This is a genomic window from Ruegeria sp. AO1, assembly GCF_056535985.1.
The window spans coordinates 3,038,598-3,094,729 of record NZ_JBQFJC010000001.1 but is presented as its reverse complement, the minus strand read 5'-3'; the positions used below and the strand labels follow the sequence as shown (position 1 = coordinate 3,094,729).

The window sequence follows — 56,132 nt, the reverse complement described above, 5'->3', positions numbered from 1 at the left end:
GTTCGTTCATTGTTGCCAGTTCGATGCGTGGTGTGCCATCGGTCGAGATCGTTGCATTCCAGGACGGCCCCGAATACGGGCAGGGTGTTTACAGCGTGACCTACGATGACGCCGAGACTTCCATCGAAAGCATCATCGGCGCGGTGACGGCCAATGGCTATCCGGCGCAGGTGCTGCCCGACACAGCCTCCTGAGCCGTCTGCAATGCGTGACAATCTGATGGGTGGCCTGCTGGCCTTCGGAATAGCAGCTCCGGTCGTGGTCGTCTGCTGCGGCGGCGGAACTGCCGTGCTTGCAGCGTTGTTCGGCGGCGTTGGGGCTTGGCTCTCTGGAATGAGTGGCATTGCCGTGCTGGTTTTGGCGGGTCTGACCTACCTGATCGTCCGCGCACTGCGTCGTTCGCAAATGAAACGCGCCTCCGGCCCCGACCCATCACAGAGAAAGACGGATCCTTGACTGACACACCTGAAAATTCCGACCGTCTGCTGAAATGGGGGCTTGGCGGTGCGCTCTTCGCCGCGCTCTGCTGCTTTACACCGCTTCTGGTCGTCATCGTCGCTGGCGTCGGATTGTCGGCCCTCACGGGCTGGCTCGATTACGCCCTGTTCCCGCTGCTGTTTTTCAGCCTCGCCGTGGTGGCACAGGCCCTTTGGCTGCGCGCTGGCAAATCGGGACCGGCCCCGAAATTCTGGGCCACCGGCCTCGCGGCAGCCCTGTCGATCCTGATCATTCTCCTCGAGTTCAGGTTCGCAATACGGATCACAATCGGCGTTTTCGCCGCCACAGCCCTCTACGCGGTTCTCCTGAACCGTGCGCAAAAGAAAGGATCGCTTTCATGATGATGGGATGTTGCACCGCCACCGGCATGGTCTTCGGCCTTCTCGGCATGCTCACACCGCTGATCGCCATCGGCGCGATCATTTATCTGTTCGCTGCCAAATCGAACAACCCCGACTATGGCGAGGCGCGATGAGATGAAAGACCTGAACAAAAACGACGATGGACAGGGCGGCTATGACCTGATCGTCCTCGGGGCCGGATCGGCGGGGTTCTCCGCCGCAATTACCGGCGCGGATGCCGGAAAGCGTGTCGCCCTCGTAGGACATGGCACGATCGGCGGAACTTGCGTCAACGTGGGATGCGTGCCCTCCAAGGCGATGATCCGTGCGGCAGAGGCCGTGCACGGTGCGGGGGCTGCCAAGCGGTTCCCCGGCCTGTCGGGACGGGCACAAGTGGATGATTGGCAGATGCTCGTTCAGTCCAAAGACGATCTGGTCGCGACCCTGCGCCAGAAGAAATACGCGGACCTTCTGCCGGAATATGAGGGTGTCGATTACATCGACGCCGGTCCCGCGCGGCTGATCGAAGGTGGCGTGACAGTCGGTGAGCGAACCCTGAAAGCACCGAGGACCATCATCGCCACGGGCGGGCGTCCCGTCCTGCCGACCATCGACGGCATCGAGGACATCGGCGCGCTCGACAGCACCAGTCTTCTGGAACTCGAAGCACTGCCGAAAAGCCTGATCTTCATCGGCGCGGGCTACATCGGCGCGGAGCTGGCCCAGATGATGAGCCGCATGGGCGTGAAGGTCACGCTTGTCGCCCGTTCGCATCTGTTGCCCGGCGCGGAACCAGAGGTCTCGGAGGCATTGGCGGCGGCGTTCGAGGCCGAAGGCATCACCCTTCTGACCGGGTTAAGCTACGACACTGTGCGCCGCGACGACGCCGGCGTGACACTACGCGTGATCCAGAACGGAAAGCCTGTCGAAGTGACAGCGGATCACCTCGTTTCGACCGCTGGCAGGCGGGCCAATACCGAAGATATGGGCCTGGACGCAATCGGCGTTGAAACAGACGCGCGTGGGTCCATCGTCGTCGGCGAGGACATGCAGACATCGGTGCGAGGCATCTATGCCGCAGGCGATGTGACCGACCGTGACCAGTTTGTCTATATGGCGGCCTATGGTGCAAAGCTCGCGGCCAAAAACGCGGTTCTCGGCGAGGATCATCGTTACGACAACGCCGCGATGCCCTGGGTGGTGTTTTCCGACCCGCAGGTCGCGGGCGTCGGTCTCGGTGAAGCCCAGGCGCGGGACGCGGGCTTCGATGTAAAGACGTCCATCGTGCCGCTCGATCAGGTGCCGCGCGCGCTGGCCGCACGCGACACGCGCGGATTGATCAAACTGATGGCGGACAGAAAGACGGACCGATTGCTTGGTGGCCAAATCATCGCGCCCGAGGGGTCCGATACAATCCAGACTCTCGTTATGGCGCTGAAGTTCGGCATGACCACAAAGGCACTTGGGGAGACGATCTTCCCGTATCTGACGACCGTGGAAGCGCTGAAGCTGGCGGCCCAGACATTCGACATGGATGTGGCGAAGCTGAGCTGCTGCGCCGGATAGACCCAAGACTAGGACCAGAAAATGAGCGAAGACTACGACCTGATCGTCATCGGGGCAGGCATGGCGGGCGTGGCTGCGGCCAACAAGTGTGGCGCGGCAGGATGGCGTGTGGCCATTGTCGATGCGCTGCCCTTCGGCGGCACCTGCGCATTGCGCGGCTGCGATCCAAAGAAAATCCTGCGGCGCGGTGCGGAAATCATGGACGCGGCACGGCTCATGCAGGGCAAGGGGATCGATCCCGGCGATTTGTCGATCAACTGGGCCGATCTGATGGCCCACAAGCGCGGCTTCACCGATCCGGTGCCGGACAAGATGGAAAAAGGCCTGACGGGCAATGGCGTCGAAACCCTGCATGGAGCCGCCCGCTTCACGGGAAGCAACACGCTGGAGGTTGATGGGAAGACATATCTGTCGAAGCGGTTCCTTGTCGCCGCCGGTGCCATGCCCAGGCCGCTCGGCTTCACAGGGGCCGATCTCGTGATCGACAGCACGAATTTCCTCAACCTTGAGGCCCTTCCCGAACGGATTCTCTTCATCGGTGGCGGCTTCGTATCCTTTGAGTTCGCGCATATCTCGGCGCGGGCCGGAGCCAAACCCATCATTGTGGATCGCGGGGCCCACCCATTGGGCAGCTTCGATCCCGATTTGGTCGACATGCTGGTCCAGCGCGGCGCCGGTATCGGCGTGGACCTCATGCGCGAGACCGAAATCGTCTCGGTCGCGGAAACCAGTGGAGCATTCACTGTCGAGGTTGCGTCGGGCGATCAGACCCGGACAATCGAAACCGATTTGGTCGTGCATGGCGCGGGCCGGGTTGCAGCCCTGGCCGACCTGAATCTTGAGGCGGCTGGTGTCGACCACAGTGACAAGGGCATCGTTGTAGCCCCCCATCTGCAAAGCACGACAAACAGCGCGGTCTATGCCGCAGGAGATTCCGCCGACACCGATGGCATGCCGCTGACGCCGGTCGCAGTGATCGAAGGGAAGGTCGCGGCCTCCAACATGCTCAAAGACGCGCAAACCGCACCGGATTATGCCGGTATTCCGACGGCCGTCTTCACCGTTCCGGAAGTGGCGCGTGTCGGCATGTTGGAAGGCGAGGCAAGGGACGCCGGGCATGACATAGATGTCCGGTTCACCGACACTGGCGGTTGGTATTCGAACTATCGGATCGGCGAAACCTCCGCCGCCGCGAAGATCCTCGTCGATAGGTCGAATGGCAAGATTCTCGGCGCGCACCTGTTCGGCCCGGAATACGGCGAGCTGATCAATTTCTTCGGGTTGGCGATCAAGCTGGGCCTGACGGCCAAGCAGCTTCAGTCGATGACGGCGGCCTATCCAAGTGTCGGATCGGACTTGGGGTCACTTCTTTAACGCAAGCGCCCCCTACTCGTCCTTCAGATCATTCCGCGCGTCGCGGATGATCATCCACGACGAATGCAGGAAAAGCCCCGCGATCGCGAACGCGACGATCAGGTCGGGCCATGCACTGCCAAGCCACGCGACCAGCCCGGCGGCGATGACCACGGCGAGGTTGCCGATGGCGTCGTTGCGCGAAAACAGCCAGACGGCCCGCATGTTGGCATCGCCCTTGCGGTGCTTCAGCAGCGGCAGGACCGCGAGGACGTTCACGATCAGCGCACCCACCGCGAAGGCTCCCATCAACCCGGCTTCGGGTGTCGTTTGGTTGAGGACACGCCAGAGCGTGCTGCCGACGACGCCGAGGCCCAGAAGCCCCAGAAACACGCCCTGGATCATCGCTGACCGCGCACGCCATGTCAGGCTCCAACCGATGGCGAGCAGGCCCAGAAACGTGATCGCGCCGTCGCCGAGGAAATCGAGCGCGTCCGCCTTCAAAGCCTGCGACCCGGACAGGAACCCGCCGAACATCTCGACCACGCCGTAGCCGAGATTGAGCAGGACCACGATCCAGAGGGCGCGGCGATAACTCGGGTCCTTGTAGGCCGGATCGGAGGATGTATCGCCGTCCTCGATCTTCTCAAAGCCGTAGCCGGTCGCATCGAGCGCGGGCCGCACCTTCGACAAGTCACCCTCCGCGATCCGTAATGTCATGACGTGGGTTGCGGCAGACACCTTCACATCGCCTTCGGCCACGCCCGCAGACCGGGCCGCGCGCTCGATCTCGGCCGCGTCCTTGGCGCAGTCCATGCCCTGCACCCGCATTCGGATCGGCGTGGAGGCCGTCGGCAACGTGCTGTTCTCGGCCTGGTTCATGTGCGATCCTCTTCAAAGTGGCGAGCAAAAGTGCCGCCGCTAACGTATCAGTGGATAATGATATGACGACGCAAGACGTTCAAGACGATCTTTTGGCACCCGACGCCCTAGAACTGCGGGCAAAGCTCTTTCGGGGCCTCGGCGATCCCAGCCGTCTGGCGATCCTCGATGCGCTGGTGGCGGGCGAACGCAGCGTTCAGGAGATTGTCGCTCATACTGGGTTGGGGCAACCCAATGTCTCGAACCATCTGCGCTGCCTTCTGCATTGCGGGCTGGTCAGCCGCCGCAGCGAAGGTCGATTTGTCCGGTATCGCCTGGCGGACAGGCGGGTTGCCGAGCTGATCCGTGCCGCGGATCGGCTCCTTGCCTCAACCGCGACCGGGCTCGGCGACTGCGAACGCTACACAGAGTAGTCAGCGTTCTGTCGGCTTGGAAACCCGAAAAACCGCGGCGTCCGTTTCCGATACGTGCGGTAGGGCGCGCCATAGACCTCTTCCAGCCATGGCTCTTCGGCAAAAGGGGCGAGAGCAAAGGCGACCACACCGCCCGTCGCGATGATCAACGCAGCGGGAGTGGCGGACAGGATTGCCCATCCGACCAGGATGCCCATGTCTGCCACGTATTGCGGGTTGCGCGACCAACGATAGAAACCATCGGTTTTCAGCTCGGCTTCCGCGCCGCTGGTCGCGTCGAGGCCGATGCCCAAGGCAGCAGGCCAGACCACGGCATTGCCCGCCATGATCAGCGGCAGGCCTACGCTCCAACGAAGCCAGAGCGGCCAATCCAGAGCATTCCATCCGGCGGAGCCCACAAGGATCGCGCTACTGAAGACCGCGAGGGTCGGGAGCCAGACCATGAGTTGGCTGAGCCAGTTCACCCGTTGCGGGGGCCAGAGACGGCGGGATGGGACAAGGATCGACCAAAGCAGCATCGCAATAAGAACTGTTTCACAGACAAGCGCGACGGTCAGCGCCACGGAAGCAAAGTCGGTCATCCGTGCCGCTCCTCGCCATGCCCGCGCCCGCCGAACTCGGACGGGTCGTCGCAGGCGTGGCGCGCGCATTCCAGCTCCAGCGTTGTGTGCTCGATGTCGAAGCGGTCTGCCAGCGCTGTTTTGATCCGCTCCTTCACCGCGTCTGCGTCGGACCAACGGCCCTCGGTTATTACGATATGTGCGTCGAGGGCCGCTCGGTGTTCGTCCATCTGCCAGAAATGCGCGTGGTGGATGCCGGTCACCCCGTCGATTCCGCGCACGGTCTCCAGCACCGCTTGCGTCTCGATTTCCGGTGGTGAGCCGAGCATCAGGATACGGATCACCGGGCCAATTTCCCGGAACGACTGCCAAAGTATGTAGCCTGCGATCAGCACCGTCACGAGCGGGTCGATCAGCCGCCAGTCGTAAAGCAGGATCAGCGTGCCAGCGACAATCACCGCGACGGAGCCGAGCGCGTCGGCGACGTTGTGCAGGAACGCCGCGCGGATGTTCACACTGGATTTGGACATGGCGTAGGTCAGCGCAGCCGTCACGGCGTCCACGATAAGCGCAATTCCGGCGATGATGACGATCAGCCAGCCCTCGACCGGCTGCGGATCGGCAAAGCGCATCGCGGCTTCGTAGAGCAGGTAGAGGCCGATCACGATCAGCGTGGTGTAGTTGATGAGCGCGGCCACGACCTCGACCCGACCGTAGCCGAACGTCATGTCGGCATCGCGAGGTCGCCGCGCGATTTTCCGGGCGGCGAAAGCGATGATGAGCGAGATTGCATCGGAAAAGTTGTGCAGCGCATCGGCGATCAGCGCCAGCGAACCGGAAACGATGCCGCCGACGATCTGAGCAACCGTCAGGCCCATATTGACTGCGATGGCGGCGAAGACCCGGCGGTCGCCCGCTTCCGGATCGACGTGATGATGATGGCCGTGCCCCATAGTAGCTCCTTTCGATTCGTATCACTTCAGTGTAGATACGATCTACAGCGACTGGAGGTTCAAGAGGCGACATGAAAGAATATTCCATCGGGCAGATGTCGCGCCGGACGGGTGTGAAGGTGACGACGATCCGCTACTACGAAAGCCGGGGCCTGATACCGGCACCGGCGCGGACGACAGGCGGGCAGAGGCGCTATGATGCAGCGGCGCTCGAACGCCTCGCTTTCCTCCGTCACGCGCGGGAACTGGGCTTCGGGCTCGATGACATCGCCGATCTGATGGCCTTGGCAGAAGCCCCGTCAGAGGATTGCGCACCTGCCCATGAGATCGCACGCAAGCAGCTCGCGGCGGTGGACCGGCGCATGACCATTCTCGCGCAGCTTCGGGAAGAACTGGTGCGGATGGCCAGTGCGGACGATCCAGGCCACGCCGGAGAGTGTCGCGTCATCGAGGTTCTGGGGGATCACCGGCTCTGTATCGGTGCGCATGATCTGCCGGACGGTAGCGCAGACTTATCCGGAAGCTAGGCGAAATTCAGTTGCTTGTGACAACATCGACGGTTTCGTCGAAGGACCGAAAGCCGCCGTTGGCGCAGCCGCAGCGAATGCACGCTTTGTCCGCAAAGTAGACGTTCAAGCAAGTTACAGCGGACGTCCGAATTGCGGACAAACCTGCCGTTGGCCGCAGTGCGGCGCGATTGTTCCTCATGAAAGTCCGCCCTGGGGTCGGAGCAGTCGTTCATCAATTTATGCCGGGTGACTGCTAGGCGGACATAGCTGCCGTCCACTTAGCACAAGGCAATGACCGCTCGCAGTCCAAAGAGGTCACCAAAATGTACTGCGCTAAGTAGGCTCGCGCACAAAACGCAAAGCTGGACTCAGGCAATTTCTTTGAAATCACAATTGACTTTGCAGCGAATGGCTCGGCAAAAACGCAAAAGATCCAGTGTCAAATTTTGATTCAGCTGCTTTTCTCAATAGTGTTGGAAAGCAGAAAATTATTGATCGCAAGTCGCCAATCATAAGGGTTAAGGTTGCAGAATGAAACTCTCGTATCTCCTTCACGGTCACGTAACCCATCAACTTTACTGGCTATCACATTGCGCTTCGCGGCAAGCGCTTCGTCCAGCACAAGTCCGTAAGCCTCCCAACGCGAGGGAATCGCAATGATATCGACGGCTTGATAAGCCTCTGCTGGATCTTTGGCATGACCCCTAAATTCGATGCGCGGGTCACCTTCTGCTAACGCCTCAAGGTATGAACGCTGACTGCCTTCACCAAAGATCAACAAGCGCGCGCCCGGCGTTCGGGTTGACCGAAAGCCCTGGATCAGGATGTCGAACCCTTTCTGCTGTTCAAGCCGCCCGATGGCACCAATTGTGGTCTTTGACTTGGGCGGCATCGTGTTGCTAGACAACTGCTCAAGATCAACGGTCGGAGGAATGACGGTTAGTTTTTCCGAAGCAGCCAGGCGTCGTTCCTTCATCCAATCCGACTGCGCATGGCTGACCGCGACCACCTGATCGAAGAAGGAATAGATCACCCGCAGCATCGCAAAGAACCGGCGCTTGTGCGGGACATTCAGGGCGGTGAATGCCCGGGTGTAGCTGTGTTCGACATGGACCAGTCGCGTGTCCAGATGCATTGCGCGAAGGGCCGAGAACGCGGGCAGGCTTCTCCAACTTGGTACGACGTGGGACACGATGACATCCGCATTCAGTTTGCCCCAAGAAAATGCTGTCCGTTTGACTTTCAACACCTTTTGCTCGACCGCGCCGGACAGATCTGATTGCGCCAAAAGATGGTCGAGCATCCGCATCACGCCACCCGCTGTGGTGTCGTCTACCAGGTGTAGGATCTTTTTCTGTTCCATGATGACCCCTCTCTCAGATCGATTGAAGTTTGGATTTCATTTGTCCCAGCCGGGTGATCGGGCCGGGTCCAAGCGTTTTCAACACAAGGGCCGCGGCGAAGGTGCTGAACGATTTCATAGGTTCCTCAAGCACCGGGCGGAGGCTTTCCTGGACGCTGCGCGCAAACAACTCCCAAGCTGTGTCCTGATCGAGGTTGGTGATGGCCCGCCGCGCCAGATAGCGCAGCTGATAAGCACGGGCCGAGGGTTCGTGCCGGGCAAAGAATTCAGGGTTCAGCGGGCGCAGCTTCGCGACCATCCGCTCCCACGCCTCCAACTGGCGATCCAAAGCCGCCGAAAGCCCGCCTGCGTTGATCCGGTAGTGGGTTAGAAGCCCCGGAACACCTTCGATCTGCCAATCGGTCTTCAACATCAACCGCATCCAGCATTCGATATCTTCGGACTGGCGGAATGTCTCATCGAAGACCCAATCCCGCTGGGTTTCAAAGCTCGGGCGGTAGGCCAGAGCCTCCAGCACCGTCTTTCGAATAACGGCCGCCGATCCATTGCCGATTGGGTTGCGGTTCAGAACATGTGCTGCGGTCACATCCTTCAGGCGGGGTGCTTGTTTGATCCCCATCGCGCACCCCGCCTCGTTGATCAAGGCACTGCCGGAGTAACTAACCCCCACATCCGGTTCGGCCTTGAGATGGTGAATATGAGCCGCCAGCTTTTCGGGCATCCACAGATCGTCGGCGTCGCAAAAGCCGACGAATGCACCACGCGCGGCAGCGATGCCGGTATTTCTGGCCCCCGCCAGCCCGCGATTGGCTTGCTGGACCAGTCGTACGCTTGGGTCGCTTTGGTGTGCGCGGGCAATCTCGGCAGTCGCATCCTGCGATCCATCGTCGACAATGATGATTTCGAAATCTTCATAGGTTTGCGCCTGCAGTGAGGCGAGCGTTTCGGCCAAGGTTGCTTCGGCGTTGTAGGCGGGTACGACGATGGATGCTGTGGGCATGGTGATCTCCTTCAGAATTCTCATGAAAACAACGCGCGTTTGATCGCTTGCGGCAGGATCGGGGCCAGCGCGGCCGCTGCTGCGGTGGGCAGTCCTCGGTGCAGGGGCAGAAGGAAACTGCGCGCATGCAGGCTCAAGCCGTTGCGTGTGTAAGACAGAGCCTGACTCTGATGCCCCAACCGCAGCGCTCGGCGGGCGAGATAGCGCAGATAGATGGCCTCAGACGACCGCGACGGAAACACGCCATATGATGCGGCTGTTTTGACCGCGTAGGCCCGCCCAGCGCGCATTGCGTTCAAGTCCGACGACAAGCCCCGGGCGCTGGTGCGATACCAAACTTGGAACTGATTGACCCCCTTGATGGTGAACCCTTCGCCTGCGAGGCGGATCAACAGCTCCAAGTCTTCGTTATGCACCGTTCTCGTGTCCAACCCGCCGACCGCGTTGAAGACCTCACGGCGGATCGAAAGATTGGACATGGTGCAGACTGGATTCTCAGCCAACAGGTCCTGAGTGGTCAGTGGTGCGTTAGGAACCGTCGAGCATGTCTGAGAATCTCCGGGCCGATCCGTGAAGAACCGGATCTGCCCAAAAACCGCATCCGTTGAGGCGAGTTGGAAGGTTTCGTCTAGCTGCGCCAGCTTGTCTTTGTGCCAAAGATCGTCTGCGTCGCAAAACGCCAGCACGTCCCCCTTGGCCAGTTCGGCCCCATAGTTGCGGGCGGCACTTGGGCCATCAAAGGGGCTGCTTGCGACCCGGATACGGGGGTCTTGCGCGATGTGATCCAGCACGATGGACAGGCACGCGTTTGAGGGACAGTCGCCGATACAGATCGCCTCCCAATTCGTGAAGCTTTGCGTGCGAATGCTGGTCAGCGTGTCGGCAATTGTATCCGCATCTTTGTGAAACGGCACGATGATGGTAAATCGGGTCATTGGAAGCCGAGCCTTTCTGTTGCTTTGTGATCCCGAGGCAGCAGCACCCAAGATGCCGTCAGCATCAGGGCAGCACTGGTCAGCAGGTACCCAATCGCCACTAGCATCAGCCCGAACGGCGACATGATCGCGGTGTTGAGGATCAATGCGAAAGCAAGAGCCGCGCTGACCCGCAGCTCAGTAATCGCGCGATTTTCGGACCGCAGCCAACCGGCCACGGCCGACCAGATGACGCTTGGCAATGCGGCAAGGCACAAGACTGAGACTACCGGTGAAATCTGTTGCCACTCGGCCCCCAGCAGCAGCGGCACATAGACCGGCGCAAGGGCGGCTTGCAGCAAAACCAGCGGGCTCAGCACCAGGAGGGACGTGCCGAGCCCATAACGCAGCGCCTTGGTTTTATCCGGGGCTGCGCAAAGATGTGGGAAAAGAACGACTGAAAAGGCCTGCGTGAACGATGTCGCCAAGCCGAGCCCAGCGTTGAAAGCCATGAAGTAGATGCCAAGGCTCTCGGCCCCCAGCATCGCGCCGACGACAAGCTTGTCGGCCTGCAGACGCAGAACTTTGACGATCTCGACCCCCAGAACGGCCCAGCCGAACCCAACAAAGGGGCGAAGGGCGGCAAATCCTTGTTTGGTGTCCGACGCCCAAGGGCGGAGGCGGCGCATTAGGACCAGCCAGATCGGAGCAGCCAGCAAGCGGGGCAGCACCAAAGCCAGCGGCGAGGCCCAGAGCAGCGCCAGCAGCGCCGCCATGACATTCGCACCAACCACCTGCCCTCCGGCAATGGCGGCGGTCTGCTGCAGCTTGCCCTCACGCATCGCAAGCGCGGCCTGTACTAGACCGGCGGGCATGAACAGGTACTCTCCCGCCAGTATGGCGAGCAGCAGCGCCAGCGCCTCGTGCCCTATCGCGTAGAGGAACGCAGCGATAGCCAGTTGCAGCAAGAACAGCGCCCCGCACCAGACCCAGAAAATACGATGCGCGGTTTTGCAGCGTTGTTCCAGCTCGGCCTGCGGGGCTTGGATGATCCTCTGCCCCACGCCGTTTTCAGTCAACGCCTTCAGGATATCCCCCGCCGCAAGGGCAGCAGCAGCCAGACCGATCGCCTCTGGGCTGAGGCTGCGGGCCACGACGACAACGACCACAAGACGCGAGGCTTTTGCCGCCACTTCGGACACCGCGTAGGCCAGCAAGTGCCGCAAGAAACCGGAATGTGCCAATCGCTGAGTCATGTCGCCAAATGTCCAAAAAACAGTGTTGGGATCAGTTCTAATTGGCCGCGACATCCCTGTCCCAGACGCGGGCGAACAGCAGGAAGAACCATCCGGCGAGCGACCTATCCGAATGGGATAAATGGCAATCCCGATGCCGGTCTGACGCACATCAAGACACTGCTGTAGCTGTGGACGCAGTTCAGGAGAGTTCAAAATGACACGACATTTCAAAGTATTGGTATTGGGAGCCGTCAGTGCGATTGCTCTGTCGGGTTGCAGCAGCATGAAAACCCCGCGCAACATCGAACCCGTCGCAAAAGGCGACAGTTATCAATCGCAGTACCGTGCCCCCTCGCGGCGCCGGGCAAATGGGCCCTTGCTGCAAGCGGAACATATGAATGGGCGCGCCTGTATGCCTCAGACCAGGGATCAGGGCGCAAGCGCCTTTGCCAAATGGTCTCAGCCCGTGCTTAGCGCTCTGCAGGGCGAAAAGCTTTCGCGCAATGACATGGTGCAGATCACCATCGACGGTGATGAGCTTCTCAGCGACACCTATGTTGTGTCCCGCGATGGCGATCTGAAGCTGCCCTACCTGCCGCCGGTGCGCGCGCAGGGCAGAACGACCGAGCAGGTGGAGAGGGATGTCGCCCGCGTTCTGGTGGCGGCGCAGTTCTACGACAACACCCCGCGTGTCACGGCGCGCATCAGCGATTTCGCCTCGGTCACTGTCGGCGTGAAAGGCGCAGTGTTCGAACCCCACTCGGTCGAGATCGGAGGCACTCCCGGCGACGCGCTGGATCGAGGGCGTCAGGGTGTGCTGGGGGCCTCGACCGAGGCGCGCAACTTGTCCGTCGCCATTCGCGCCGCCGGAGGGGTGCGCCCGGATGCGGATCTGTCAGCGGTCGAGCTGCACCGGCAAGGCACGATCTACCGGATGGACCTACGCGGCGTGTTCGAAGGCTCGGACCCGACCGACATTATGCTGCTGACCGGGGATCAGATCGTCGTGAATAGCCGAGGGTGTTTCCAGGATGATTTGATGCGACCCAGCCCGATCAGCCCGCCCGGCGTGACGCTTTATATGTCCAACCTTACGCAACCTGCCACAGGTAACGCAGAGTCGGCCATCGGACGCGACGTACGTGAAGTTCCTTATGGCACGCGCTACCTGCAGGCCGTAGTCGATACCAATTGCGTCGGCGGGGCCAAGACGACCAACGCCAATCGCAGTGCGGTCCTGTTCACCCGCAACCCGATGACGGGGAACTCGATCGTCATTGAACGCAATATCGAAAAGCTGCTGCGACGTGGGGATCGGGATGACTATGACCCCTATGTTCTGCCGGGTGATGCGATTGCCTGCTACGACAGCAAAGTGACCGGCTTGACCGAGGTCGCCCGCGCGGTTGGTATCGTCGGCGCAGCGGCACTGCTAGCCCCCTAAATCAATCCCGAGCGGGCGATGCTTTCGCCCGCTCCCAAGCGGTAGAAACTGCGGCGAGTTTGTCAGTGATGTCTTTGTGTTCTTTGACCGCAGTCTCTACCGCAATTAGAGCCACTCGAAACTCTTCCGCGCCGAAGGTCGCTGCACTGCCAGCCAGTTTGTGACAAACCTGAGCGACTTGGGTCAAATCTGACTGGTCAAAAGCCCCGGTTTCGAGCTGTTCAGCGAACTCATCCCCTTCGGCAATAAACTTGGCATGCAGGCGGGCAAAGACGTCGGGCCCGAGGCTGTCTTGTAACCCTGCCAACTGAGCCAGCTGCGCGTGCTCCAAAATCCGCCCCTCGGTGCGCGTGACCACCGAAAGCGCCTTGCGCAGGGCATCAAGCGAGATCGGTTTGCCGATGAACGCTGTCATACCGACGGCGCGAAAGGTTTCTACCGCGTCTGGCAAGACATTGGCCGACACCGCGATAATCGGCACATCTGCCGACTGCCCCTGACCATTGCGAATATGGCGCGCAGCGGTTGGCCCATCCATCACTGGCATGCTGATATCCATCAGGATCACGTCGAACCTCTGACTGCCGGCCCTGTCGACGCCAATCTGCCCGTTTTCCGCCGTCGTTACACGGTGACCGTCAAGCGCCAGCATGTTGCAGATGACCTCGAGGTTTATCTCGTTGTCTTCGACCACCAACAAGTTCAGAGGGCGAACGGTCTCAGTGTTGATCTTTGCAGCTTCCAACAGTTGGTCGCGTGCTGACGGCTGCAACGGCACCCTCAGCCAGAAAACGCTGCCTTCGCCAAATGTGCTTTCCGCCCCAACCTCACCTCCCATGGCCTGCGCGAACCGACGGGCAATCCCCAAACCAAGCCCGGTTCCTCCGACCGTGCGGCCGATAGAGGGGTCGCTGGTGTAGAAGTCATCAAAAATGGCGTCGATCTCATCCGCGGCGATGCCAACCCCAGTGTCGATCACACGCACTTCGTAGACATGTGCCTTACTCTGATCCGAAGGTTCACATCTTTCGACCTCGATCGACACACGGCCATTTTCGGTAAACTTGATCGCATTACCCACAAGGTTCAGCAGAATTTGCCGCAACCTTTGCGCATCAGTCGCGACATGCGGATAGGCCCCACCCACCCATTGCCAAGAGATTGAGTTGCCGCGCGAGGCCGCATTGCCGCTTTGACCATCCACCAGGTCCTGCAGCATCGCGTTCAGGTCGGTTGGCTCGTGCGCGACTGAAAGCTTTCCGGCCTCGAACCGAGCAATATCCAGCACCGCATCCACATGATTTTGCAGAATCTGGCCCGAGATCTCCATATTGCGGACAAACTGAGACTGCTGTTTGGTCGCGCGTGTATTCTTGAGAAGGGTGAGGTTGCCCAGCAGCCCGTTCAATGGGGTTCTGATCTCATGGCTCATAACAGTCAGAAAATCCGATTTGGCCTTTTCCCCGGCAAGAGCGCGGTCGCGGGCCGAGACAAGCTCTTTCTGATCCGCAACGCTTTGTGAGATATCGCGGACGAAACCGATTACGATTTCCTCGTCCCCGGCCTGGGCGGATTGCAACGCAAGTTCGACGGGAAAGACCTCACCATTCTTGCGCATCGCCTCAAGCTGGACGCGACCTTTGCCGACGACGTGGCGGTCTCCTCCGCTCTGCATCCGCTCCATGCCTTGGTTGTGGGCCTCGCGTAGATGCGAAGGCACAATCAATTCACCGATCGAATGCCCTTTGGCCTCTGCCTCGGAATACCCGAAAATTGCTTGTGCAGCCGCGTTGAACTCCAGCACTGTGCCGGCGGCGTTCACCACGATCACGGCATCCAATGAGGTCGAAAGGATCGTATTCATGCGTCGGTTTGCCTGCTGAATCGCCTGCCCCCGCCGATCAGCTTTGCGGTTGACCACCAAGAGGTATGCGCTGACCGCAGTCAGCGTCAGAAACAACCCACCGGACAAAACGGCCAGTTGAAACAGGCTGAGCGCGGTTTCCTCACGGCGATGATCCGACTGGCTTGCAAAGTACGAGATCGCCGACACCGAAAGCTCTCGCACCTTTGGAGCGATCCCCTGCGCGCCGTCATAGAGATCCGGCAGCCCCGCAATGAGCCCACGATCCCCAGCGTCGATTGTAGGCACCGAGGCCTCCAGATAGGCGGAGACGTCGCTCAGAGGTTCAGCGAACTTCGGGTCACTTCGCAGCGTTTCAAACAGACGCGAGGTGTCCAGAATATCGATACGGCTGTAAAAAAGATCGAAACGACGGCGGATAAGGTCCAGGTTTTCGGTGCTTGCCTCTGCATCCGATACACCAGCCTCTAGCGCGTTGAGGTAGAACAGGAACTCGACCTCGACCTGCGTCAGCGTCCATTGCACGTTGTCTGTCCGGGCTGACTGCCGGTCGCGCAGATCGGATATCACCTTGGCAGACAGCAACACGACCAAAGCTAGGGCACCCAGAACGGCGATGCCGATGAGCCCGAAAGCCCACCGGCGCCGCGAGTGGTTTTGGAAATTTCTTGTCAATGTCTGGCCCGCATCGCCCGCTTCATACTGTTTTGTAACCCCACGCTATTTAACGATTTCCAACCTGTCGAGTTGCCAAATGCTGCGAGAGTAAATCACCTCGGTCTGGTACTTGGTGTCACTGTCGTATGGATATACGATCCATAGCGGACCTTTCTGCCGCCGTGACATCGCCGCACCGTCCATCTCATAGGCGACAATCGGGTCCTGTTCCGAGATCGACTCCACAGGGATCTCAACCGCGTAGTCGTTGATCGCCGTTGCCCGGATCGTCTCGCCTTCTGCTCCGATCCGTTCCAGCAAGACAGAAAGGGGAACGCCGACAAAGCTGGTCTCGCCTTCAGTCCAGATCGTCGAGGTTTCAAAGCTGCGTTGCGGCAGCGCCTGCAACATTTCCATATCGAACTGCGCCGCCCCGTCGGGCCTAGTCTGCACGATGTTGCCTGAAATGGTCAGAATTACCTCTCCTGACGGAGCCGCCAAGTCTTCGGCGTGCGCAGACGTCAGGCAAAAGGTGAACGCCGCTGTGAGGATCGCAAAAAACAGACGCATTTTTAGTCTCCATTTCTTTGACCGTAAGAAACCAGAAAGAGGTCCACAGCGACAGATGGGCATGGGGATACGCACCTATCCGAACGGATAGGTGCCTCGGTCTCATGCAGCAGCAGACAGGAGGTTCATGCGCTGACGCAACATGGATGTGAACCCGTCACGCAACTCAGTCCGTTCCAATGCAAAGACGGTGGTTGCCTCAAGATACCCGGCGACCGATCCGCAATCGAAGCGCTCTCCCTGAAAGGCGAAACCGTGGCATCCGGTGCATTCGATATCCGCGGCGATCGCATCGGTCAGTTGGATTTCATTGCCCGCGCCGGGTGCCAATCCGTTCAGCTGATCGAAAATCGAAGGGTGAAGAAGATACCGCCCGACGATGCCAAACTCGGATGGGGCCTGATCGGCGGAAGGTTTTTCGACCAACCCTTTCAGATGCTGTAACTGCCCTGTCCTATGCTCGATATCGACCACGCCGTAGGCACTGATCCGGTCGGGTGGAACCTCTTCGGTCGCGATCATGTGTCTGCCTTCAAAGTTCTGGACCATTTGCGCCAGGACCGGGCGCTGCGCGTGGATCACATCATCCGGCAGGATCACCGCGAAGGGTTCGTCACCGACAATGTCACGTGCCAGAGAGACTGCATGGCCCAGTCCGCGCGGGCTGTCTTGTTGCATAAAACTGTATGTCTCGTCCTCAAGGTTCGTGCAGCGTAATCGGTTCAGCAGGGTGGTTTTGCCGCCATTCTTCAGTTTGCGCTCCAGCCCCGGGTTCCGCCCAAAATACGTCTCCAGCGCGGATTGGCCGGTTGAGGTGATAAAGATGAATTCATCAATCCCGGCGGCGCGGGCCTCGTCCACCGCATATTGGATCAAGGGACGGTCGATCAGCGGCAACATCTCCTTGGTCACCGATTTGGTGGCGGGCAAAAACCTTGTGCCCAGACCCGCGACCGGGAATACAGCTTTGCGAATACGTGTCATTTCAATGCTCCTAGGTTTGATCAGTAAGCGCCTCTGCCCGAGACGACGGCACGTGCGGTCAATGCGATGAGAAATAGGTTCAGAAGGGGCGAGCGGGCGCGGACATAGGCCGTATCCAGTTCGATCATGCGGTCAAAGCCGATGCCCGCGCGGCCCGAAACCTGCCAGAGGCCAGTGATACCGGGACGCACCTGAAGGCGCTCCAGCGCTTGTTCAGGATATGCGGCAACCTCTTCGGGCAAGGCCGGGCGCGGGCCGACCAGCGACATATCCCCTTTCAGCACGTTGAAGAATTGCGGCAGTTCATCCAGCGAGCACCGGCGCAGAACTTTCCCGACACGGGTGATGCGTGGATCATTTTTGGCTTTGAAGCACACGCCCTCACGATCCGAATGGGTGAGCAGATCCGCACGCCGCGCTTCGGCGTCCTGCGTCATCGAGCGGAACTTGTACATTGTGAAAGGCACCCCGTTTCGGCCGATACGTGCCTGTCGAAAAAAGGCGGGGCCGCGACTGTCCAATCGCACCAATGCGGCGATTGCGGCCATGGGCAGGGCCAGAAGAGACAGCGCGACCACCGCCAAAGTGAGGTCCAGCAGGCGACATGCTGAGACCTTGGGAACAGAATTGTGCGCGGCACGCCCCAGGAATTCGAAATTACCCATTAGATATCTGCGGGCCATGCGACGGGGCTCCATCGCCAACCGCCATGCCCACTCCATCCGGGCGCGTCGAACGATGCGCGGTGCCCGGCGCACGTTGCCAGCCAGGAAATCGAACAAAGCACCCACGCCCAGCGCGATGCGAGGGTTTAGCCGGTGGCGGTTCTGCGTAATCCACAACTCCTGCAGCGGAACACCCATCGCGACCAACAGGATGTCGGCGCCGGACTGGTTGATATCGTCGATCGCCTCATCAACCCGCGCGGCACCTTCATAACCATCGCGCGTACCAGCCACGGCCAAATCGGGGATCATATGCTGCAACCGGGCCGCCGCTGCCTGAGCTGTTCCGGGACGTCCCCCCAACAGGTAGACCGACTGCCCAAGACGCGCCGCCCGTTTCAGCAGTTTGGGCACAAAGTCCGTACCGTTCAGGTTCTCGGCCAGCAGGACACCTTGCAACTTTGCCGCGACCTCTACCCCAATCCCGTCAGGTAGGATCATATCTGCCCGGGCCAATGCTGCTCGATAGGTATGGTTACGGGCCCGTATGTTTGCGCAATGTGCGTTCAGGAAAAATACCGTCCGGCGCGTCCCATCCAGCAGTTTTGAGATCACCTGTCCGGATTGGGCATTCACAATTGGCAAACCTAAAATCGCGGTCTTTTTCAGAGGTAGTATGGGTGTTGGCTGCGCGCCTTTGTACATATCTTGGACTGACAGGAACTGCATGGAACTCTCCGATCAACGATGACAATCTGTGGCTTCAGACTGCCAATGTGATCCTGCAACCGATAGGCGAGCATCCGGAGAGGGATCGGAGAATAGGTCTATTCAAGCGACCCCGCAGCACATAGCGTGGTGGAAACGGCCCGCTGACCTATCCGATTGGATATTCACCTGTCCGTCAGGAAGGCTTCATGCCATGGGTTCAATGATTTATTAACGCATTTGGGTGTGGTTGGGGGCAGACGGAGATTTGAAATGAAAGTTCTTATTGCTGACGACCACGAGCTTATTTTGGACACGCTCGTTGCCTTTATAGATGCCGCAGGCGGTATCGAGGTAGAGACCGCGCCGGATTTCCCAGCCGCGAAAACTCTGATTGAGAACGACGGAGCCTTTGATCTGGTCCTTCTGGACCTGAACATGCCCGGCATGAACGGGTTGGCCGGACTTGAAACCTGCATCGCTTTGGACGGTGCCCAGCATGTGGCCTTGTTTACCGGCGACACCTCGCGCGATCTGGCGCAACGCGCGCTGGAACTTGGCGCGGCCGGTTTCGTCCCAAAGACTCTACCTGCCAAATCCCTGGTTAACGCGATCCGCTTTATGGCGATGGGCGAGCAATACCTTCCTGCGGGTTTCATGAACGCGGAGCAGCCAGAAGACTCCCACCCTATGGCTCAAAAACTCACAGAGCGAGAGCGGCAAGTTCTCAAAGGGCTGACTGAGGGCAAATCCAACAAGGAAATCGCCCGCGATCTGGATCTGTCAGAGCCGACGATCAAACTGCATATGAAGACTTTGTACCGCAAAGTTGGTGTCAGCAATCGAACCCAGGCCGCCTTGGCCGCGCGCGAGGCGGGGTTGTTCTAAGCGTCACTATCCAAAGGGATAGGGGGCGCTCCCAATCCCCTCGGCCCCTAGCCTGCTGAGCGAATGATCGGCGATCAGATGCGGTGTATCACCCTTGCAAGAAAGGGTTTTTCCATGCCGCAACAGATTTCGAACTCCTCTGATTCCACGCGCGACATGCAATTTCTGCATTGGGTGCGCATTTCCCGATCCAATTTCAGATCGCTGGGGTGGCGTCGCATCTTAAAGGGTGGGCGCCTTAGCGATCTAGGCCGCCTGCCCCGTTACGTGGCACTGTTCCTTCTGGGGGCGAGTTGCATCTGGGCCCCGATCAGCGGATATCTGGCAACCGCGCCTGTAAAATACACCTCTCACGCATCGCTGATCCTGCCGGGGTCTGGCGCTTCGGCATCGGTCAATCTGGCCAATATCGGTCAGGCGTCCTCATACGCGAATTCTGCCTTTGCCAACGGCTCGATCAGCCCGACCGAGACATATAAGCGTTTGCTGTCGGCCGATCGCATCCTCGATGCGGCAGCCAAGGCGGTAGAGGCTGACCGAGATGCGTTTGGCAAGCCGCGGGTTCAACTGGTCGATCAAACCAGCCTGATCCATATCGAGCTTCAAGCGGCCTCCCCGGCTGACGCTCAGCAATATGGTGACGCCCTGGTGGCGGCTTTTTTCGCCGAAATTGACGCCCTGCGCGCCGATGAAATTGCCACCCGCGAGGCCAGCAATACGGGCGCGATCGAAGACTACACGCGCGCAATTCAGGCCACGCGGGCCGAAATCAAACAGCTGCAGTCGCAAAGCGGTCTAGTATCAGTCGCGCAATACCAAGAGCAGGTCGCTGCAAATGACCGTGCAAAGCAGGAACTGCAAACGCAGGAGAGCGAGCTGGCACGCCAATCGGAACGTGTCGCCGCGCTTCAAGTCGCGTTGGATCTGCCCTCTGATGCAGCGGCGGCAACGCTGAAACTCTATGCTGATGCGCAGTACCTATCGTTGCTTAAGGACGTGTCGGTGGGGGCTGCAAAGCTGGCGCAAGCTGACGCGACCTATGGACCGCGCCATCCGATCTACGTGAATGCCCAAAACGACTATGAAGGGGCGCGTTCGGTTGCGTTACAACGCGCGTCGCAGGTGACGGGCTTGACGGCCGAGCAGCTCGGTGGACTGGATCGCGCGCCGGAAGGGCAACGGGCGCAGTTGCTCAGCGAGTTGGTGCGCGAGGATGCCTTGCGTGCGGGATTGGAAGAACACGTCGCGACGCTGCGCACACAAGTTCGTCTGGAAACTCTGCGCCTGTCAGACCTCGCCCCCATCGCCGCTGAGCTGGAGGACCGGCAGAGAGATTTCGCAGTAGCAGAAGCCGTATTCGCCTCTGCCATCGCTCGATCCGAGTCGAAAAAAACCGATGTCTACGCCTCCTACCCGTTGATCCAAATGTTGGAAAACCCGTCGCTTCCGACCCGCCCGACTTCACCGAACAAGAAGATCTCGATTGCCGCCGGGATCGCCGCAAGCTCTATGCTGCTGATGGGTTTGGTGCTGGCATGGGTCCGGAACCCGCTGATCTCAAAGCTGCTGAAAGACCAGAGAGAGGCCGCAGTTTGACGCGTGTAGCCCCTCAAACCCCGGCCGAAAAGATCGTCTGGTACACGCTGATCTGGACCTGGCCGTTCTACGGGCTTGGCGCGCTCTATGTTGTCGGTCCGGTGTTAGGTTGGGTGTTGGCTGCGATAGCCGGGTTGTCACTTTACCTCGGCCCGGCGATCCGCTCGGACATGCGCGCAACCGGCCCAGCACCTGCTTTGGTCTGGATCTGGAGCGTTGGCATGCTAGTGATGCTGGTCTCACTTTGGGCAGGCCACGCGGATTGGAATCTCGGCCCCACCAAAACGATCAAATCGAGCATCGGATGGGCCAAGGGTTGGGCGCTGATCCCGTTGTTCATCCTTGCCGGGTCGGTCTTGCCCATCCGACGCGAGGTGCTAGTCAGAGGACAATGCGTACTGGGCCTTTGGACCTTGTGCCTTCTGCCGTTGCTAGTGGTCGCCCCCTATGCCGGTCTGCCACATCTGCTGTTTACGTCTCCGTTGAAAGCAGTGGGCGGCCCGGGGCCTGAGTATTTCTCGGTCTACCTGTATACAATCGACCCCGCCAGCGGCACGCCGCGTTGGCAGTTCTTTGCGCCTTGGTCGCCATTCGCGGCCTTGCTGGGCGTCTGCATGGTCTTGTTTGCTCTCGAAGAAAAGCACCGCAGCTGGAAGGTGATCGGTTTGGCTACCGGAGTTCTGATGATCCTGATGTCCAAGTCCCGTATGGGCTTGGTTGGATTAGTAGTCTGCTCGCTGTCACCCCGCCTTTTGCCGCTTGTCGCCCGCAGCTTGGGATGGCTGTTATTGTCTACAGCCACCACAGCCATAGCCGTTTGGGGCGCAGTCTTTGTCGAGTTCGGCAACCGAGCCCTCTACAGCTTCAGATCCGCGCGCGCCGACAGTACACGCGTACGCGAAACGCTGCAGCGTATTGCGTATGAGCGGTGGCAATCGGATGCTATGATATTCGGGCACGGCACAGTCAGACCCGGAGCGCATCTTGTCGAATACATGCCGATCGGCAGCCATCACACCTGGTACGGGTTGCTATTCGTCAAAGGGTTGACCGGATTTGCCGCGTTTCTCATCCCTTTCCTCGTTCATTTCTGGGTCGTCACCTTGGACGCCATAAAGTCGGAACGCGGGAGGCTGCCGCTCGGGCTGTTGCTCACTGTTCTCCTGCTGACTTTTGGAGAGAACGTCGAAATCCAAACCTATCTCCTCTGGCCGACCTTACTGATGCTCGGATTGCATTTGCGAGAGGTCAAATCAGTGTGTCTGGGAAGCTGATACGCCGCTAGGATTGTTGCGATACCAGCGTAGTGTCAGACGTCATTCTTTTGGGTTGGTTCAATTACCACTCTCGAGAACGAATGGTAGAGATTTTCAGGTGAAGACTTTCATGTTTTCACGGTGAACTTGCTGTCGATCTGAAATCTGCATCTCAAAGTTTATCAACGACAGTTTGGTTCTTCAGCCAACTACTGAGATCAGATATCTGGTAGTCCGGTTTGGGTTCAAAGCAGTCGTTTGCTGCAATCTGTGTGAGTGTCTGCTAAACTATGTTTTCCAACATTCTGTAATATGATACCTTGCGCTGTGCCTCGCTTGAAATCGATCGTTGTGTGGTATCTATCGTGGTATATGTTCAAAATAGATAAATTTATTATATATTTAACATATACCTGCAGAATTTATTATACTGACTTCGTCTCCGCCACTTCACAATCTGAGATATTTGTACCTCCTAACGCATAAAAGGGTATGGATTAGTGACCACTTCGTCCGCACAGTGGAAGCTAGAGAAAGTTGTCGCGAACAACCGCAATGCGGATGAAGCAGTTTTTTATTCCCCTGCGGCGATTTTTACAGACTTAGCTATGAACGAAGTGCACGCTCGCGAAGTGACGGCGCCAGTCAGCCACTTCGGCGGCGATATCGTCGCCCTTCAATCCGCGCGCAATTAGAGAAGCCAGTCTGTCGGCGTGATCAGACGTCATGCCCCATCTCACCAACTCGGGCGTACCCATGCGCAGACCATTCATGTCACCTTCGATTTCCACCACAGGTAGACCAATACCGCACGCCAAGAACCCAGCTTTGCGCAGGGTCTTGGATGCAGCCTGTCCACCGCCAAAGCTTTCTGCCAGAACAGCGAACTGGTGAGAGGCGGTAAAGCCCTCGCGCCCGGCAAAAACTGGAACACCTTGCGCATCAAGGCATTGGGCCATTGCGCGGGACATTGCGATCATCTCGGCAGCGTAGTCCTGTCCATAGTCGCGCCAATCAAGCATCGTCACAGCGAGAGCAGCTGACTTCGCAGCGTCAAAGTTTGCCGTCATGCCTGGGAATGCAATAGCATCCAGAGCCTTTGCGATCTCCGCATCGTTTGTGACAATCAGCCCCCCAGCGGGACCGCCGAGGCTTTTGTACGTACTCATTGTCATGAAGTGTGCGCCCTCAGCCAAGGGGTTACGCCAGGCACTTCCCGCGATAATCCCGCATTGGTGCGCGGCGTCGAACATCACCTTGGCACCGACTTCATCTGCAATGGCCCGTACTTCTTTGACCGGGTGCTCAAAAAGGTTGAGGCTTCCGCCGATCGTGATCAATTTGGGACGCTCCCTTCGCGCAAGCGCGCGCAGTTGGTCGAGATCGACAGAGTAGCCATCGGCATCGGTTGGTGCATCTATTGTTTGCAAACCAAACAAACCGGCGCATCCTGCGATGTGATGTGTTACGTGCCCACCGATCGATGCCGGCGGTGCAATGATCGTATCGCCTGCTTGGCAGGTGGCCATGAAGCCATAGAGGTTCGCAATCGCGCCAGAAGGCACGCGGATTTCTGCGAACTTTGCGTCGAAAACTTCCGCGCAAAGCTCGGCTGAGATGACCTCGATCTCTTCGATGGCTTCAAGTCCCATCTCATATTTTTCGCCCGGATATCCAAGCGACGGGCGCGAGCCGATTCCTGAAGACAGCAGTGCCTCAGCTCTCGGGTTCATTACATTGGTTGCAGGATTCAGGTTGAAGCATTCGTGCTCATGGATTTCCCGGTTTCGGGTGGCTAAATGCTCAATCCGATCCAGCAGAGCCTTGGATGAGGTGCGAGACGTTTCGGTTGCGATCTTCTGGACTAGTGCTTCGCTGTCGGCCGGCACCCAGTTTCTCATGTCTATGGTCATCGCAATTTCCTCCTTGGCTGCACACAGATTGGACAGATCGGAATGACAACGCAAACCAGTTTTGCTATTTCTGGGCTTAGAAAAACTAAGGCTGAGATCTATGGCTGTCGCTCCACGTCGCCCTAAAGGGCCGCCCCTCAATGCTCTGCGTGCCTTCGAAGCTGCGGCGAGGCTAGAAAGTTTCGTTTCCGCGGCCGAGGAGTTGGGCGTCACGGCCGGCGCGGTCTCACAACATATAAAAGCTTTGGAAGGCTGGGCCGGAACTACCTTGTTTGAAAGAGGTGCTCACGGTGTTTCGCTATCCTCCTCTGGTCGCAAGCTAGCAGGAGAGTTCACGCATGCCTTTGATCTTCTCGCGGCGGCGACGCAGAGTTTACGAAAACTAGCACCCAACCCCGAGATTCATATTGCCGCTTTGCCCTCAATTGCGCAGCTGTGGTTGCCAGCGCGATTGGGCAAGCTGCGCGAGAAGCGTCCCGACCTGAATGTCTCGGTGACAGCGATGGAGAGGCCTCCCAGCCTGTCGAGAGAACTATTTGATCTGTCGGTTTTCTTTTCCGTCCCGGCTGAAACACCGGATCAGATCGTGCTTGCGGAAGACGAAATCCTCCCAGTTTGTTCACCAAAGATAGCAGATGGTCTTGATCTAGAGACCGCGCAGTTGCTGCATGACCAGACGTGGCATGAAGACTGGTCCATTTGGTCAGAGGCGACGGGTGTTTCAGTTGGTGATCCCCAAAGGGGGCCGAGATATTCGCTATACGCCCTTGCCGTAGAAGAAGCGAAGTCCGGTGCGGGTGTGCTTATGGGACATAGCTGCCTGGTTGAGCAGGCGCTTCAGTCTGGGCAACTCAAGAAAGTTTCATCGGAAAGTATCGGAACGGGTCGGGTGTTGGCCCTCGAGCTTCCACATAGATCGAGACGCCATCCTGCGATTGATAAGGTCGTTAGTCTACTTCGAGAGGAAGGACCGCACTTCAACGGATAAGAACTGCTGAGATGGCGAGTCTTTCTGCTTTAGGCGCGGCGCAGTCAATCGCTCTACTTGGCGTGAACGGCCGCAACGCAGACAGTGAAGTTTTGAATGCGGCAGGGCGAAAGGCCTTTGCTGTGGGCTTTCAGTTTGCTCGGGTTTACGTTTCTGAGGTTTCGCTAGCTTCGCATGGATTGGCGTTAGTCTCTGTTTACCGACTTTACCGATCACCTATTGGGGTAACCCTGCCTTTAACCACCCTTCACGCCAGTTGTTTGCGGAGGCTGGAACAGTGAAGATTGGTATCTGGGTTTCCTTTGAAGCGGCAGTCAAGCCCGGGCGCAAAATCTGCAGGTCTTTAACCGCGTTGCGAGCGGCTTCTTCATCAGTCAGGTGCCCCAGAGAAGCGATCAGCATGAGATGACTCATGACGAAGCTGGATCGGACCGACAAAGCATCCCGACAAGCACCGGCCGCTTCCTCATATCGCTCAAGCTGAAAGAGTGCGCTTGCCTGAGCAAGGTAGGCGGCGTGGCTGCTCAGGGCTCAGTATTGCGGTTCCCATCAGAAAGCATGGCTGGCTGGTAGCAGCCCAAAGCGGACGTAAACTAGTGTCTATTTATCAGCAGTTTTAAGATAAAGAGGGCATCTGAATTCTGCTTTAGTTTGTTGGCAAGTACCGATCCAACAGAGCGTCGACCAACCCCTCTTGCAGTTTGTTGCCGGTAGCTTCATCTACACGCAAGATGTCTTCGAGATTAACAAGTTGTTCTATCCCCGTCGTCATGGACAATCGCTTGGCCAGATCGTCAATTTCCTTAGGCTCCATCAATGTGTGAACTGGTGCAAGAGCTTCGGCAAAAGCCGCCACTCTTCTGGCACCACGCATTTTTACGGTTCCATCCTCAAGGGATGCCTTGAGTGATTCAGCCAGAAACTGCCGGAAATGCGCCTCATGAATCCGAGAAAAATCCAGATAGTATCGCGCGACGACATGTATACGGCTCCTAACGTCATCAAGTCCCTTCAAGAGTTCTGACGTCGGAATGACGTCAAGATCGAGCGTCGCATCCAAAGCCAAGACACTCGGGTCTGAGAAGTAACGATACACCGTCGCACGGCTGGTTTTGGCGCGTTCAGCGACTTTAGCCAGCGTGACTTCCTTGCCTTCCGACATCAGGTCACGTGCAGCCGAAAGAAGTGCTGTTCGCGTTCGGTTGATTTGATTTGTACGAGGCGCCAATTACAAACCTTTTGTGATACACTTGTCTCATAAATAGATATATGTATCATAAGCGCAGTTTGTTTCAAGTAAAGGGAGTCGCAGCTATGACTGAACCTCGCCCGCGTATTTATCATCTTCTTGGGAACCTTTTGACCTTTCACGCCTTTCCCAGTGAGACCGGAGATCGTTGCACAATCGTCGAAATAAAGACGGCGCCGGGTGCCGGTGCGCCGCCCAACCATCATGCTGGCGAAGATGAGAGCTTTTACGTGCTCGATGGTGAATTCGAGTTTTTTGTGAACGGTGAGACAGTCGACGCAAAAGGTGGTGATTTCGTCAAAGTTCCAGACGGCGCAGTGCACGCCTTTACATGTACCGGGGAACGGCCAGGTCGGTTACTGTGCATTAACGCCCCCGGCGCCATGCATGACTCGTTCTTTACTGAAGCCGGTGACGCAATGCCCGACGGAACGACAGACGTTCCGGCGCCTGATGGACCGCTAGACATTCCGGCGATCATGGCAGTGGCAGATCGAGTGGGAATGACGATCCTGGCGCCAGCGGACGTTCCCAGCTAACAACGTGCGTGCACAAATCCGGGCCGCGGAACGACTGTTTTGCGTTCAAGATTCTGCTGCAAACCCTACCTAGTGGGACTAGCTCAATCCGAAGCCATCACTCACGAAGAGGTCTTGCAATTCTGGATCGAGGAGAGTCGTTGAGCTTTTTTCAAGTGTCTTTTGCTTGAACCGAAGCAGTCGAATAAGCGTAGGCGATTAACTGCTTTAGTTTTCCCGCCATCAAAGTTCAGTCGCGTTTGACTTGGCTTGAGATCGCTTAACTCAACATTCTTTCCGAAACCTCCTCAAGGAGGGTATGAAGATCGAACTCTTCGCCTTTCTCGGCAAGCCCTTTGTCATGCAGAATGAAGGACAGCCCGTGCACGAAACTCCACAACAAAAACCCACGGCGGCGAACTTCGTTTGTGATTCCCGGTTCACCGAGACATTTTGCTACCTCAGTCAAAAGAATCCCGAAGCTTTGCTGGCCGCCTTCCTCCAGCCGCGGATCCGCGATGCGGTCTGTGAAGCCGCCAAATTTCAATCTGAAGATACCGGGCTCATTTAACGCGAAGGCAATATACTCCATCCCTATGGCAGTGATGCGCTCGGGAGATCCTTCAGGAACGCCTTCCAGCGCAGCAAGCATATTGTCTCTGTGCCGCTCCATTCCCTCAAGGACAGTGGCGACCAGCATTTCTGTCTTGTCTTTGAAGTGCTTGTAAGGTGCCGCGGTTGACACGCCCGCGCGTCTGCAGGCCTCGGATACGGAAAAACTGTCCGGACCTTTTTCTTCGACCAACTGTCTGGTTGCTTCGATCAGTGCAGCACGGAGATCGCCGTGATGATAGGCCTTCTTGCTGACGGAAAGACCCGCCGTTTGTCTGTTTGTCGGATGATTTTTTTCGATGCTGCTCATGATCCAACATGTGCCAGATCACGTATCTCTTGTCAAAGTGAGAACTTCTAACATATGTTAGAGATACTAACTTGATGAGGTCCCCAAATGCCGAATCCTGCAAATTCATCTACTGAAGCGAACAAACCGAGCCTATTTGTACGTGTGTTACGCGGCACTGTGCGTTTGGGAGTGACCGTCAGTTTTATCGCCGTCGCAGCGGCTGCTGTTCACTTCGGAGCATCCGAGCTCACCCGTAGAGCGGAGGCGGTGCCCGCACCGGATGCCGCCGCTGTGACCCCGGTATCCGTGACGCCGATCACCTCCGAGAGCGCCTACACAGTCGATCGCGTGTTCATCGGGCAGGTCGAACCTCAGCGTTCGGCAGATATCTCTTTCGAACTCAACGGGACGCTCGATCAAATTCTGGTGGATGAAGGTGACGAGGTTGCAAAGGGTCAACTTCTTGCGACACTGGACATCGCACTGCTGGAGGTCGAACGCGACCGTCTGACAGCATCGCGTGACGCCATTGCAGCCCAGCTTGAATTTGCAAGAAAAACGGTCGAGCGAAACGCGAAACTCATCGAACAAGGCTTTACCAGTCAAGCCCGTTTGGACGAAGCCGTTTCTCAGCAAGATGAATTGTTATCCAGAATTGGTGAGCTGGATGCGGCCTTGCGCGATGTGACCGTTCGGATTGAGAAATCCAGCATCGAGGCCCCATTTGCCGGTCAAATAACCGCGCGACACGTGGACGGCGGCGAAACTCTGCGCTCGGGCGAGCTGGTTCTGGGAATGGTCGAGGTCGTGTCGCCGCAGGTTCGGATCGGTATCCCTCTCGATGTTGATCCGGCGCTGCTAACCGATCTTGAGATCGAGATTGCAGCTCAAAGCTATCGGGCTGAGCTTGCAACCTTGCGGCCCGATATTGACCCGGTGACCCGAACCCGTACCGCGCTGTTCGATCTGAAGTACGCGTCGGACGTTGCTTTCGGACAAACCGCACGTGTGCATGTACTCGATCCCGTCCAAAGTGCGGGAACCTGGGTGCCGACAACATCGCTGAAGGAAGGAACGCGCGGGCAATGGACACTGCTGGTTGCCGACGCGCAAAAGACTGTGCGCCTGGCGACGGTCGAAGTGCTGCATGCCGAAGACGATCGCGTCTTTGTGCGCGGCGCGTTTCCGGAAGGCACCGTCCTGATCGATCAGGGGCCGCAGCGGGTCAGCGTTGGTCAGCGCGTCGCCTTCAACACTGGCGAGTAACGGAGCGATCTGATGGAAACCCTTACCTTTCGCCATCCCCGGCTGGTTGCCCTGATCATTTTGGTGCTTGTATCAGCAGGCCTGTCTTCGTTCCTATCGCTTGGGCGACAGGAAGACCCCACGATCACCAATCTCTTCGCAACTGTAACCACGCAGTTTCCGGGCGCAGACCCCGAACGGGTCGAAGCATTGGTGACCGCAGAAATCGAAGAAGAGCTGCGAAAGATCGCCGAGGTGGATGAGATCAGTTCAGTCTCCCGCTCGGGCGTGTCGGTCGTTTCTGTTGAATTGCTGGAAACACTAGACGAAGCCACCATTGAGCAGGTTTGGGCCGAGGCTCGGGACGCCGTTGAGGATGCGCGCCAGAACTTCCCGGCAGGAGTTTTGCCGCCAGAGTTTGATGCCGAGGGTATTGCTGCCTATTCCGCTGTCATTGCAGTCGCGGCCGAGGACCCTGACTTCCCGCTCACTTTGCTGTCTCGTCATGCCGAAGCCTTAGGTGACAGATTGCGCGCGATACCTGCGACTCGAGCCGTCGACTATTTCGGTCAGCCCGAAGAAGAGGTGCTCGTAAGTGTCGATATGGACAAGGCCGCTGCGCTTGGGCTTGGCGCTGCCGAGATTTCTCAGCGGATCGCCGAAGCAGATGGAAAGGTTCAGTCCGGGCGGCTGCAATCTGATGTCGACCTGACCATAGGCGTCAGTGGAGAAATTGAGAGTTTGGATCGCATTCGGAGCATCGTCCTGCGTGAAAACGCAGACGGTGCCGTGGTGCAGCTCGGAGATATTGCCAGCGTAGACCGGGGCGCACGCGAACCGCAGTCCTCAATCGCATTTGCCAACGGAAAGCCCTCCGTTTTGGTGGGGATTCTGGCGCAGGACGGCGTGCAGATCGACCGCTGGACAGGCTTTCTACGGGATGAGCTTGAGGCCGGTGCCGCATCGGTACCTTTAGGCATGCAGGAAATACTGCTTTTTGATCAAAGCCAGTACACGACGGATCGTTTGTCAGAGGTTGGGATCAACATGGCCATTGGCGTGGCTCTGGTCGTGGCAGTCTTGTTTGTTACGTTGGGCGTTCGTGCAGCTGCGATCGTGGCCTTGGTATTGCCGGTTGTCTCATTGGCAACTCTTGCGACGATGAACATGATTGGATTGCCAATTCACCAGATGTCTGTGACTGGCCTGATTGTTGCCCTCGGTCTGCTCGTTGACGCAGCCATCGTGATGACGGATGAAATTCGTCGTCGTTTGCAGGATGGGATGGAGAGACTTTCAGCCGTGCGAGATGCTGTTCGCCGGTTGGCTGCGCCTCTGCTGGCGTCGACTGTAACAACGGCGCTCGCCTTCACGCCGATGATCTTGCTGCCTGGCCCCGCCGGCGACTTTGTTGGTGCTATCGCTATCGCCGTGGTGCTTATGCTTGTCTGGTCACTAGTTGTCGCTTTGACGGTGACCCCCGCGATTGCGGGCTGGGTACTGTCCGACCGCCCCGACGCAGGAATGCTGAGCCGCGGTATCAGCATCCCGCCGCTTGCCCGAATGTTCGAGGCCTCAATTCGATTGTCAGTCACTAATCCGGTGCGCTCCATCGCGTTGGCATTGATCTTGCCCGTGCTTGGCTTTGCGGCCTTTCCAACGCTGACCGCGCAATTCTTCCCGGGCGTCGACCGCAACCAATTCTATATCGAAGTCGACATGCCAGGTGGAACATCAATTGCCACCACCGAAGCAACCGCCCGCCAGATCGATGAGATGCTGCTGGCAGATGATGGCGTCGAAAGTGTCTATTGGACGGTGGGAGAATCCGGCCCGGCATTTTACTACAACATCGTTGGCAACCGTTCACGCGAGCCCGGTTTTGCGCAGGCCATGATCACGACCGGCACGGCCGACGACGCAGCCCGCCTTGTCGGAGCCCTGCAGGGTCGTTTGGATACCGACTTTCCGGACGCGCAGATCATCGTTCGTAGTCTCGTGCAGGGCCCTCCGGTCGACGCACCAGTTGAAGTCAAAATTCAGGGGCAGGACATCACGGTTTTGCGCGATCTGGGCGACGAGGTGCGTTCAGTTATGGCCAATCTCGACCTGGTGACGCAGGCGCGCGCCAGCGTGAACGGCGGCAATCCTCAAATCCGGTTCGAGATTGATGAGGTCAAAGCCCGTCTGCTGGGACTGGACGTGGCCGATATAGCTGGTCAGTTGGACACGGCACTTGTTGGCGTCACCGGTGGATCACTGATCGAAGGGACTGAACAGTTGCCGGTGCGAGTTCGTCTTGGTGACGAGGTGCGATCAGACCTAAGCGCCATTGTCAGTATGCCCATCCTGCTGCCCAATGCTGCCACCATATCCGCCGCTAGTGTTTTCCCTGCTGTGCCGTTATCGGAACTCGCCAATCCGGTGATCGAACCTGCGGAGAGCGTTATAACCCGAACGGATGGCGTGCGCGAAAACACTATTCAAGCGTTTATCGTCCCCGGTGTTTTACCCGAAGAGGCGTTGCAGGACGTACTAGAGGCGCTTGATGCGTCCGGATTTGTGTTACCACAAGGCTATTCGATGTCCTTGGGCGGTGACAGTGATGCCCGATCCAACACCGTGGGCAATCTACTTGCCTCTGTCGGTTTGATTGTCACACTCTCCATCGCGACCATCGTTCTGACCTTTAACTCTTTCCGACTGACGCTCGTGACCTTGGTCGTGTGCGTATTGTCTGCAGGCCTTTCCATGCTGTCGCTGGCCGTTATGCAATTCCCGTTCGGAATAACGGCGATAATCGGGGTCATCGGCTCAATCGGGGTTTCGATCAACGCGGCGATCATAATTCTGACTGGGTTGCAACAAGACGTTGACGCAAGCCAAGGCGACCGAGCAGCTATGGCGCGTGTTGTGACCGGTTCAAGTCGGCATATCATCTCGACAACGGTCACGACCTTTGGTGGGTTCCTACCCCTGATCATAGGCGGAGGAGCGTTTTGGCCACCATTCGCCGTAGCCATCGCCGGAGGGGTACTGTTGTCGACTGTCGTATCCTTCTATTTTACACCGCCCGTTTTCGCGTTGGTGTATCGTGTCAAGCTCGACAAACCGCTTGAGGCAAAGAACCAACCTTCCCAGCCTCGAGAAGGAATTGTCGCGCTTGTGGCAGAATGACGATTGAGACTACTTATCGTTGAGAGCCGGTGTGTTTCATGGCCATCGTTTTTCGAAGCAAGGTTCAAGTTCTGTCATGGGTCGCGCGCCGGACTTTGCATAGTCCGGTTTCTGCGTATCGCTACAATTGGGGCATCGCGCAGCATCGGTCAGAGTGGGCTCGGGGCGGTCATTCAGTGAAATCTGCTCAACGTCTACTTTGAGGAGATTTCTGCTATTCGCGACGAAGCCTCCCGGATGTGAGGCTAGAACGATTGCGTAGAGGTCAGTGAGTAGCTTCAGCGACAAGTCTGACTTGTTTTCAAGAAGCTACTCGCGCAACATCTATGAACGTCCGGAACCAATTGGGAGGTTGGCATGGCGGAGCTACGCGAAATTGGTAAGACAGGGATACGGGTTCCTCGCGTCGGGTTTGGATCGACAGGGTTGGGAAGTATTCCGGAAATCTATGGGTATGAAGTTGAGGAAGACCGCGCGATTGATACAATTCGGGTAATTCTTTCGCAGCCAAATGCGTTCCTGGACACATCCCGTTGCTATGCCATGGGGCGAAGTGAAGAGCGCATAGGTAAAGTCATTCGTGAGCTTGGCGGTTGGCCGGAAGGGCGGGTGCTTTCCACCAAAGTCGACCGGGATATGGAAACCGGTGCCTTTGATGCTTCTCAGGCACGTAGGTCATTCGAGGAAAGCCTTACGGCCCTAAGCGTCGACAGCGTCGATATACTCCACGTCCATGATGTCGAATATGCAAATGACCTATCTGAGGTCAAAGGACGGGGAGGTGCGATTTAAGAGTTGTTTCGTATCAAGGAGGAAGGTCTGGCAAAAGCGGTCGGAATCGCAGCGGGACGTATCGACTTGATGATGCCAATTTTGGAGGGTTGGGATTTTGACGTGGTCCTGACACACAACCGGCATACGCTGGTAAACGACAACGCGGCACCTCTGATAGAACTCGCGAAATCACGAGGCGTTTCGATATTGAACGCAGCACCTTTTTCCGGAGGTGCACTTGCCCGAGGAAGCGCGATCCATCGCTTTTATGTCTATCGTCCTGCAGATGATGAAGTACTTGCGCCAATACGTGCTGTTGAAGAGGTATGCGGTCACTACGATGTCCCAGTCGGGGCGGTCGCGTTGCAACACTCTTTGAAAAATGACGACATCACTTCGACCGTTTGCGGAGTGACATGGCCTCAGCATGTTCAACAGGTGATGGAATGGGCAGAGTGGTCCATCCCTGATGGTGTTTGGGAGGACCTCGCTGAGATAGGGAAATCTTCGGAGGATCCAGAGGCTTAAAGTGAAATCCCAGAGGGGCAGTATAGCAAACAATGCGGAAGATCATTCGAGACTTGATAAGGTGCTTGGAACCGATTTTCGAAAAGGAAAGGGTGTCCTCAGTACCTGCTAGTCTCGGCAAGGCCAAAAAATCAAAGGGATCAATATGATTGCATTATTATTTTCGTTGTTCACATGCGCCCTCGGGCTCGCTTACTGTAAATTCGTCCGCCTTTCATACGCCCTCTTCGTAGTCACGCTTTTGGCGAGCGTTTATTGGCTAAAATTTCATGCAACAACGCCGCTTTCAATCCAACTGTGAGATCGTTCCATGTCACCTGAATTTGCCCGAAATATGAACGCGCTTGGTGCCTTGGCTGTCTGCCTAGTGTTGGTTCTTGCATTCTATTTTCAACTTGTTCTCTACGAATTACCCTGTCCGTTATGTCTATTGCAGCGTGTCGGTTTCGTGGCCGTGGGGTTTGGGCTAGGGCTAAATCTGTTATGGGGCACGCGTGCAAGGAACTACGGCATCGTCCTTGTGGCAGCAATATTCGGTATCAGCGTTTCGATCCGCCAAATCCTACTGCACATAGTGCCCGGCACCGGGCACTATGGGTCTCCGGTTCTTGGTCTGCATTTTTACACTTGGGCCGGCATAGCCTTCGGATTGATAATACTCGGGACCGCGGTGATGCTTGTCTTTGAAAAGCAATATGATCTAGCCGCGGACGTTAGGGCATCGGAACGGTTCGGTGGAAGCAAGTTGGCCAAAACCGCGTTCATGTTGATCTTAGCTTTGGGAGCCGCCAACGCAGGCTCAGCTCTATTGGAGTGTGGGCCAGGTATTTGCGACGATCCGCCAACAGACTACAAGTTTTTGGATAAGCTTGAGTAAGCAAGGGAAACTTAGGTCGAGGTGCGAGCTTGTGCGTAGTTTTTCTGGTATTTCGCCGCCCAAAATCAAAGAAGATATTCAGAGGCGATCTCTCGCTTTATTTTGATCGCAAGCAGTTACCAACAAGGAAATTCAAAACTAGTAGTCAACTAAATGGTCACGGTTAAGGCAGGTGACCGCTTTGGACTCAGAGTAGTACTTTGCAGCAATCCACGTGCGTTTCTGCTATAGTGTTTAACCAAAGTTCAATAACATCACACCTTGTGCTACGCCTCGCTTGATATCGAATTTAGTGTGGCATGTATGATGAGGCCTTTTCTCTATAACTAGAAATTTATCATATACTTAACAGGACTTTGCAGGCTTAGTGATACTGCCTTCATCTCCGCCATAACCTCGAATTCTAGCGCCTTTCGAGTAGATTGCTACGCCAGCTCGGCCAGAGCCGTGTCGATCCGGGACAGCATCGGGGATTGGCCCGCGGTTTCAACGATGACGCGGGCTTTGCTCAAGTGTTGCACGGCCAATTGCTTCTTCTTGCGCGCTTTGTAGAGCAACCCAAGGATCATGTCGCAGCGGGCGATATAGTGTCCTTTTTCATCGAATTGAGGGTTGCTACGGACTTCGTCCAGCATCGCAACCAGTTTCTTTTCGCCAAAGAACAGCACCCAAAGGATTGAGCGGAAGTTCCGAAGAAAGACACCAGCCGACGCTCCGCCCTCACCCGTCAGGATGGCAAGATACATTTCGCACAGGAATAAACGCGCCCAATCGGCCGACACTTTGGTGCCTTCGTCCGTGCGCTTTTGAACGGCTCGCTCGATCTGCCGTAGCCCGTCGGCGATGCGTCCCTTCAGAGCGTAGGCTACCCCGAGCATCGTTGCCGGGCCCATGGTGAACAGGGTCCAGCCGTGTTCATTGCAATTGTCGATATGGGCCTCAATGATCTCGATCGCGCCGGGTGTTTCCGTGGGCACCATGGCTGATACGCGGGCGGCCTCGGCGATGGCGCGCTCGAACTCGACTTTTGAAGCCTTGTGCGCCTCTTCCGCGATGGCCAGCGCTTTTTCGTGGTCATCGGCAACCATGGCGATCAGGGCTTTCATCGCTGTGCCATAGCCCAAAGCCCGTGGGTCGTTGGTCTTTTTGCCCAGCGCAATCATCTTGTCTGCTGTGGCGTGCGCGCGGGCCACCCGTCCTCGGGTCAGCTCATTCCAACCGATGGTGGCAAGGTAAAAGTTCTGGATATAGGCGTCGTCGATCTTTTCCAGTTCGGCCTCGATCAGGCGCGCTTTGGCTTCGAACTCGGCGTTTGAAATCGGCGAGAAATAGATCGACACCGAAAGCTCATTCACCATTGCATAGGCCCGTGAGGCCGGATCGCCCAGACGTTCGGCCATGGCGGTCAGATCCTGTTGGACCCAGTGGGCCTCACGGTATTTGCCATTGCAGACAAGGCAGGACACGTAGTGGTGCAGGAACAGAGCGTGATGAGAGCTGTCGCCCACCTGCTCCAGGATGGGGCGTACAGACCCGGCAAGGTCAATGATCGTTTTGACCCTGAGTGAAATGTTCGCACATAGCGCAAAGCTGGCCAGAAACGCGGCGAACTCGGGCTTTGAGGCGCAGTCTGGATCGCTTTCATAGAGGGCATAGGCTGCCGTGTAGTAATTGTTGGCCTCATCCAGCGAATAGACACCCAGAGACTTGTCCCCGGCCATCGCCGTATACCGAAACGCTTTGTCGGTCTGGTCCGTCTGGCCGTAGTGATAGGCCAACATTTCGGCCACTTCTTGCAGGCGGTTTGCGTTGCGCTGGACCAGACACTCGGCGACTTCCAGATGCAGGCCCGCGCGACGCGTGGCCACAAGGCTTTGATACACGGCATCGCGTAGAAGAACGTGCTTGAAAACGTAGTCCGAGGAGTTTTCGTCGCGATACAACACGTCCTGAGCCTGAAGACGCTGCAGGGCGTCACCGGTTTCAGCAGGGTCTTTGGCCAGTTGTGAGAGCAGACCTGGATCAAACCGTCGCCCGATTACGGCGGCGGCTTGCAGCAGGTCCCGATCCTCGGTCGACAGGCGATCAACGCGGGCAGTCAGCAGGTTCAGCATGCTGGCCGGCAGGTCGGCCTGCGCCATGTCGATATCCAGATGCGCTTCGGCCGCGTCGACCCGCAGGCTGCCTTGTTCCAGCAGATAAGTCAGGATTTCTTCGCCAAACAACGGGTTGCCACCGGCACGTTCGGCCAGTTGACGATCCAGCCCCGCGGGCAAAGTGGTCACGCCCAGTCGGTTGCGCGCCAGATTGGCGAAGTCCTTTGTCATCAGCGGTTTCAGCGCGATGGTGCGAACTTTGTCGTCGTCGCGCCACACTGGTGTGTATTCCGGGCGGTGGGTCTGGATCAGTAGCAGGTTGGTCAGGTCCGACCGGTTGACGATGCCCTGCAGCAACTCTTCCGAGGCGCTGTCGATCCAGTGGCTGTCTTCGATGAACAGGATAACGGGCCGCTTGGCGCATCGCGCCTTTAGGAGTTCAGGCAGTAGTTCACGGGTGCGCAGGCCAATGAGAACGCCGTCAAGCCCGTCCAATGCCTCCGGCGGTGGCGTCAGGCCAAGCAGGTTCATCAACAGGCCCAGATTCTGCTGTGAAAAGCAATTCCAGGCCTTCAGACCGGTCTCGATCTTGTAGGCGATGCGGGTCGGATTGTCTCGATCCTTGATGCGAAACGCGGTTCGGACAATCTCGATGATCGGCAGGAAGGGAACCTGCTGCCGATCCGCAAAACAATAGCCAGTCAGGACGTCAATCTGATCGCGGGGCAGGCGGTTGAGGAATTCGAACGCAAGCCGGGTTTTGCCCAAGCCCGGTTCCGCGACCAGATCCACCACCGAAACGCCGTTGCGCGCCTGAGCCAGTGCATCGGCCATTTGAGTCAGTTCGGTGTCGCGTCCCACATAGGTACTGAGACCGCGCGCGACCGAGGCATCAAACCGCGAGGCATCGGCCCGCACGGATTGCAATTGCCACAGTTTCTGAGGCGTGGCGAGGCCTTTGAGCTGATGTTCCCCATCAAAGCGCAGCTCAGTCACCCATTCGACAAGGCTGCGGGTCTTGTCGCAGATCAGCGTACCACCCGAGGGTGCCAGGTTTTCGATGCGCGAGGCCATGTTGACCGTGCTTCCCACCGCTGTTGCAGGCCCGTCTGCGCCCTGTACGGCGGCCATCAGAACGGTGCCGGAACTAATGCCGACCCGCATCTGAGGGCGCACGCCGAAGCGGGCCTCGATCTTTTGTGCGGATGCGAGGAAAGCGTGATGGATGGCGTCGGCGGCGCGGCAGGCCCGTTCGGCCGGGTCCTCTAGCGCGTCAGGGATGCCGAACAGCGCCATGATGCTGTCCCCGGCAAAGTCGCGGACCGTGCCGCCATGCTGAGATACCGCACCCGCGAGGGTGTCGTAGACCAGACGCACAAACTCCAACGCTTGTTCTTCGTCCAGTTTCGAGACGATCGACGTATAGCCAACCATATCCGCAAACAGGACCGAGACCTGGCGCCGCTGCCCCAGATCGCCCTGTTGTTGTGTAGATATGACCCCGCCGTCCTGCATTACCACCGGAGTGATACAGCAGCAAAGCGCGCGCCGCCAGCCGTTGCGGACATGTTGATGTGATTGGCCTGTGGAATGTACGCGAAAATGTCACGCCCAAACGCGCGGATGCCCGCAGCCCTGTGACCGGGCCGCGGGTCGTGGATTTACTTGAACACGTCCACCAGATCCGAGACGCTGACGCCTTCCTTGATCTCTTTCAGGCGGGCAAAGATCAGAGCGATCGTGATGCTGAGCCAACCGTAGGCAATCGCGTTGAGCGCGGCCTCAAAAAAAACCCAGGGACCCAAAGATGCTGTTGGATCAGCAATTCCGGAGAACCCGAACGCAGCTGCGAAAACAAATGTGACTACCATGACGACCAGCACAATACATAGACCCATCAGGATCAGCGCGCCGATGATGGGCCAACGGTAGTTCTTGGTCAGAGTCGCGCTGCGTCCCATCGCGCCGAACCCGGCCCTGTCGATCACAATGGCCGGTACGATGACGGAAAACACGGCGTAGATCCAGATACCCGGCACGACCAGAAAAACAAGGCCGATAAAATACAAGATCGTCGTTGCGATCGACAGAACTGCAATGGCGGGCAGGTTGACGACAGCCGCCGAGAAATAGCTGCCAATACGCGCCGCACGCCCCAATTTTGCGTCATAGGCGAACTGTATGATCACGGCCGTGGTGACGGCATATGCGAGCAATGTGATCAGAGCCGACACGATCACGCCAGAATAGAAGGCGGTATTGTCGAAACTCGCGGTGCCAATATCGTCGAAAGACTGCGCCACCGTGTAATTGTTCACAATGACTTCGATCAGCGCCGGAATGAATCCCAGCAGAAGCACAAGGTGAATCTTTTTGAAAAAGATCGAAAACGTCTCACCGACAATTGCTCCGACGCCCAGGGGCATGTGAGCCTCAGGGTCTTCGGGATTGGCTGTATCTGTCATTTTTTGTTCCAAACTACTTTTGTGTTCTGTGTCTGATAGAGCCTTGAGAACGGGTTCATCCTCAAGACGAGTTTCGTTTTTCTGCTTCTCGCTTGGGTAAATCTGCAACAGGCGTGGCTAGCCTTGCTTGTCTGCCTCGGCGTGGAATTTATCGGCGCGTTTGTCGCCGAACAACTGGCGCTGTTCTAGAAAAGCGCGTTGTGCTTTGTAGAAGGCCTCGAGAAAGGCAAGCTGGTCTTCGGGGCGGACCGCATCGGCATAGTCGATCTTGCGCCGGACCTGCTCGACAATTGCGGCCATGGTTTCCTTTTTCCGTTTGTGTGCCTCGGGCCCGGTCGAGCGTGCTGCGCCGCGCAGAAACCCTTCGAGGGTCTGCAATTCGAACGCGCCGTAATGTTCAAGCTGATGGGTCAGAAACTGAAACCGGGGCTGGGTGGCGGTTGCGGGTTTGATTGCTTTGGACATATCGGGCAGCAGGATCGGCTTGGGAAGGTGGATCACATAGGTACCTGCGACAATATCCCCCAGCCGTTGGCTGCGCTTGTTGAACACGGGCACTGCAATCACGCCCAGTATCCAGGCCAGTGAAATCAGAGACGGGATCAAAGCCTCGGCAGTCAGGGTCAGAACCAGTGTGCCAGGTAGAAAAATCTCGGCTTCTTTCATCAGGTTGCGAACGACGAGGGATTGCGTTGTCAGCGCCTGACCATCGGCCGAGACCACCTTGATCTTCATCATGCGCTTACCGATGGTCTGGCCGTTCCACACCAGCTCGGACGCAGCGTAGTAGGGGATGCGGATGACGAAGAACAGCATCGCGGCAACGGCCACAAGCGCCTCGGGCGGGACAATGTCGATGGCCAGCAAAAGCAGGAAGAGGGCGATGGCACCCACCCCGGTGATCAAGATATCGGCGAATTGGGCGGCCATACGCACGCCCACACCCGCGACCCGGAAGTAGAGCGGCACACCCTCGGGGGGCAGCAGACGGTCGAGCTTGGGTTGGGTCATGACCGCTTCCTTCCGCCCATGCAGAACCACAGCAGCCACAGCGCGCCGATCCCCCAGCCGATGGCGATACGCGTGGTGCGGTCCTGTACCAACTGCCGGCCAAAACCTTCCAGCAGCGCGGCAGCGACCAGCATCATCGCGGCGATCAGCGCCAGTTTCACCGCATCATGCCCGGCGGCCCGCAATGCCGCGCGGCGTGTGAGCTGGCCGGGGAACAGTACAGCGAGGCCCAGTTTCAACCCGCCCGCGCCCGCGATGCAGATCGCCGACAGCTCGGTCACGCCGTGGATCGACAGCCAGCCGAACAGGTCCCAGCCCAAGCCTCGATCTATGTGAAGTGCGTAAAAAACGCCCAGAATCAGGCCGTTATAAAACAATAGTAAAACTGTTGGCGCGCACAGGAACGCCCCCAGCCCAAAAACAAAGATCGCGATGCGTGTGTTGTGCGAGAACAGGTAGGTGGCAAACGCTCCCAACCCGGACCCGTCTTCCTCACCATAGATGACCGAGCGCAGATAGTCCGTGCTGGCATCCGGCCCGCGCCCTCCGGCCAGTTCGGTGGGCATGAAGACAAAGAACCATTCGGGATTGTCGAAGTAGAAGAAATACCCGGCGATAGCTCCTGCGGCCATGCACAGAAACCCCAGAAGGGTGACGCGCCAGGAGGACCGCATCGCTTGCGGCCCACCACTGGTCAGGAACTTGCGGATGATCCCGCCCAGCCGTTGTTGTGGGGCGTAGACACTCAGATAGGCGCGGCTTGTCAGCGCCTCAAGGTATTCCAGCAAGCCGCGGTCCAATGAGATTTCGCGCGCGATGGACAGCGACGTCGTGGCCTGCCGATAGAGGTCGGCCAGATCGCGCGCCTCTTGAAAGCTCATGCGGTGCAGGCCCTGACCTTCGGCCTTGTCGACCAGATCGGATAAGCGTCGCCAGTCGCCTTCGCGTTCCTGCCGGAACCGGGCCGAGCGGATCAGATCAGCGTCAGACATCAGATCATCTCTCGCGCTTTGATTTCCAGATAGGTCGAGATCAGCCGCGCCGAGATCTCGCCCGGTTCGGCGTCAATCACGGTCACGCCGATCTGTTGCAGCCGTTCCAGCACAAGGCGGCGTTCGCGCAGAAGCTGCCCGGTCGAGACGGTCTCGGCCACGTCGTTCATGTCCTGCGGGGCCGTGTTGACCTGCGCCTCGAGGATCGGATCGCGCAGGGTGACGAAAACGATCAGGTGCCGCTTGGCCAATGCGTTGATGTTTTCCACCATCAGTTCCGCCGAGGTGGTATCGACGAAATCCGAAAACACGATGATCAGGCTGCGCTTCGGGGTGCGCCCGTTCAGCTCGGTCATGGCAAGGGTGTGGTTCGTCTCGACGCTTTCATATTGCAGTTCGGCCGTGCGGCTGCGCAATCGGGTGAACGCTGCGCGGCCCGGTTCGGGGGGCAGGAAAATGCGCGGCTTGGCGTCATAGGCGTAGAGCCCGGCCAGATCCCCCCCGATGGCGGCGGCCCAGGCGGTGGCAAGTGCGGCGGTGATGGCATGGTCGATCTTGGGAAGGCCCGCGATCTCCTCGCGCATCTGATAGCCGTTGTCCAAGGCGATGATGACATGGTGGTTGCGCTCGGCTCGAACCTCTTTGGCCACCAGAGACCGATGCCGCGCCGACCGCTTCCAGTCGATTGATTTCGCATCCATGCCGGGTACGAAATCCCGCAACTGGTGAAACTCGGTGCCCTCACCGATGGCGCGGTTTTCCTTTACGCCGAACAGGCGGGATTGAACCGTTGTCGAAATCTCACCCGATTGCACCCGGCGGATGTTGGGTACGACTGCTATCTCAAGACCAAAGGCGATTTTCGGGACGAATTCGAACAGTTTGAACCGGGAAGACCAGCTGAGCCATAGATGGGAGAGGCGCCATTTTCCCCGGCGAATGGCGCGAAACGGAATGCGCACCTGTCCGCTGGACAGATCGAACCGGGTCGGTCCTTCGACCCCTTCGGGCCAGTGTACCTGCCCGGTCATGCCTGAGGTCGCTGGGGTGACGATCAAGGCGATCTCGTCCTGTTCGCCCACGAAGATATCGCCCAGCGGCTCGACCGAGACAGAACGGCGGCGCGGCCAGGACAGCAGCAGATCACCTATGGCCAGCGCGCACAGAACCACCCATGGCACCCCGGCAACGGTGCGGGTTGCATCGCCCATCACAACGGCCACCAGTGACAGGCCAAGGGCCACGCAGGCCGCCACCAGCAATATGCGCGAGGGACGGATCAGCGGGGGGCCTCGATCTGGTTGAGGATGTTCTCCAGCACCTGCTGCGGCCCGCGCCCTTCGATTTCGGCGGCAGGGGACAGAACGATGCGGTGTTGCAGCGCGTGGATGATCAGGGTTTTGACGTCGTCAGGAATGGCAAAATCGCGCCCGTTCAAGGCTGCTGTCGCGCGGGTCGCCCCGGCGATGGCATCCGCGGCGCGGGTCGAGGCCCCAAAGGCGATATCCGCGCTTTCACGTGTGGCGCGCACCAGACGCAGAATATAGGCCAGAATATCGTCATCCAGCACGATCTCATCAATCAACTGCCGGGCCGCTGCCATCGTTGGGGCATCCAGCAGAGGGCGCACAGTTTGCGTTGCGCCTAGGGGATCCAGCGGTGCATTGGCGTGCTGGCGCAGGATCGATAGTTCGACGTCTTCGGGCGGGAAGCTGAGGTTTACCTTGAACAGGAAACGGTCCAACTGCGCCTCTGGCAGCGGGTAAGTGCCTTGTTGTTCAATCGGGTTCTGGGTGGCAACAACGATGAACTCGGACCCCAGCGAATGGTCGGTGCCATCGATGGTTACCATGCGTTCGTTCATCGCCTGCAGCAAGGCGGCCTGGGTCTTGGGCGGCGCGCGGTTGATCTCATCCGCCAGCAGAATCTGACTGAAGACGGGGCCTTTGGTCAGAACAAACTCACTGGTCTGGAAATTGTAGATCGAGGTGCCCAGCACGTCGCCGGGCATAAGGTCAGGCGTGAACTGAATGCGCCCGAACTCAAGGCTCAGTGCCCCTGCAAAGCTGCGCGCCAGAAGCGTCTTGGCGGTGCCCGGAGGCCCCTCAAGCAGCACGTGACCGCGCGCAAACAGCGCTGTCAGCAGCAGGTCAACCGCCTCTTCCTGACCTTGCACAACTTTGCCGATCTCGGCCCTGAGGCTTTCGGCATGGGAAAACAATTCATCAAGCGTCATCGGCAAGTTGCTCCAGTATCAACTCAAATTGGTCCACATAGGGAATGGCATGTTCCGGCCCCAGATGCGGGGGGAGGGCGCGGATGGATGCGATCAGATCTTCCAGTTTTGCAGTCAGGTCCGGTTTTCGGGCGCGAATATAGGTTAGGTACGCGTCCTCGGGCGTGCCGCGCAGGGCGTGCGAGGTGCCGAAGACCGATGCCGCGCGGGCGCGCAGGCGGGTGTCGATGAAATCCGACAGCAGTGCCCCGTCCTGATCGGTCATCCGCATCAGCCGCGCACGGACCCGATTGGCGGTGCGTTTGCCTGACCCGAGACCCAGCGACAGATCCGCAACCGGCCCGCTGCGTACCCCACCGCGCCAGACCGCAAGGGCCAACAGAAACCCCGCACCGATCCATAGGGTCAGGAAAGGCGGTTCGAACAGGCGTTTCAGGTCGTCCCACGTGCGTTCGCGCGCGACATGCTGTTGCGGGTCGGTCAGCCAGTTGCGGTCGCTGTAGTCGATGATGATCCGCTTCTCGCCCGCGATCTCGGGCAGCAATTGCGCCGCGATCAGGGCATTGTCCCCTAAAGCCAGCCCATGGTTGTTCATCAAATCCGGGTCGGACAGAACATGGACCTTCTGCTGTTCACCGTCGCCGGGCAGCGGGCAAAGGCCCAGAACCATAGCGCCCCGACGCCCAACCAGCGGCTCGCAGCCTTGCCCGTCAAAGACCTGCGCCGCGTAGAGGCGGGCGGTCAGCGCATCGTCAGAGGCCACGTCAAAATCGGTGAACGGAACTCGGGCCGAGCGGATTTTGCCGACATCCGAGCCAACGATCCTATGCAGAACGCCCTCGATCCCTTGTTCGGGGGACAACAGGATAGGGTGCCCCAACCCGGTGAGCCTCAGGCCCGATCGCCATTTGGGCAAGATCACAAGGCTTGGGGTCGAGAGCGCCTTTTCGCGGATCACGTCCAGAGTCTGATCGAACTCATCCGGTTGCAGGAGCAGTTCGTCTTTGGTCTGCGCGCGCGCGCGATCTTTGCCCGGCTGGGTGTCATAGATGGGTTGGATCAACAGGCCGATGGTGCTGCGGTCCAGCGGCCAGCCTCCGGTAAAGGTTTGCGCGGTGTGGCCTTGATCGCGCAGCCACAGTTCTAGCCCGTCGAATCCGGTCGAGGAGTCGCGCAGCGCATATTGTCGACCGGCCATCACATAAAGGAATATGCCGATGCACAGCGCGCCGATGATGCCAAAGATAATCCAGTCGACCCGGACCCGCTCGGGTGCTGCAATATTGACCGCATCGCTCATGAGCGGACCTCGCGCAGGATGGGGCGGATGCGTGCCAGCAGGGCGTTGAAGTCGGGGTCGCTGATGGAGCGATGGCCGAAATGCACCCGTTCACTTTCCAGCACCAGTGCGCGCAAGTCGGGAATGTACCAGAGGCTCTGCGGCAGGCTGCGCAGCGCCTCGCGGTGAGTCCAGCTGCGCTTGAACAAAACCTCATTGGCGCTGAGGCAACGGGTCAGGACCAGTTGCGCCAGCCCGACGACCGCCTGGTTGCGATCTTCCTGCCTCAGAATGGCATCCAGATCGGGCAATTCCTCATCCGTCTCGGGCGTGTCCACTGACTGCTTTCCAGCGCGCTTTGCATTGCCTGCCCCCGACCGGAAAGAAACCGACGTGCGGCCGACGCTGAGGTACAGGATCCATGCCAACACGGCCAGAACCAGTGCCGCGATGATTCCCATCGTCCAGTTGGTATCAAGCGAGACGGTTTGAGACTCTTCGTCAGGTGTGGGTGAGAATTTGGTGTCCAGCGGAGGTGCCGGTTGGGTGGGGTCAAAATACACTACATCCGTGTCAATCCCGCGATAGCGAACGGCCTTTAGATAGTCCTGCCCCGAGGGGCTAAGCTCGGTTGGGGAAAGCGCTTTCTCTTGCGCTGTCACCAGTGTGGGAGCGCAGAAAAGAAACGATAGAAATAAGGCCGTCAAAAAACGCATTGAGCTATCGTTAGTTCACTCTCGTCAGGCACGCAATCGGTAGAATGCGCCTCGCGCATGGATTGACCAAGGCGGGTGTGCGACCCGTGTTTGTCGCGCCCATGTGGCGATTTCATGACAGGGTTTCAGAGCGAGGTCGGGTGTGACTATTCGGGCTCTTCCGCATAGAGGCCAAGCTCATGCCTGCGCTGGTGGAACCGCGCGACGCGATCGACAATCTCATCGCTGGAAACAGCGATCACGAAGGACAAAAGCGTCTCAAGCAATGCAATGGTCGATACTGACGAAGGGAAGAATTGCGGCGTGTCTGCAGACAGAACGAACCCGTGCTGCGCGTTCAGGATCACTGGGCTGGCCGGGCTGTCCGAGATGCCAACGACCGTCATACCCTGTAGGCGTGCCAGCTTGATCGCCTCGATCACTTCGGTCCGATAGGGGTGGCAGGTGATCGCAATCAGCACGTCCTGTTCATCCGCCCAAGCCAGATCGTCCACCGGGGTCGAGCCGGAACGGGGAATGGCGTGAAACTGCTTCATGCCGGTCGAGGCCAGATAGGTGAAGTTGCGGGCGTTCGAGTTGTTTACCCCGACGCCCAGCGTAAAGATCTGTCGGCAGTTCCAGATATCTTCGGCGGCTGCCTGCAGTTGTTTGGCATCGATCCTGGCAAAGGTCTCTTCGATATTGCGGATCGCCGCGCCGATCATGTCGGCGTAGAGCCCGCCCAGTTCGCCGGACTTCCCGATGTCCTGAAGCCACCGGGCTCGGTCAGGAAATGAGACCGACCCTTGCCGGATCGCCTGCCGGAACGGGGCGCGAAAATCCTCATAGCCTTCAAAGCCGACTTGTCGGGCCATGCGGACAAAGGTGTTGGGTTTGACATTGGCGGCTTCGGCAATTTCACGAACGGTCGAAACGCCGACATCGGTGGGGTTCTCCAACACATAGCGCGCGGCCTTTTGGGCCTCGGGTGTCAGGGCCTCCCATTCCTCGGCCAGACGGTCGAGAACGATTGATGATACATTTGTGTCATTCATTATTGACCGTGGTACACATGTGAAATTAGCCTGTCGAGCAGATTCGCACACTGGGCGCACCAAGATGATCGAAAACGCCGGTATGTGACCCCCGAAACACCTCTGCCGACCTGCGGCGCATTTGAGGAGACTACTGGATGAGTTTGCCTGAAACAATGAAGGCGATGGTGACCATGGGTCACGGCGGGTTGGAGCAGATGGTGCTGCATGAAAACTGGCCCCGCCCGGAGCCCGCTGCTGGTGAGGTGTTGATCAAGGTTGCCGCTTGCGGGCTGAACAACACTGATGTGAACACACGCTCGGGCTGGTACTCCAAGACCGTCACAGATGCGACCACGGGCGGTGCGTTTGAAGAGGTGGGCGAGGATGACCCGACCTGGGGCGGCGCGCCGATTACCTTTCCTCGCATTCAGGGTGCCGATATCTGCGGTGAAATCGTTGCCGTCGGTGCGGGTGTGGATGCTGCGCGGATTGGCCAAAGGGTGATCACCGATGGCTGGCTGCGCGATCCGGATGATCCCAGCAACATGGACAAAACGGGCTACTATGGGTCCGAACGGGATGGCGGTTTTGCTGAATACGCAACGACGCTGGCCGTCAACGCGGTACCGATCACATCGAACCTGTCGGATGCCGAACTGGCGACCTTCTCGTGTTCCTATTCCACCGCCGAGGGCATGTTGACCCGAGCAAATGTCACGGACAAGGACACGGTTCTGGTGCCGGGGGCCTCGGGTGGCGTTGGTGGCGCGCTTGTGCAACTGGCCAAGCGGCGTGGCGCGCGGGTGATCGCGTTGGCGTCCGAGGCGAAACACGCCGATGTTGCCGCTCTGGGTCCAGACATGATCCTGCCGCGCGCGCCAGAAAATCTGCGTGCAGCGCTGGGCGATGAGAAGATCACCGTGGTGGCCGACGTGGTCGGTGGTCCCTATTGGGCGAAGCTGATCGACATTCTGGAACGGGGCGGGCGTTATACCTGTTCAGGTGCCATCGCTGGCCCGATGGTCGAGTTTGACCTGCGCACGTTCTACCTACGCGATCTGACCTTCACAGGCTCAACTGTGATTGACCCACAGGTCATGCAGAACCTTGTGAAGTACATTGAAGCGGGTGAGATCAAACCGGCCTTGGCAGCCACCTATCCGCTTGAGGAGCTTCGGGACGCGCAAGCTGCGTTCATCGCCAAGCAACACACCGGCAATATCGTGGTGATCCCATGACCTTGGACGTTTTGCTGCAGGCCGCGTATTTGGTGCATCAAACGCACCCTGATTTGTCCGCCTTTGGCGCGTGGCCGTCTGACCTGTCGGCGGTAGAACTTGAGCCGAACCATATCCCTGCTGCGGATCAGGTGCGCGAGTTGACCCTCTCAGGAAGTGCTGTGACGCAGGCTTTGGTCGAGGCGATCAAGGCGACCGCGCATTTGGCCCAGTGGAAACACACCTACACGGTGGAGGAGGTCGGTGCCGAGTTCCTCAGCCGCTATGGCTACTACGAATTGTTCGGCCCGACCGGTCATTTTCATTCAACCCAGCTGCGAGGTTATGTCGGTTATTGGGGGCCGGGTCTTGCCTATGACTGGCACAGCCATCAGGCAGAGGAGCTTTACCTGACGCTGGCTGGGGGTGCTCTGTTCAAAGTCGATGGGGATGAGGCGTTTGTGGTCGAGGGTCAGACCCGCAGTCATGAAAGCTGGCAAAGCCACGCGATGACCACGACGGATCAGCCGATCCTGACCTTTGTGCTTTGGCGTGGCGAAGGGATGGGGGATTTGCCCAGAATGGACGCAGCATGAAGATCAACCGGATCCGCGTGTTTCAGACCGGGCTGCCCTATGTCGGTGGCGCCTATGTCTGGGGCGCGGGGAATGCCATCGAGACGGCCACCGCCTCGGTCGTAGTCATCGACACGGATGCAGACTTGCAGGGTTGTGGTGAGTTCACACCCTGCGGCGAGAACTACATGGTCGCGCATTCCGAAGGCGTTGTTGCGCTGTCTAGGCTGGTCGCGCCGCACTTGCTGGGGGAAGACCCCCGTCAGGTCGGCCGGATCGAGCAATTGATGGATCATCTGGTGCAGGGGCATGGCTACGCGAAGGCTCCGTTTGATGCGGCCTGCTGGGATATCTTGGGGCAGGCCTGTGATCAGCCAGTCTGGATGCTGCTGGGTGGAAAGCTGACCGATGGCGCACCCATGTACCGGGTCGCGCCGCAAAAAGCGGTAGATGAGACCGTGGCCGAGATGAATGCCTATCGCGATCAAGGCTACCGGCAATTTCAAGTTAAGGTCGGAGGAGATTGGGCCACCGATATTGACCGTATCCGCACCACGGTTCCTTTGCTTCAGCCGGGTGAAAAGGCGATGGCGGATGCCAATCAGGGCTGGCGGGTCGACAATGCGATCCGGGTGGCGAGGGCCACGCGAGATCTGGATTTCATCCTCGAACAGCCCTGCCGCACCTATGAAGAATGTCAGCAGGTTCGTCGTGTCGCCGAACAGCCGATGAAGCTGGACGAATGCGTGACGGGCATCCACATGGCGCAACGCATTGTCGCGGATCGTGGGGCCGAGATCTGTTGTCTGAAAATCTCGAACCTCGGTGGGCTCAGCAAGGCGCGACGTGTGCGGGACTATCTGGTGGAAAACCGCATCCCCGTGGTCAGCGAAGACACATGGGGCGGTGAGATCACAAGCGCGGTCGTGGCGCATTTTGCGGCATCGACTCCGCCCGAGTATCTTCAGAACACGACTGACCTGATGAACTACAACACCCGGTCGACCGGAATCGGCGGCCCGGTGTCTCGGAATGGCAAGCTCTATGCCTCGGATACGCCTGGGCTGGGGGTGACGCCGGATTTCGAAAGCCTCGGCGCGCCGGTAGAGGAGTTCCGCCTGTGAGAGACCAAGCCAAAGCAACCCAGATGATTGACGACGCGCGCGTACGGGTTACGCGGTTTGACTTTGCCCCGGGTGCCGAAACCGGCTGGCACCGCCACGCGATGGACTATGTGATCACCGCCGTCACCGATTGCCACATGCGTTTGGAATTGCCTGATGGAACGGTCAATGAGGTGACAGTGCCTGCCGGAACATCCTACCGCCGGGACCAAGGGGTCGAGCACAATGTGATCAATGCAGGGGACCACTCCATGTCCTTTGTCGAAGTGGAACTGAAATGAAGATCACTCGACTAACGGTTTTTCAGGTCGATCTGCCGCTGGAGCATCCATACTGGCTGTCCGGTGGGCGGCTGAAGTTCGAAAACCTCGACGCAACGATTGTGAAGGTTGAAACGGATGCGGGTCTGACGGGATGGGGTGAAGGCACGCCCTGGGGCCACACCTATGTGCCGGCACATGGGCCGGGTATCCGGGCCGGGATCGAAACCATGGCTCCGTTCATTCTGGGTCTTGATCCCCGCAAGCTGCTGGAGGTCGAACGCGCGATGGACCTTGCTCTGCCCGGTCACCTCTATGCCAAAAGCCCGATTGATATGGCGTGTTGGGATATCGCCGGGCAGGCGGCGGGCTTGCCCATCGCCGATCTGATGGGCGGAGGTTCCCGCACGCCGCGCCCGATTGCCTCGTCTGTCGGGGCAAAGACCGTTGAGGAAACCCGCGAAGTCATCGAACGCTATCGTAGCCGGGGTTACATCGCTCATTCGGTCAAGATCGGCGGCGATGTGGAGAGAGACATCGCCCGCGTTCGGGATGTGGAAAGCCTCCGCCGACCGGGTGAAATTGTCCTCTATGACGTCAATCGAGGTTGGACCCGGCAACAGGCCCTGAGGGTGATGAGCGCCTGTGAAAACCTGAATGTGATGTTTGAGCAGCCGGGCGAGACGCTGGATGACATCGCAGCGATTTCGGCGAAACATGCGTCAACCGTCTCGGTGGACGAGTCTCTTGTCACCTTGCAGGATGCCGCCCGGATTGCGCGGGATGGATTGGCCGAGATATTCGGGATCAAGCTGAACCGGGTCGGTGGGCTGACCAAGGCCGCGCGGATGCGGGACATCGCGCTAGCCCATGGGATCGACATGTTCGTCATGGCGACCGGAGGGTCCGTGCTGGCAGATACCGAGGCGCTGCATCTGGCCGCCACCATCCCCGATGACAATTGCCACGCCGTCTGGGCCTGTCAGGACATGATCACCGTCGACATCGCAGGCGGGCGCGGCCCGCGCAACGTGGACGGCCATCTGCATCTGCCCGACACGCCCGGCCTTGGTGTGCATCCCGACGAAGACGCTCTGGGCGTCCCGGCGGCCGTTTACAGACTCTGATTTTCTTGACGATGGAGATCGCGTGATATGCTCAAGATCAACTCTCAATCCGAATGGATCGACCGCGCCAAGGCAGCTCTGCCTGCGGGTGGCTTCGGCAATTTCGACCCCGGCATCATGATCTCACGCGGCGAAGGCAGCCGCGTCTGGGATGAGGATGGCAACGAATACATCGACTACCTGATCGGCTCCGGCCCGATGCTTTTGGGTCATGGCCACCCCGAAGTGCTTGAGGCCGTTCTGGAACAACTGCCCAAGGGCATGACCTTTTTTGCAAATAACAGCAAAGGTGTCGAACTAGCCGAGGCGATCATTGACGCCGTGCCCTGCTGTGAACAGGTGCGCTTTGTCGCTTCGGGCGGCGAGGCTGATATGTACGCGATTCGTCTGGCCCGCGCCTATACCGGGCGGGACAAGATCCTGAAATTCGAAGGCGGCTATCACGGCATGAGCGCCGAAGCGCAGATGAGTCTCGCCCCCAGCCGCGAGGTGAATTTCCCGCAAGCCGTGCCTGACAGTGCTGGTATTCCTTCAGGCGTCGCCGAACAGATGCTGATCGCGCCTTTCAATGACCTTGAGGCCGTCGAGACCCTACTGAACGAACATGACGATATCGCCGCGATCATGGCAGAGCCTTTGCAGCGCATCATCCCTCCGCTGCCAGGATTTCTCCAGGGCCTGCGCGAGCTGTGCGACAAATACAATGTGTTGCTGATCTTTGATGAGATCGTCACCGGGTTCCGTCTGGCCTATGGCGGGGCGCAGGAACGGTACGGTGTGACGCCCGATATCTGCACGCTGGGTAAAATCACCGGCGGCGGTTTTCCTCTGGCTGCGCTGGGCGCAAGCGCTGAGATCATGAAGCATTTCGATAAATCGCAGGTGGGTGAGGCCGGATGGCTGATGCAGCTGGGCACTCTGTCAGGTAACCCTGTGGCCTCGGTCGCCGGGTTGAAAACGATGGAGATTCTGCGGCGCGAGGGGACATATGAGCAGCTGCGCGCAACAGGCGCGGCCTTGCAGCAGATGCAGGTGGATGAGCTGACCCAAGCGGGTATTGCCCATCAGATCTGCGGTGATGAAACGCTGTTCGATATCTATTTCACCGAAACCCCCTGCCGCGACTACCGCAGCGCTAGACACGACGACCCCAAACGGAACGCGCTCTACAATGATGTTCTACGGGAGAACGGGATTTTCAAATCTCCGGGCAAACTCTACCCGTCTCTGGCGGTGACCGAGGCCGATCTGGAGCAAACGCGCGAAGCGGTGAAACAAGCGGTCGCGGCACTGGGCTGATCAAAAGAAAACGGGCCGCTGTCGAAATTGACAGCGACCCGTTCACCTATTGCAGTCTGGGCGTAGCCTCGCCCCCTCGAATACTTGTTAAAACACCAACAATCTGAAAACTTTCGATACTTTCGAGGCTATCCAGTCTTGCAACCGGTATGGCCTATTAATGCCTGTCTTTTCGGAATGCCACAGTGAACAAGTTCACTTTGGTTAAAATTATTTAGGATTTTTTCCAATCGAAGAAACCGGGGCCTGCCTGACGCAGCAGAGTGCCGGCCATTTCCAAGCCCATCTCGGTGGCGTCTTCAATTGCGCCCGTTGTGTTTTCCGCAATAGCCTCTGATCCGTCGGGGCGCAGAACCTCGCCCCGCAGCCGCATTTGACCGTTCTCGATTTCGCAAAGCCCGGCGATGGGGGTCTCGCAAGATCCGTCCAGCCCGGCCAGTAGCGCACGCTCCGCTGTCAGACGTTGACCGGTTTCAGCGTGATGAATCGCTTCAAGCAGTTCGGCGGCCCGGCTGTCTGTTTCGCGGCGTTCAATGCCGATCGCGCCTTGCGCGATGGCGGGCAGCATATCGTCCGTCGAAATCGCGGTGGCAGGGACGTCCTCCATCCCCAATCTACGGATTCCGGCCATGGCCAGAAAGGTGCAATCAGCCACGCCGTCCGCCAGTTTCTTTAGGCGGGTCTGCACGTTGCCACGAAATTCAACCACATTCAGGTCAGGGCGGCGGTTCAGCAATTGAGCCCTACGCCGCAGGGAAGAGGTGCCGACAACGGCGCCCTCGGGCAGGTCGTGGATCGAGGTGAATTGCGGGGAAATGAACGCATCGCGCACATCCTCTCGAGGCAAAAACGTATCCAACACCAGCCCAGCGGGCTGTTCGACGGGCATATCCTTGGTCGAATGAACGGCGATATCGATATCGCCGCGCAGCATCGCCTCTTCGATTTCCTTCGTGAAAAGGCCTTTGTTGCCGATCTCTTTCAACGGGCGATCTGCGTCGATCATGGCGCGGTTGTCGCCGGTGGTTTTGATCACCACGATCTCAAACGCCTCATCGCTCAACCCAAATGCATTGCGCAGCCTCTGGCGGGTCTCATAAGCTTGCGCCAATGCCAGCGGAGAGCCTCGGGTGCCAATTTTGAGCGGCGATGCGGGGGTGGGCAGAGTCAGTGTCATGGACACCAGCTTTAGTCGCGTCACATTGCCCTGACAATGGGGGCAGTGCTTGACAAATTGCCACTGAGCGCCGACCCGTGGACGAAACGCAAGATTGAGGGCGATGATGGCTGAGACGAAGAAATTGCTGCGGGCACTGGCCGGAGAGGTTCAGGAGATTCCGCCGATCTGGATGATGCGTCAGGCCGGGCGGTATCTGCCGGAATACCGCGCAACCCGCGCGCAGGCCGGGGATTTTCTGTCGCTGTGCTACAATCCCGAACTGGCGGCCGAGGTCACGCTGCAGCCCATTCGTCGCTATGGGTTTGACGCCGCGATCCTGTTTGCTGACATCCTTCTGGTTCCTCAAGCGCTGGGTGCGAACTTGTGGTTTGTGACAGGCGAAGGCCCGCGCCTTTCGACGATCACGCAGCAATCCGACTTTGACGTGTTGAAGCCGGTTGAGGACATTCATGAGACCCTGTCCCCGGTCTATGAAACTGTGCGTATTCTATCGAAGGAACTGCCGTCCGAGACGACGTTGATCGGATTTGCAGGCGCGCCGTGGACTGTCGCGACCTATATGATCGCAGGGCGCGGCACACCAGATCAGGGTCCCGCGCACGCGCTGCGCGAGGAGAATAACGCCCTGTTCGAGGCGCTGTTGGAGCGGATTACACTGGCGACGATCGAGTATCTGTCGGCTCAGATCGAGGCCGGGGCCGAGGTGGTCAAGATCTTTGACAGCTGGGCCGGGTCGCTGAAAGGCGAGGCTTTCCAGAAATACGCGGTTGAGCCGTGCCGCATGGTCACTCAGGCCATCAAGGCGCGCCATCCCGGTATTCCGGTCATTGGCTTCCCGCGCGAGGCGGGCGATGGCTATGTCGGGTTCGCCAAGGCAACTGGTGTGGATTGTGTGGCACTGGACAACTCGGTTGCGCCTGACTGGGCGGCGGCGCATGTGCAGGTGGACGGTTGTGTGCAGGGGAACTTGGCCTCGTCCCATATGGTGACGGGCGGTCAGGCGCTGGTGGATGAGACGCGGCGGATTGTTGAGGCGTTCTCCAAAGGACCGCATATCTTCAACCTCGGCCACGGGATTACGCCGGATGCGGATCCTGAGAACGTGCAGTTGATGATCGACACGGTGCGCGGGCGGTAGAGGGAAGGGGACCAGCCCCCTTCTTGGCCGTTGGCCAATTCATCGCCCGGGAAATTTTTAGCCAGATGAAGGGGCGGATTGGGTCTGGGCGGAGAGTTCGCTCAGAATGACTTGGTTGTGTTCGCCACGGGCCGGGCTGGGTTTGGCGCTCCAGTGCATGGTCGAGAAACGGGGCGCGGCGGCGGCTTGCATGGTGCCATCCACGGTTTGCCAAGTTTGGCGGGCGGTGTTCATGGGGTGGTTTTGTGCTTCGACCGGATCAAGGACCGGGGCGACGCAGGCATTGGTTTCGTGAAACAGCGCGGCCCAGTGGTCTCGGGGTTTGCTCAGGAACAGGTCTGTCAGTTTCTTCGTTTGGTCCGGCCAGAGTTTGGAGTTGAATTGCTCCTGCAAGTCGGGGTTTTGTGACAGGCCCAGAATGTTCAGGAATTCGGCATAGAATTTTGGCTCAAGGCACTGGACCGTCACAAAGCCATCATCGGCGCAGCGGTAGGTGCGGCTCCAATGTGGACCGTCAAGCAGGCTTTGGCCGCGCGTTTCTGACAGGTTGCCGGTTTGGCGCATGCTCATCAACAGGTTCATCATATGCGCCGAACCATCGTAGATAGCCGCATCGACGACGGTGCCCTGACCGGTGCGCTGGGCGTTGAGCAAACCGGCAAGGAGGCCTGTGACCAGATACATCGCCCCGCCGCCAATGTCGCCGACGAGGGTTGCAGGGGTTTGTGGGTGTGTTTCAGGTTGCGCCGCGTACCAGAGAGCGCCTGAAAGGGCGATGTAGTTCAGGTCATGACCGGCGGTTTTGGACAAAGGGCTGTCCTGTCCCCAGCCGGTCATGCGGCCGTAGACCAGTTTGGGGTTCAGCGCATGGCAGATGTCGGGACCCAGTCCCAGTTTCTCCATCACGCCGGGGCGGAAGCCTTCAATCAGTGCGTCGGCGGTGGTGATGAGTTCCTTGGCGGTGCTCAGGTCGGTTGCATCCTTGAGATCAAGCGCAATGGACCGTTTGCCCCGGTCAAGCACCGAGCGTTCCGGCATGCCGGGTGTCACGCCGCCGCCCTTGCGGTGGATGGTGATCACATCCGCGCCGAGATCAGCCAGCAACATGGCGGCGAAAGGGCCGGGGCCCAGGCCTTCGAGCTCGATAATGCGTATTCCGTTCAGCATGGATCTCTCCGGTATGTGCAGCGTTCCCCGGACCCTACAGCAATTCTGCGCAGAGCTCTGTGCGAAATTGGCCTGTTCCACCGGGAGGCGAAACGATAGGGTCTCTGCCAGAACGGGGAAACAGGCATGACCACCATTTTGTCGATTAAGGATTTGCGCAAATCCTATGCGGACGAGTTTGAGGCGCTGAAAGGCGTGTCGCTGGACATTGAGGAAGGTGAAATCCTTGCTCTGCTCGGGCCGAACGGGGCGGGGAAGACGACGCTGATCTCGACCATTTGCGGGATTACCACGCCGACCTCGGGCAGTGTCTCGGTCGGTGGGCACGATATCCAGGCCGAGTTTCGCGCCGCCCGCAAAATGATCGGGCTGGTGCCGCAAGAGATTGCGCTGGAGCCGTTCGAGAAGGTCTATAACACAGTCCGTTTTTCCCGCGGATTGTTTGGCTATGGCAATGACAGCGCGCGGATCGAAGAGATCCTGCGCAAACTGTCGCTTTGGGACAAACGCAAGAACGCGATCAAGGAACTTTCCGGGGGCATGAAGCGCCGGGTTCTGATCGCCAAGGCCTTAGCCCATGAACCGCGCATTCTGTTTCTGGATGAGCCAACCGCCGGTGTCGATGTCGAGCTGCGCAAGGACATGTGGGAGATTGTCGCCGAGCTGAAGCAGGCGGGCGTCACCATCATTTTGACAACGCATTACATCGAAGAAGCCGAAGCCATCGCTGACCGTGTGGGTGTCATCGACAAAGGTGAGCTGCTGCTGGTGCAGGACAAGAAAACCTTGATGGCGCAGATGGGTAAGAAACAGATTGAGGTCATGCTGACCGAGCCCAT

At 58.4% G+C, this 56,132-nt stretch carries 52 protein-coding genes and 1 pseudogene (2 of these 53 cut by a window edge); 27 read left to right on the top strand and 26 right to left on the bottom strand.

Features of this window, described 5'->3' with window-relative positions; all coding sequences use genetic code 11:
* The 6 genes in view from ACR3FB_RS15390 to ACR3FB_RS15365 are tightly spaced (at most 21 nt apart) and all read left to right on the top strand, a layout consistent with a single transcriptional unit that may run on beyond the window.
* A protein-coding gene (locus ACR3FB_RS15390; RefSeq protein ID WP_170394718.1) for a heavy-metal-associated domain-containing protein crosses the window boundary here: on the top strand, nt 1-194 show its 3' portion. 109 nt of this gene lie to the left of the window's left edge; only the last 194 of its 303 coding nucleotides appear in the window; the start codon falls outside the window, past its left edge; its stop codon occupies nt 192-194.
* A gap of 10 nt (nt 195-204) precedes the next feature.
* Nucleotides 205-456, top strand: a complete 252-nt coding sequence (locus tag ACR3FB_RS15385; RefSeq protein ID WP_425046747.1) for a hypothetical protein — start codon at nt 205-207, stop codon at nt 454-456.
* On the top strand, nt 453-839 hold the full coding sequence (merF, locus tag ACR3FB_RS15380; protein WP_425046748.1) for a mercury resistance system transport protein MerF: 387 nt from the start codon (nt 453-455) through the stop codon (nt 837-839). Before ACR3FB_RS15385 ends, merF begins: the two co-directional genes overlap by 4 nt.
* Nucleotides 836-973 carry a hypothetical protein gene (locus ACR3FB_RS15375; RefSeq protein WP_425046749.1) on the top strand — a complete coding sequence of 46 codons (138 nt, stop codon included), beginning with the start codon at nt 836-838 and terminating at the stop codon, nt 971-973. The genes merF and ACR3FB_RS15375 overlap by 4 nt, the downstream gene beginning before the upstream one ends.
* A 1-nt stretch (nt 974) precedes the next feature.
* Nucleotides 975-2,405 (top strand): mercury(II) reductase, encoded by a 1,431-nt coding sequence (merA, locus tag ACR3FB_RS15370; RefSeq protein ID WP_480566142.1) that lies wholly within the window; start codon nt 975-977, stop codon nt 2,403-2,405.
* A gap of 21 nt (nt 2,406-2,426) precedes the next feature.
* The gene (locus ACR3FB_RS15365; protein ID WP_480566140.1) at nt 2,427-3,779 is read left to right on the top strand and encodes a dihydrolipoyl dehydrogenase family protein; all 1,353 of its coding nucleotides are present in this window, start codon (nt 2,427-2,429) and stop codon (nt 3,777-3,779) included.
* 12 nt (nt 3,780-3,791) lie between these two features.
* On the opposite strand, the gene ACR3FB_RS15360 is transcribed toward ACR3FB_RS15365, so the two are convergent.
* Nucleotides 3,792-4,640: a cation diffusion facilitator family transporter gene (locus ACR3FB_RS15360; RefSeq protein ID WP_170394727.1), complete on the bottom strand. Its 849-nt coding sequence runs from the start codon at nt 4,638-4,640 to the stop codon at nt 3,792-3,794.
* Between the two features lie 62 nt (nt 4,641-4,702).
* Here ACR3FB_RS15360 and ACR3FB_RS15355 point away from each other — a divergent pair, with 62 nt between their 5' ends.
* Nucleotides 4,703-5,053 carry an ArsR/SmtB family transcription factor gene (locus tag ACR3FB_RS15355; RefSeq protein ID WP_170394730.1) on the top strand — a complete coding sequence of 117 codons (351 nt, stop codon included), beginning with the start codon at nt 4,703-4,705 and terminating at the stop codon, nt 5,051-5,053.
* Here the strand turns inward: ACR3FB_RS15355 and ACR3FB_RS15350 are convergent.
* Nucleotides 5,041-5,634, bottom strand: a complete 594-nt coding sequence (locus ACR3FB_RS15350; RefSeq protein WP_459431253.1) for a methyltransferase family protein — start codon at nt 5,632-5,634, stop codon at nt 5,041-5,043. The two genes, ACR3FB_RS15355 and ACR3FB_RS15350, sit on opposite strands and share 13 nt — an antisense overlap.
* Nucleotides 5,631-6,566: a cation diffusion facilitator family transporter gene (locus tag ACR3FB_RS15345; protein WP_459431252.1), complete on the bottom strand. Its 936-nt coding sequence runs from the start codon at nt 6,564-6,566 to the stop codon at nt 5,631-5,633. Before ACR3FB_RS15345 ends, ACR3FB_RS15350 begins: the two co-directional genes overlap by 4 nt.
* A gap of 71 nt (nt 6,567-6,637) precedes the next feature.
* Here ACR3FB_RS15345 and ACR3FB_RS15340 point away from each other — a divergent pair, with 71 nt between their 5' ends.
* Nucleotides 6,638-7,093 (top strand): MerR family transcriptional regulator, encoded by a 456-nt coding sequence (locus ACR3FB_RS15340; RefSeq protein ID WP_459431251.1) that lies wholly within the window; start codon nt 6,638-6,640, stop codon nt 7,091-7,093.
* Nucleotides 7,094-7,526: 433 nt separating this feature from the next.
* On the opposite strand, the gene ACR3FB_RS15335 is transcribed toward ACR3FB_RS15340, so the two are convergent.
* From ACR3FB_RS15335 to ACR3FB_RS15320, 4 genes are read right to left on the bottom strand one after another with little or no spacing between them, the layout of a single operon-like run.
* A complete protein-coding gene (locus ACR3FB_RS15335; RefSeq protein WP_480566138.1) occupies nt 7,527-8,438 on the bottom strand; it encodes a glycosyltransferase family 4 protein in 912 nt (303 codons plus the stop codon).
* Between the two features lie 13 nt (nt 8,439-8,451).
* Nucleotides 8,452-9,438: a glycosyltransferase family 2 protein gene (locus ACR3FB_RS15330; protein WP_480566136.1), complete on the bottom strand. Its 987-nt coding sequence runs from the start codon at nt 9,436-9,438 to the stop codon at nt 8,452-8,454.
* A gap of 20 nt (nt 9,439-9,458) precedes the next feature.
* A complete protein-coding gene (locus tag ACR3FB_RS15325) occupies nt 9,459-10,373 on the bottom strand; it encodes a glycosyltransferase family 2 protein (RefSeq protein WP_480566134.1) in 915 nt (304 codons plus the stop codon).
* The gene (locus ACR3FB_RS15320; protein ID WP_480566132.1) at nt 10,370-11,608 is read right to left on the bottom strand and encodes an oligosaccharide flippase family protein; all 1,239 of its coding nucleotides are present in this window, start codon (nt 11,606-11,608) and stop codon (nt 10,370-10,372) included. The genes ACR3FB_RS15325 and ACR3FB_RS15320 overlap by 4 nt, the downstream gene beginning before the upstream one ends.
* 196 nt (nt 11,609-11,804) lie before the next feature.
* On the opposite strand from ACR3FB_RS15320, the gene ACR3FB_RS15315 reads away from it, so the two are divergent.
* A complete protein-coding gene (locus tag ACR3FB_RS15315; protein WP_480566130.1) occupies nt 11,805-13,034 on the top strand; it encodes a polysaccharide biosynthesis/export family protein in 1,230 nt (409 codons plus the stop codon).
* 1 nt (nt 13,035) lies between these two features.
* Here the strand turns inward: ACR3FB_RS15315 and ACR3FB_RS15310 are convergent, their stop codons facing one another.
* From ACR3FB_RS15310 to ACR3FB_RS15295, 4 genes are all read right to left on the bottom strand, one after another.
* Complete coding sequence (locus ACR3FB_RS15310) at nt 13,036-15,573, bottom strand: ATP-binding protein (RefSeq protein ID WP_480566128.1); 2,538 nt, start codon at nt 15,571-15,573, stop codon at nt 13,036-13,038.
* A 45-nt stretch (nt 15,574-15,618) separates the two neighbouring features.
* Nucleotides 15,619-16,125 carry a putative pterin-binding protein gene (locus ACR3FB_RS15305; RefSeq protein WP_480566126.1) on the bottom strand — a complete coding sequence of 169 codons (507 nt, stop codon included), beginning with the start codon at nt 16,123-16,125 and terminating at the stop codon, nt 15,619-15,621.
* A gap of 102 nt (nt 16,126-16,227) precedes the next feature.
* Complete coding sequence (locus ACR3FB_RS15300) at nt 16,228-17,109, bottom strand: UTP--glucose-1-phosphate uridylyltransferase (protein ID WP_480566124.1); 882 nt, start codon at nt 17,107-17,109, stop codon at nt 16,228-16,230.
* 20 nt (nt 17,110-17,129) lie between these two features.
* A complete protein-coding gene (locus ACR3FB_RS15295; protein ID WP_480566122.1) occupies nt 17,130-18,503 on the bottom strand; it encodes a WecB/TagA/CpsF family glycosyltransferase in 1,374 nt (457 codons plus the stop codon).
* A gap of 252 nt (nt 18,504-18,755) precedes the next feature.
* Between ACR3FB_RS15295 and ACR3FB_RS15290 the strand changes: the two genes are divergently transcribed.
* From ACR3FB_RS15290 to ACR3FB_RS15280, 3 genes are all read left to right on the top strand, one after another.
* Nucleotides 18,756-19,370: a response regulator transcription factor gene (locus ACR3FB_RS15290; protein ID WP_170350203.1), complete on the top strand. Its 615-nt coding sequence runs from the start codon at nt 18,756-18,758 to the stop codon at nt 19,368-19,370.
* Between the two features lie 114 nt (nt 19,371-19,484).
* The gene (locus tag ACR3FB_RS15285; RefSeq protein ID WP_480566120.1) at nt 19,485-20,966 is read left to right on the top strand and encodes a GumC family protein; all 1,482 of its coding nucleotides are present in this window, start codon (nt 19,485-19,487) and stop codon (nt 20,964-20,966) included.
* On the top strand, nt 20,963-22,240 hold the full coding sequence (locus ACR3FB_RS15280; RefSeq protein WP_480566118.1) for an O-antigen ligase domain-containing protein: 1,278 nt from the start codon (nt 20,963-20,965) through the stop codon (nt 22,238-22,240). Before ACR3FB_RS15285 ends, ACR3FB_RS15280 begins: the two co-directional genes overlap by 4 nt.
* Before the next feature lie 584 nt (nt 22,241-22,824).
* Here ACR3FB_RS15280 and ACR3FB_RS15275 read toward each other — a convergent pair.
* The gene (locus ACR3FB_RS15275; protein WP_425084409.1) at nt 22,825-24,135 is read right to left on the bottom strand and encodes a serine hydroxymethyltransferase; all 1,311 of its coding nucleotides are present in this window, start codon (nt 24,133-24,135) and stop codon (nt 22,825-22,827) included.
* 100 nt (nt 24,136-24,235) lie between these two features.
* Here ACR3FB_RS15275 and ACR3FB_RS15270 point away from each other — a divergent pair, with 100 nt between their 5' ends.
* Nucleotides 24,236-25,123 carry a LysR substrate-binding domain-containing protein gene (locus ACR3FB_RS15270; protein ID WP_480566116.1) on the top strand — a complete coding sequence of 296 codons (888 nt, stop codon included), beginning with the start codon at nt 24,236-24,238 and terminating at the stop codon, nt 25,121-25,123.
* Nucleotides 25,124-25,339: 216 nt separating this feature from the next.
* On the opposite strand, the gene ACR3FB_RS15265 is transcribed toward ACR3FB_RS15270, so the two are convergent.
* The gene (locus tag ACR3FB_RS15265; protein ID WP_425084407.1) at nt 25,340-25,525 is read right to left on the bottom strand and encodes a hypothetical protein; all 186 of its coding nucleotides are present in this window, start codon (nt 25,523-25,525) and stop codon (nt 25,340-25,342) included.
* A gap of 244 nt (nt 25,526-25,769) precedes the next feature.
* On the bottom strand, nt 25,770-26,351 hold the full coding sequence (locus tag ACR3FB_RS15260) for a TetR/AcrR family transcriptional regulator (protein ID WP_480566114.1): 582 nt from the start codon (nt 26,349-26,351) through the stop codon (nt 25,770-25,772).
* Nucleotides 26,352-26,437: 86 nt separating this feature from the next.
* Between ACR3FB_RS15260 and ACR3FB_RS15255 the strand changes: the two genes are divergently transcribed.
* Nucleotides 26,438-26,911 carry a cupin domain-containing protein gene (locus tag ACR3FB_RS15255; RefSeq protein ID WP_480566112.1) on the top strand — a complete coding sequence of 158 codons (474 nt, stop codon included), beginning with the start codon at nt 26,438-26,440 and terminating at the stop codon, nt 26,909-26,911.
* A gap of 259 nt (nt 26,912-27,170) precedes the next feature.
* Here ACR3FB_RS15255 and ACR3FB_RS15250 read toward each other — a convergent pair whose 3' ends face one another.
* On the bottom strand, nt 27,171-27,812 hold the full coding sequence (locus ACR3FB_RS15250) for a TetR/AcrR family transcriptional regulator (RefSeq protein ID WP_480566110.1): 642 nt from the start codon (nt 27,810-27,812) through the stop codon (nt 27,171-27,173).
* A 171-nt stretch (nt 27,813-27,983) separates the two neighbouring features.
* Here ACR3FB_RS15250 and ACR3FB_RS15245 point away from each other — a divergent pair, with 171 nt between their 5' ends.
* The 5 genes and pseudogenes from ACR3FB_RS15245 (at nt 27,984) to ACR3FB_RS15225 (ending at nt 34,395) form a co-directional block, all read left to right on the top strand.
* On the top strand, nt 27,984-29,060 hold the full coding sequence (locus ACR3FB_RS15245; RefSeq protein WP_480566108.1) for an efflux RND transporter periplasmic adaptor subunit: 1,077 nt from the start codon (nt 27,984-27,986) through the stop codon (nt 29,058-29,060).
* A 12-nt stretch (nt 29,061-29,072) separates the two neighbouring features.
* The gene (locus ACR3FB_RS15240) at nt 29,073-32,216 is read left to right on the top strand and encodes an efflux RND transporter permease subunit (RefSeq protein WP_480566106.1); all 3,144 of its coding nucleotides are present in this window, start codon (nt 29,073-29,075) and stop codon (nt 32,214-32,216) included.
* Nucleotides 32,217-32,573: 357 nt separating this feature from the next.
* Nucleotides 32,574-33,518: pseudogene (locus ACR3FB_RS15235) on the top strand (aldo/keto reductase).
* 145 nt (nt 33,519-33,663) lie between these two features.
* The gene (locus ACR3FB_RS15230; protein WP_480566104.1) at nt 33,664-33,819 is read left to right on the top strand and encodes a DUF5993 family protein; all 156 of its coding nucleotides are present in this window, start codon (nt 33,664-33,666) and stop codon (nt 33,817-33,819) included.
* 9 nt (nt 33,820-33,828) lie between these two features.
* Nucleotides 33,829-34,395, top strand: coding sequence for a disulfide bond formation protein B (locus tag ACR3FB_RS15225; RefSeq protein ID WP_480566102.1), 567 nt, complete (start codon nt 33,829-33,831; stop codon nt 34,393-34,395).
* A 425-nt stretch (nt 34,396-34,820) separates the two neighbouring features.
* Here the strand turns inward: ACR3FB_RS15225 and ACR3FB_RS15220 are convergent, their stop codons facing one another.
* From ACR3FB_RS15220 to ACR3FB_RS15180, 9 genes are all read right to left on the bottom strand, one after another.
* A complete protein-coding gene (locus tag ACR3FB_RS15220; RefSeq protein WP_480566100.1) occupies nt 34,821-38,006 on the bottom strand; it encodes an ATP-binding protein in 3,186 nt (1,061 codons plus the stop codon).
* A 146-nt stretch (nt 38,007-38,152) separates the two neighbouring features.
* Nucleotides 38,153-38,956, bottom strand: a complete 804-nt coding sequence (locus ACR3FB_RS15215) for a hypothetical protein (protein WP_480566098.1) — start codon at nt 38,954-38,956, stop codon at nt 38,153-38,155.
* Nucleotides 38,957-39,073: 117 nt separating this feature from the next.
* Nucleotides 39,074-39,967 (bottom strand): RDD family protein, encoded by an 894-nt coding sequence (locus ACR3FB_RS15210; protein WP_480566096.1) that lies wholly within the window; start codon nt 39,965-39,967, stop codon nt 39,074-39,076.
* The gene (locus ACR3FB_RS15205; protein WP_480566095.1) at nt 39,964-40,959 is read right to left on the bottom strand and encodes a stage II sporulation protein M; all 996 of its coding nucleotides are present in this window, start codon (nt 40,957-40,959) and stop codon (nt 39,964-39,966) included. Before ACR3FB_RS15205 ends, ACR3FB_RS15210 begins: the two co-directional genes overlap by 4 nt.
* Nucleotides 40,959-42,203 (bottom strand): DUF58 domain-containing protein, encoded by a 1,245-nt coding sequence (locus tag ACR3FB_RS15200; RefSeq protein WP_480566093.1) that lies wholly within the window; start codon nt 42,201-42,203, stop codon nt 40,959-40,961. Before ACR3FB_RS15200 ends, ACR3FB_RS15205 begins: the two co-directional genes overlap by 1 nt.
* Nucleotides 42,204-42,238: 35 nt before the next feature.
* Nucleotides 42,239-43,195, bottom strand: coding sequence for an AAA family ATPase (locus ACR3FB_RS15195; RefSeq protein WP_480566091.1), 957 nt, complete (start codon nt 43,193-43,195; stop codon nt 42,239-42,241).
* Complete coding sequence (locus tag ACR3FB_RS15190) at nt 43,185-44,495, bottom strand: hypothetical protein (RefSeq protein WP_480566089.1); 1,311 nt, start codon at nt 44,493-44,495, stop codon at nt 43,185-43,187. The genes ACR3FB_RS15195 and ACR3FB_RS15190 overlap by 11 nt, the downstream gene beginning before the upstream one ends.
* Nucleotides 44,492-45,190 carry a DUF4129 domain-containing protein gene (locus tag ACR3FB_RS15185; RefSeq protein WP_480566087.1) on the bottom strand — a complete coding sequence of 233 codons (699 nt, stop codon included), beginning with the start codon at nt 45,188-45,190 and terminating at the stop codon, nt 44,492-44,494. The genes ACR3FB_RS15190 and ACR3FB_RS15185 overlap by 4 nt, the downstream gene beginning before the upstream one ends.
* A gap of 146 nt (nt 45,191-45,336) precedes the next feature.
* Nucleotides 45,337-46,224, bottom strand: coding sequence for a MurR/RpiR family transcriptional regulator (locus ACR3FB_RS15180; protein WP_480566085.1), 888 nt, complete (start codon nt 46,222-46,224; stop codon nt 45,337-45,339).
* A 137-nt stretch (nt 46,225-46,361) separates the two neighbouring features.
* Between ACR3FB_RS15180 and ACR3FB_RS15175 the strand changes: the two genes are divergently transcribed.
* The 6 genes from ACR3FB_RS15175 to ACR3FB_RS15150 are packed head-to-tail and all read left to right on the top strand — an operon-like array spanning nt 46,362 to nt 51,808.
* Nucleotides 46,362-47,444 carry an alcohol dehydrogenase family protein gene (locus ACR3FB_RS15175; protein ID WP_480566083.1) on the top strand — a complete coding sequence of 361 codons (1,083 nt, stop codon included), beginning with the start codon at nt 46,362-46,364 and terminating at the stop codon, nt 47,442-47,444.
* Complete coding sequence (locus tag ACR3FB_RS15170; RefSeq protein ID WP_480566081.1) at nt 47,441-48,019, top strand: dimethylsulfonioproprionate lyase family protein; 579 nt, start codon at nt 47,441-47,443, stop codon at nt 48,017-48,019. The genes ACR3FB_RS15175 and ACR3FB_RS15170 overlap by 4 nt, the downstream gene beginning before the upstream one ends.
* Nucleotides 48,016-49,122, top strand: a complete 1,107-nt coding sequence (locus ACR3FB_RS15165) for an enolase C-terminal domain-like protein (RefSeq protein WP_170642319.1) — start codon at nt 48,016-48,018, stop codon at nt 49,120-49,122. Before ACR3FB_RS15170 ends, ACR3FB_RS15165 begins: the two co-directional genes overlap by 4 nt.
* A gap of 23 nt (nt 49,123-49,145) precedes the next feature.
* On the top strand, nt 49,146-49,403 hold the full coding sequence (locus ACR3FB_RS15160) for a cupin domain-containing protein (protein ID WP_170469585.1): 258 nt from the start codon (nt 49,146-49,148) through the stop codon (nt 49,401-49,403).
* Entirely contained in the window at nt 49,400-50,509 is a 1,110-nt protein-coding gene (locus ACR3FB_RS15155) for a mandelate racemase/muconate lactonizing enzyme family protein (RefSeq protein ID WP_480566079.1), read from the top strand. Before ACR3FB_RS15160 ends, ACR3FB_RS15155 begins: the two co-directional genes overlap by 4 nt.
* A gap of 27 nt (nt 50,510-50,536) precedes the next feature.
* On the top strand, nt 50,537-51,808 hold the full coding sequence (locus ACR3FB_RS15150) for an aspartate aminotransferase family protein (RefSeq protein ID WP_480566077.1): 1,272 nt from the start codon (nt 50,537-50,539) through the stop codon (nt 51,806-51,808).
* A gap of 214 nt (nt 51,809-52,022) precedes the next feature.
* Here the strand turns inward: ACR3FB_RS15150 and hemC are convergent, their stop codons facing one another.
* Nucleotides 52,023-52,985, bottom strand: coding sequence for a hydroxymethylbilane synthase (hemC, locus tag ACR3FB_RS15145; protein ID WP_480566075.1), 963 nt, complete (start codon nt 52,983-52,985; stop codon nt 52,023-52,025).
* A 106-nt stretch (nt 52,986-53,091) separates the two neighbouring features.
* Between hemC and hemE the strand changes: the two genes are divergently transcribed.
* Nucleotides 53,092-54,126 carry a uroporphyrinogen decarboxylase gene (gene hemE, locus ACR3FB_RS15140; protein WP_480566073.1) on the top strand — a complete coding sequence of 345 codons (1,035 nt, stop codon included), beginning with the start codon at nt 53,092-53,094 and terminating at the stop codon, nt 54,124-54,126.
* A 57-nt stretch (nt 54,127-54,183) separates the two neighbouring features.
* On the opposite strand, the gene ACR3FB_RS15135 is transcribed toward hemE, so the two are convergent.
* Nucleotides 54,184-55,293, bottom strand: coding sequence for a CaiB/BaiF CoA transferase family protein (locus ACR3FB_RS15135; RefSeq protein ID WP_480566071.1), 1,110 nt, complete (start codon nt 55,291-55,293; stop codon nt 54,184-54,186).
* A 126-nt stretch (nt 55,294-55,419) separates the two neighbouring features.
* Between ACR3FB_RS15135 and ACR3FB_RS15130 the strand changes: the two genes are divergently transcribed.
* Nucleotides 55,420-56,132, top strand: partial view of an ABC transporter ATP-binding protein gene (locus ACR3FB_RS15130; protein ID WP_425084382.1) — the 5' portion only. It continues 217 nt past the right edge of the window; 713 of the gene's 930 nt are visible here — the first part of the coding sequence; it begins with the start codon at nt 55,420-55,422; the stop codon falls past the right edge of the window.

Excerpts from the sequence above, each read along its gene's own strand:
- ACR3FB_RS15385 (WP_425046747.1), top strand. The coding sequence starts at position 205 with ATGCGTGACAATCTGATGGGTGGCCTGCTGGCCTTCGGAATAGCAGCT.
- ACR3FB_RS15375 (WP_425046749.1), top strand. The coding sequence starts at position 836 with ATGATGATGGGATGTTGCACCGCCACCGGCATGGTCTTCGGCCTTCTC.
- merA (WP_480566142.1), top strand. The coding sequence starts at position 975 with ATGAAAGACCTGAACAAAAACGACGATGGACAGGGCGGCTATGACCTG.
- ACR3FB_RS15365 (WP_480566140.1), top strand. The coding sequence starts at position 2,427 with ATGAGCGAAGACTACGACCTGATCGTCATCGGGGCAGGCATGGCGGGC.
- ACR3FB_RS15360 (WP_170394727.1), bottom strand. The coding sequence starts at position 4,640 with ATGAACCAGGCCGAGAACAGCACGTTGCCGACGGCCTCCACGCCGATC.
- ACR3FB_RS15355 (WP_170394730.1), top strand. The coding sequence starts at position 4,703 with ATGACGACGCAAGACGTTCAAGACGATCTTTTGGCACCCGACGCCCTA.
- ACR3FB_RS15350 (WP_459431253.1), bottom strand. The coding sequence starts at position 5,634 with ATGACCGACTTTGCTTCCGTGGCGCTGACCGTCGCGCTTGTCTGTGAA.
- ACR3FB_RS15345 (WP_459431252.1), bottom strand. The coding sequence starts at position 6,566 with ATGGGGCACGGCCATCATCATCACGTCGATCCGGAAGCGGGCGACCGC.
- ACR3FB_RS15340 (WP_459431251.1), top strand. The coding sequence starts at position 6,638 with ATGAAAGAATATTCCATCGGGCAGATGTCGCGCCGGACGGGTGTGAAG.
- ACR3FB_RS15335 (WP_480566138.1), bottom strand. The coding sequence starts at position 8,438 with ATGGAACAGAAAAAGATCCTACACCTGGTAGACGACACCACAGCGGGT.
- ACR3FB_RS15330 (WP_480566136.1), bottom strand. The coding sequence starts at position 9,438 with ATGCCCACAGCATCCATCGTCGTACCCGCCTACAACGCCGAAGCAACC.
- ACR3FB_RS15325 (WP_480566134.1), bottom strand. The coding sequence starts at position 10,373 with ATGACCCGATTTACCATCATCGTGCCGTTTCACAAAGATGCGGATACA.
- ACR3FB_RS15320 (WP_480566132.1), bottom strand. The coding sequence starts at position 11,608 with ATGACTCAGCGATTGGCACATTCCGGTTTCTTGCGGCACTTGCTGGCC.
- ACR3FB_RS15315 (WP_480566130.1), top strand. The coding sequence starts at position 11,805 with ATGACACGACATTTCAAAGTATTGGTATTGGGAGCCGTCAGTGCGATT.
- ACR3FB_RS15305 (WP_480566126.1), bottom strand. The coding sequence starts at position 16,125 with ATGCGTCTGTTTTTTGCGATCCTCACAGCGGCGTTCACCTTTTGCCTG.
- ACR3FB_RS15300 (WP_480566124.1), bottom strand. The coding sequence starts at position 17,109 with ATGACACGTATTCGCAAAGCTGTATTCCCGGTCGCGGGTCTGGGCACA.
- ACR3FB_RS15295 (WP_480566122.1), bottom strand. The coding sequence starts at position 18,503 with ATGCAGTTCCTGTCAGTCCAAGATATGTACAAAGGCGCGCAGCCAACA.
- ACR3FB_RS15290 (WP_170350203.1), top strand. The coding sequence starts at position 18,756 with ATGAAAGTTCTTATTGCTGACGACCACGAGCTTATTTTGGACACGCTC.
- ACR3FB_RS15285 (WP_480566120.1), top strand. The coding sequence starts at position 19,485 with ATGCCGCAACAGATTTCGAACTCCTCTGATTCCACGCGCGACATGCAA.
- ACR3FB_RS15275 (WP_425084409.1), bottom strand. The coding sequence starts at position 24,135 with ATGACCATAGACATGAGAAACTGGGTGCCGGCCGACAGCGAAGCACTA.
- ACR3FB_RS15270 (WP_480566116.1), top strand. The coding sequence starts at position 24,236 with ATGGCTGTCGCTCCACGTCGCCCTAAAGGGCCGCCCCTCAATGCTCTG.
- ACR3FB_RS15265 (WP_425084407.1), bottom strand. The coding sequence starts at position 25,525 with ATGCTGATCGCTTCTCTGGGGCACCTGACTGATGAAGAAGCCGCTCGC.
- ACR3FB_RS15255 (WP_480566112.1), top strand. The coding sequence starts at position 26,438 with ATGACTGAACCTCGCCCGCGTATTTATCATCTTCTTGGGAACCTTTTG.
- ACR3FB_RS15250 (WP_480566110.1), bottom strand. The coding sequence starts at position 27,812 with ATGAGCAGCATCGAAAAAAATCATCCGACAAACAGACAAACGGCGGGT.
- ACR3FB_RS15240 (WP_480566106.1), top strand. The coding sequence starts at position 29,073 with ATGGAAACCCTTACCTTTCGCCATCCCCGGCTGGTTGCCCTGATCATT.
- ACR3FB_RS15230 (WP_480566104.1), top strand. The coding sequence starts at position 33,664 with ATGATTGCATTATTATTTTCGTTGTTCACATGCGCCCTCGGGCTCGCT.
- ACR3FB_RS15225 (WP_480566102.1), top strand. The coding sequence starts at position 33,829 with ATGTCACCTGAATTTGCCCGAAATATGAACGCGCTTGGTGCCTTGGCT.
- ACR3FB_RS15220 (WP_480566100.1), bottom strand. The coding sequence starts at position 38,006 with ATGCAGGACGGCGGGGTCATATCTACACAACAACAGGGCGATCTGGGG.
- ACR3FB_RS15215 (WP_480566098.1), bottom strand. The coding sequence starts at position 38,956 with ATGACAGATACAGCCAATCCCGAAGACCCTGAGGCTCACATGCCCCTG.
- ACR3FB_RS15210 (WP_480566096.1), bottom strand. The coding sequence starts at position 39,967 with ATGACCCAACCCAAGCTCGACCGTCTGCTGCCCCCCGAGGGTGTGCCG.
- ACR3FB_RS15205 (WP_480566095.1), bottom strand. The coding sequence starts at position 40,959 with ATGTCTGACGCTGATCTGATCCGCTCGGCCCGGTTCCGGCAGGAACGC.
- ACR3FB_RS15195 (WP_480566091.1), bottom strand. The coding sequence starts at position 43,195 with ATGACGCTTGATGAATTGTTTTCCCATGCCGAAAGCCTCAGGGCCGAG.
- ACR3FB_RS15190 (WP_480566089.1), bottom strand. The coding sequence starts at position 44,495 with ATGAGCGATGCGGTCAATATTGCAGCACCCGAGCGGGTCCGGGTCGAC.
- ACR3FB_RS15185 (WP_480566087.1), bottom strand. The coding sequence starts at position 45,190 with ATGCGTTTTTTGACGGCCTTATTTCTATCGTTTCTTTTCTGCGCTCCC.
- ACR3FB_RS15180 (WP_480566085.1), bottom strand. The coding sequence starts at position 46,224 with ATGAATGACACAAATGTATCATCAATCGTTCTCGACCGTCTGGCCGAG.
- ACR3FB_RS15175 (WP_480566083.1), top strand. The coding sequence starts at position 46,362 with ATGAGTTTGCCTGAAACAATGAAGGCGATGGTGACCATGGGTCACGGC.
- ACR3FB_RS15170 (WP_480566081.1), top strand. The coding sequence starts at position 47,441 with ATGACCTTGGACGTTTTGCTGCAGGCCGCGTATTTGGTGCATCAAACG.
- ACR3FB_RS15165 (WP_170642319.1), top strand. The coding sequence starts at position 48,016 with ATGAAGATCAACCGGATCCGCGTGTTTCAGACCGGGCTGCCCTATGTC.
- ACR3FB_RS15160 (WP_170469585.1), top strand. The coding sequence starts at position 49,146 with ATGATTGACGACGCGCGCGTACGGGTTACGCGGTTTGACTTTGCCCCG.
- ACR3FB_RS15155 (WP_480566079.1), top strand. The coding sequence starts at position 49,400 with ATGAAGATCACTCGACTAACGGTTTTTCAGGTCGATCTGCCGCTGGAG.
- ACR3FB_RS15150 (WP_480566077.1), top strand. The coding sequence starts at position 50,537 with ATGCTCAAGATCAACTCTCAATCCGAATGGATCGACCGCGCCAAGGCA.
- hemC (WP_480566075.1), bottom strand. The coding sequence starts at position 52,985 with ATGACACTGACTCTGCCCACCCCCGCATCGCCGCTCAAAATTGGCACC.
- hemE (WP_480566073.1), top strand. The coding sequence starts at position 53,092 with ATGGCTGAGACGAAGAAATTGCTGCGGGCACTGGCCGGAGAGGTTCAG.
- ACR3FB_RS15135 (WP_480566071.1), bottom strand. The coding sequence starts at position 55,293 with ATGCTGAACGGAATACGCATTATCGAGCTCGAAGGCCTGGGCCCCGGC.